We start from the raw sequence: 57,671 nt of genomic DNA, 5'->3' as shown, positions 1-57,671 counted from the left end.
CCGCCGAGCGCCGCGACGAGCTGAACGCCCGGCTGGCCAACCCGCAGACCGGCGTCGGCGCCGTGCGGTCCATGGGCCTGCACGTCGTGGCCCGGCTCGCCGGCCGCCACGGCATCGTCGTCGAACTGCGTAACTCCGCGGGACCCGGCACCATCGCCGAGGTCACCCTCCCGCCGTCGGTCCTCGTGGCCGTCGAGGAGGAGACCCTGGCCGAGGGCGAACGGCCCCTGGTGGAAGGGGAGGCGAGCGTTTTCACCGCCAAGCCCCGCGGCGTGCCCGGTCCGCGCAAGCCGATGGACGAGCCCGGCGGCGCCGGCGCGCCCCGGCGCGGCCCGGCCGCCAAGAGCGGCGACGCCCCGGCGGCGCCGGAGGCCGGGACCCGCAGCGGCGGCGGCGCGCGGCGCGGTTCGCCCTTCGGCCCGGACTACGACCCGGCCGACCGCGTCGCCGGTGTCAGCGCTTCGGGGCTGCCCGTGCGGATGCGCCAGCCGGCGGACCAGTGGCCGCGGTTCAAGCGCGACGGGGAGAGCAAGCCGGGCCGGAGCGAGCGGAAGCCCGCGCCTGCCAAGCGCCGGGACTCCCGGCAGATCTCCGACGTGCTGGCCGCGTACACCCAGGGCATCAGCAGGAGCACCGGCCGCCGCGAGGGAGCTTCAGGGGCCGCCGACCGCGGTCGCCCGGCCGGTATCGGCGGCAGTGGCGGCAACGGCGACGGCCGTACCGCCAGGAACAGCGGCCGTACCCAGACCGCACACGACGACGATTCGCAACGGAGCACGTGATGACGACCCCATCCACTGCCGACCTGAGCTGGCTGCTGAGTGACTTCGCGCGGCGCATACCCGAGGTCACCCAGGCCATCGCCGTCTCCGTGGACGGCCTCGCCCTGGCCTACACCGGGGTGGACCAGGACGACGCGGACCGGCTGGCCGCCATCGCCTCCGGCATCGTCAACCTGCTCTCCGGCGCTGCGCAGTTGATCGAGGCCGACCCCGTCGAGCACAGCCTGACGGCCATGGAGGGCGGCTACATGTTCTCCATGGCGGTCTCCAGCGGGGCGTCGCTCCTGGTCACCACCACCCGGGACGCGGACATCGGCGAGGTCAGCTACATGATGTCCGAGCTGATCAACCAGGTGGGCGACGCGCTCAGCCCCCAAGTGCGCGACTCGCAGCCGGCCTCCTGACAGCCGCCGCCCGGGCGGGTCCCCTCGCCCCGCCCGCGCGCCCGGCTGTCCGTCGTCGTGCCACGCCCCTTGTCTCCGACCTCCACCGCCGACCCCCGGACCGACCCCCAGCCCATCTCACATTTCCCCTCGGGAGCCTTCGTGTTCGTCAACTCATCCATACGCCGCAGTCCGGGCCGCAGCAGAGCCCGGGCCACCGCCGCCGCAGCCGCTGCCGTCTCGCTGGCCCTCGCCGGCTGCAGCGGGGGCGACAGCGGCTCCGGCGGCGATACCGTGAAGGTGGGCCTGCTGGTCGCCCTCTCGGGTACGTACGAGGCGGTGGGCACCGACATGCGCAACGGCTTCCAGCTCTACCTGGATACGCACGGCGGCAAGCTGGGGGGGCGCGAGGTCGAGCTGTCGGTGGGCGACGAGGGGGAGGGCCCGCCCACCGCGGTGCCGGCCGTCACCAAGCTGGTGAAGAAGGACCGGATCGACGTGATGGCCGGCATCGTCGCCAACGGCACGTACAACGCGGTGCTGCCGATACTTGAGCAGAACAAGATCCCGCTGGTCAGTACCGGCGGCCGGCCGGATCTGAAGGACGTCAGCCGCGTCTGGCACACCAGCTTCCTGTCGACGGACTACGGCACCGCCATCGCCCAGTATGTCAAGGACGAGGTCGACGGGCCGGTCTATGCGATCGGCCCGGACTACCAGGGCGGCTACGACCAGATCGGCGGCTTCACCGACACCTTCACCGAGGCCGGCGGCGAACTGGCCAACCCCGATGGCGAGGCCACCTGGACGCCGTTCCCCGACACCACCAACTTCACCCCTTACTTCGCCGACATCGCCCAGTCCGACGCCAAGGCGGTGTACACCTTCTACGCCGGTAAGGCCGCCATCGACTTCGTCAAGCAGTATGCCCAGTCGGACATCGCCGACCTGCCGCTGTACGCCTCCGGCACCCTGACCGAGGGCACCGTCCTTGCGGCCCAGGGCGACGGGGCCGAGGGCATTCAGTCCGTCTCCAACTACGTGTCCGACCTGGACAACGATGCCAACCGGAAGTTCGTCTCCGACTGGAACGCCAAGCACGACACCCCGCCCACCGGGTACGCCGTGGCCTCGTACGACGCCGCCGCCGCGCTCGACGCGGCCATCGGCGACGCCGCCGAGGAGGGTGAGGTGAACTCGGAGACGATCAACGAGGCCCTCGGTAACCTCGGTCAGATCGAAAGTCCGCGCGGCACCTGGTCGTTCGGCAAGAAGTCGCACGCGCCGGTGCAGAAGTGGTACCTGCGCGAGGTCCGCAAGGACGGCGAGCAACTCTCCAACGTCACGGTCCAGGACCTGGCCACACTCGGCGACTGAGATGGGCGCGTTCGATGCCCAGCTCGTGCCGGCGGTCGACGGCGTCGCCTACGGGCTGCTGCTGTTCGTCGTCGCCGCCGGCCTGAGCCTGGCGTTCGGCACCGCCGGCGTGCTCAACCTGGCACACGGCACGCTGTACGCGGTCGGCGCCTACACCGGCGCCGAACTCAGCGACGGCACCTGGGGCGGCCTCGCCCTCGGGCTCGTCGCCGGCACCGCGGCCGCCTGCGCGGCGGGCGCGGTGCTGTCGGCGGCGACGGCGCCACTGGCCCGCCGCGGCCATCTCGACCAGGCGCTGCTGACCTTCGGGCTGGCCCTGATCGGCGGCAATCTGCTCGTCGAGGGGTTCGGCGCGGACGAGATGCCGGTACGCGTCCCGGACGCGCTGGACACCTCCGTCGACCTCCTCGGCCACCGCTACCCCGCCTACCGGCTCGGGTTCATCGTGATGGCCGTGGTCCTCGCCGCGGCCGGCACCTGGGTGCTCACCCGCACCCGCGCGGGCGCCGCCGTACGCGCCGCGGCCGACGACCCGGAGATGCTGGCCACCACGGGGCTGAGCCCCCGGGTCGTGCACACCGGCGTCCTCGCCGCGGCGGGGGCGCTGGCCGGTGCCGCCGGCGTGCTCGGCGCGCCGATCATCGGCCCCGGGCCGAGCACCGGGGACACCGTGCTGATGCTCTCCCTCGTGGTCGTGGTCCTCGGCGGGCTCCGGTCGCTGTGGGCGACGCTGGTCGCCGCCATCGGGGTCGGCGAGGTGCAGACGCTCGGGGTGTCGGTCGCCCCGGACTGGGCGCCGTACCTGCTCTTCGCCGCCATGGCCGCGGTGCTGATCCTGCGCTCCGGGCGCGGGCTCGCCGAGCCGCACGGCCCGGAACCGGGCGGCGACCCGCCGCCCGACCCGGCGGAACGGCTGCGCCGCGCGCTGGCGCGGGTGCCGTGGCCGTGGCGCGACGCGCTGGCGGCGCGCCGGGCCAAGGCGGCGGCATCGCCGGCTGCGGCCGTTAAGGCGGGCGGCGCCGGGCGGATCGCCGCGGCGGCCCGCGCCGCCGCCCCGCTGCTCGTCCTCGTCGTCGTGCTGGCCTTCCTGCCGATGATGCTCGACGCCTACTCCCTCTCCCTCGCCGGCTACGCCCTGGCCTTCGGCCTCCTCGCGGTCAGCGTCACCGTCGTCACCGGCTACGCCGGGCTGCCCACGCTCGGGCAGAGCGCGCCGTTCGCCGTCGGCGCGTACACCACCGCCAAACTCGCCGAGAACGACTGGACGGTCGGGCCCGTGCAGGTGGTGCTCTCCGCCGCCGTCGCCGCCGCGTTCTGCCTGGTGACCGGACCCGCGGTGATCCGTGCCCGCGGCACCACCGTGCTCATGATCACCGTCGCGGTCGGCGAGCTGACGGCCATCGCCATCGGCCAGTGGAAGTCCGTGACCGGCGGCACCGACGGCCTCGCCGGGTTCCCCTCCACGCAGGCGTTCTGGGGCGGAGAGCCGCTCTTCGAGGAGCTGGCGATCTACCAGTACGCGGCCGTGGTCGTGGTCTGCGTCGTCGCCGTGGCGCTGGTGCTGCTGCGCTCGCCGGCCGGCAAGCTGCTCACCGGCTCGCGGGAGGCGGAGGAGCGGATGCGCGCCTCGGGCCACCCCGTGACGCGGTACCTGCTGGTGGCGTACGTCGGCGCGGGCGCGCTGGCGGGCGCCGGCGGCTCGCTGCTCATCGCCGTGCAGAGCTACGTCTCGCCGGCCGACGTCGGCTTCGAGATCGCCGCGCTCGCGCTGCTCGCGGCCGTCATCGGCGGCATCACGTCGGTGATCGGCGCGCTGCTGGGCGCCGGGCTCATCGTCTACACCCGCGACTGGCTCGCCGGGTCGTGGCCGGGCCACGGGCCGCTGCTGCTCGGCGCGCTGTTCGTCGCGGCGGTCTACCTGCTGCCGCGCGGGCTCGCCGGACTGGTGTCCGGGACACCCCGTACGGCCGCCGCGGACGGTGCGGATGACGCCTCGGATGGCGCGGACAGCGCAGACACCGGGGACGGCGAGCACGCCGGCGGCGCCGTGGGCCGGGTGCCCGCGCCGCGCAGGGCGGGCGACACCGGCCCGCCGCGGCCGGCGAAGGCGGGCCCGCCGGCCCGGGACCGGAAGGGGACGACGTGACCGTGCCCGCCGCGGTGTGTCCCACTCCTCGTACGGGCCGGGCGGCGGCGTGCACCGCCGGCCCCTCCGCCGCGCGCACGGAAGGCGGCAGCCCGGCCGCCTCCGGCGCCCCCGTCCGCGTACGGAAGGGCACGTCGTGACCGCATCCGCCGCCCCCGCGGCTCCCGCCGCCCTCGAACTCGACGGCCTCACCCGCCGTTTCGGCAGCCTCACCGCGGTCGACGGGGTCAGCTTCGACCTGCCCGCCGGTGCCCGGCACGCCCTCATCGGGCCCAACGGCGCCGGCAAGACCACCCTGCTCAACCTCATCGCCGGCACCGAGCGGCCCGACCAGGGCTCCATCACCTTCCTCGGCCGCGACGTCACCCGTACCGCACCCGCGCGGCGCAGCCGCCTCGGCGTCGCCCGGAGCTTCCAGCAGCCCACCGCCATCCCGGACCTGACGGTCCTGGACAACGTGCTGCTCGCCTCCTGGCGGCACCACCCCGAGCGCCGCGGCGCCTGGCGGCGCACCGCACGCCGCGGGCGGCTGGCCGAAGCCGCCGCGCAGCGGCTCGCGGACGTGGGCCTCACCGGGGTGGCGGACCGGCCGGCGGGCTCCCTGTCGCACGGGCAGCGCCGGCTGCTCGACCTGGCCGCCGCGCTCGTCGCCCGGCCGCGCGTGCTGCTGCTCGACGAGCCCGCCGCCGGGCTCACCGACCGGGACGTGGTCCGGCTGATCGACGTGCTCGGCGCCCTGGACGACGACATCGCCGTACTGCTGGTGGAGCACAACACCGAGGTGGTTGCGCGGCTGGCCCGTACGGTCACGGTGCTGGTGACCGGGCGGGTGCTGGCCTCCGGGCCGGTACGGGAGGTCTTCGACCTGCCCGAGGTGCGCAGCGCGTACCTGGACGCCGCCACCACGGCGGACACCCCGGCCGCCGGCGGCACCGCGGGTGCCGCCGACGCCCACGACCCCGGCGCCAAGAGGTGACCCGCCCCATGCTCCGCATCTCCGGACTGTCCGCCGGCTACCACGGCGGCACCGTCCTCCACGACCTCGACCTCGACGTCCCCGAGGGCAGCGTGCACGCCGTCGTCGGCCACAACGGCGCCGGCAAGACCACGCTCGTCCACGCCGTCGCCGGCCTGCTGCGCCCGGCGACCGGCACCGTCGAGGTCGCCGGCCGCGACGTCACCGGCCGCCCGGCGCACCGCATCGCCCGCGCCGGCGTCGGCCTCGTACCCCAGGGCCGCCGGGTCTTCGCCCGGCTGACCGTCGCCGAGCACATCCGCCTCGCCCACCGCCCGCCCCGCACCGGCGGCGTCCGGCCCTGGACCCCGGAGCGGGTGCTCGACCTGCTGCCCCGGCTCGGCGAGCGCAGCACCCACCGCGGCACCGACCTGTCCGGCGGCGAGCAGCAGATGCTGGCGCTGGCGCGGGCGCTGCTGGGCTCGCCGCGCGTGCTGCTGCTGGACGAGCCGACGGAGGGCCTGGCGCCGATCCTGGTGGGGCAGATCCTCGACCTGGTCGGCACGCTGGCGGGGGAGGGCCTCGCGGTGCTGCTGGTCTCGCCGAGCCCGGCGTCGGCGGCGCAGTGCGCCGACACGGTGACGGTGCTGACGTCGGGGCGGGTCACGGCCCGGCTGGACGGGCCGGCGGTGCGGAAGGACCCGGCGGAGCTGCACGAGGCACTGGCGCTGACGGCGACGCACTGACGGGGGCCTCCGGCCCCCGCCCCCGCCCGCCGGCCACGCACCGCTTGCCCCCGGCTCACCCGCTCACCCGCTCACCCGCCGCCGGCTGGCGGGACCGGCGGCGGTGGGCAAGCCTGGTGAGACGGCACGTGTATCCAGGAGACGGAGGCCGATGGTGAGTGCACCGGTGCTGGTGGGTGCGGACGGGTCGCCCGAGAGCCTGGAGGCGGTCGCCGTGGCGGCCCGCGAGGCACGGATGCGCGGCACCGGCCTGCGTATCGTGCACGCCTTCTTCTGGCCGGTGATGCGGGTGCCGCTGGAGCCGTCGTCGGTGGGCCCGCCCGGGGGCGGGCTGCGCAACCACGCGGACCAACTGGTCGCCGAGGCGGTACAGCATGCGCGCGAGGCCGAGCCGGACGTCGCGGCCGAGGGCGCCGTCATCACCGGCGACACCATGCCGGTGATGGTGGAGGAGTCGCGCGACGCGGCACTGGCTGTCGTCGGCAGCCGCGGGCTCGGCGCGTTCACCGGCCTGCTGCTGGGCTCGACGGCCGTGCACCTGGCGGCGCACGGCCACTGCCCGCTGCTCGTCGTACGCGGCGAGGGCGACCCGGCGCGTGAGGGCCCGGTGGTGGCCGGCATGGACGGCTCACAGGCCGGCGACCCGGCGGTCGAATTCGCCTTCGCCGAGGCCGCGATGCGCAACACGGGCATCCTCGCCGTACACGCCTGGTCCCCGTGGAAGGCCGAACTCCCGCCGCCACAGGACCCGGCAGCGCCGTACGCGAGCGGCTCGGGCGACCTGGAGGAGGACGAGGAGCGCGTGCTCGCCGAGGCCCTGGCGGGCCGGCACGAGCGCTACCCGGACGTCCGCGTCGAGCGCCGCGTGCTGCGCGGCGGCCCCCGGGAGGCGCTGATCGAGGCGAGCCGGGAGGCGGCGCTGGTGGTCGTGGGCGCGCGGGGACGCGGCGGCCTCACGGGGATGCTGCTGGGCTCGGTGAGCCAGGCGCTGCTGCACCACGCGGACTGCCCGGTGGCGGTGGTACGGGCGACGATGGGTAAGTGAAGATTTGCACTTCGCGAATCAGTGCTAAGATCCACGCGGACATTGCGACGTGTGTCCCCACACGTAAGTTTTCGATGAGAGGCCCTCCGTGCGCGCTATAGCCGTGCTGATCACCACGACCCTTACCTTTGCAGTAGTTGCAGGCGCAACGGAGTGGATGTACAGGGAGCCCGCCGGCTCCGGCACTCACGCCACCGCCTGAACCGCGCCAGCGCGCACCCATGACCGGCTCCTGATCAGGAGCCGGTCATGCCATGCTCCCGCAGCAGCTCCGCGACCCTGGCCGCGTCCGAGTCGGCCTCCCACGCGCGGTAGAGCCGCATCGCCTCTTCCGCGTACCGCCGCATCTCGCCCTCGGCGCCTGCGGCCAGCGCTACCCATGCCAGCCCCTCCAGCGCGTGTGCGCTGCCGAGGGGGAATCCTGCCTCGTCGGCGATCCGGTGGCCGAGTTCGTACGTCTCGCGCGCTGCCGTGAGCTTGCCCGACCGTCTGTGCACGTCGGCCAACCCGACCAGCGCCCGCTGCCGTTCGTACGCGTTGCCGATCGTCGCGGCCAGTCGCGCGGCCATGCCGAAGTGCAGTGCGGCCTCGCTGCGCCGGCCGCACTCGGCGTACGTGTCGCCCAGGCTCGTCAGCGCGTGCACCTCGCCCAGGGCGTCGCCGGCGGCCCGGTGGCTCTGCAGGGCCTGGTGGAAGCAGACCAGCGCTTCTGAGGTGTGGCCGGTCGCGTGGTGCACGGTGCCGAGGTTCGTGGAGAGGGTGGCCAGGTCCCGGCGTTCGCCGTAGCGCCGCATCAGGGCCAGCGACTGCTCGTAGTACGTGCGGGCCGCGGCGTAGTCGCCCTCGTCGCGCCGAAGCTCCCCGATGTTGTTCAGACTGCGTGCCTCCCCGTAGCGGTCGCCGATCTCGCGGCGCAGGGCCAGTGTCGCGTGGGCGGTTTCCACCGCCTCGTGGTGTCGTCCGGCATACCTGAGGGCGAGACCCCGCACGTTCAGGCACTGCGCCTCGCCATGGCGGTCGCCGTTCCTCGCGTACAGACTCAGCGCCTCGTTCAGCACGCGCAGGGTCGCTTCGCTGTCCCCGGCCGTGACATGGGACCTGCCGGCCTGGTACAGCGCGTCCGCACAGCCCGGTTCGTCATCGCGGCGCCGGAACTCCGTCAGCGCCTCGCGGGCGTTGCGCAGGGCCTCCTCCGGGTTGTCCTTGGCACGTTGCGCCGCGCGGTCCACCAGCGTGCGGGCCAGCGTGGCGCTGTCGCCGCGGGTGCGCAGGACGGTGAGGGCCGCGTCGTACAGGGCCGCCGCGGGTTCGCGGGCGCCCCAGCGTTCCAGGGACGGGGCAAGGACGTGGGGGAACAGCGCCGCCGTCGCCGGGGCGGCGGTGGCGGCGCGGGCGGCGGTGGCCAGGAGGTTGGCGCGCTCCACCGACAGCCATACCGACGCCTCGTCGGCATCTGCGAACTCCGGTGCGTACGGGGAGACCAGGTCCGGCGGCAGGGGCAGGATGCGGTGGTGCGGGTGGGCGAGTCGGGTCGCGCGGTGTGCGCCGGTCAGGTAGTGGGCGGCGAGGCGTTCGAACGCCGCCTGCCGCGCGGCCGGTTGCCCGGCGCGCCGGCCGGCCTGGAGACCGAAGAGGCGGGTGAGGTCGTGCAGGCGGTACCGGTCCTGTACAGGCTCGTCCAGCAGGTTGCAGTCCTGCAACTCGTCGATGCTGCGCCGCGGCCCCGCCGGCGGGACGTCCGGCGCGGCGCCCACGAGCGCCAGCACCGCGGTCGGCGCCAGGTCGGGGCCGGGAGCCAGGGCCAGGGCGCAGAGCATGTCCCGGGCCGGGGCGCTGAGTTCCTCGTACGACAGACGGAACGCCGAGGCCACCGCGGCGTCCAGCTCGTCGAGCGGGTCGGCGGCCTGGCTGAGCCGGCCGAGCAGGTGCGCGAGGTCCCAGGAGCCGCGGTGCCGGAAGCGCCCGGCGAGCAGTTGCAGCGCCAGCGGTTGGCAGCCGACGGCGGCCACGACCTCGGCCAGCGTCGCGCCGTCGCCCGGCAGCCGGGCCGCGCCGACGATACGGGTGAACAGCTCCGCCCCCTCCGCCGCCGACAGCACGTCCAGGTGCAGCTCCTCGGCGCCGTCCAGCCGCAGCCGGTTGCGGCTGGTGACGATCGCCCGGCAGTCCGGCGACGCGGGCAGCAGCGGTTCGACCTGCGCGGCGTCGCGGGCGTTGTCGAGGACCAGCAGCAGCCGCCGGCGCGCCGTCCACTCCCGCCACGCGCCCGCCCGCTCGTCCAGCGTGTCCGGCAGCTTCGGCGCGCCGCACGTCTGCAGCAGCACGGCCAGCGCCTCGGCCGGGTCGTACGGCTGCTGGCCGCTGAAGCCGCGCAGGTCGAGGAAGAGCTGCCCGTCGGGGTACGCGCGGCGCAGCCCGTACGCGACGTGGACGACCAGGCTCGTCTTGCCCACGCCTGGCATCCCTTCGATCACGGTGAGCGGCAGCGCCCGCCGCTCACCCCGGCCGGGCGCCGCCCCCGGCCCCCGGCCCGTGCCCGGGCCGCTGAGGAGCAGGCTCAGTTCGCTCGTCCGGCCGGTGAAGTCGTGGATGTCGCGGGGCAGGTTGGTACGGGGCGCGGGCGTCACCACCGCGTCCACCGGGGTGCCGGCGGCGGGGGTGGGGGCGGCGAGCAGGTCGCGGTCCTGTTCCAGGATGCGCTGGTGCAGGTCCCGTAACTCCGCCGAGGGCTCCATGCCCTGCTCCTCGTCGAGCCGGCGGTGCGTGGTGCGGTAGAGGTCCAGGGCCTCCACGTGCCGGCCGCAGCGGTACAGCGCCAGCATCAGGGAGGCGACGAGCCGCTGGGCGAGCGGGTTCTCCGCCACCAGCTCCCCCAACTCCCCGATGAGATCCGAGTGCCGGCCCGCCTCCAGCTCCAGCCTGATGCGCTGCTCCCGCACCCGGCGCAGGTCCTCCAGCAGCCGGTCGCGGGCGGAGGCCGCCCAGGTGCCCGGGAACTCGGCCAGCGGCTCGCCCCGCCACAGCGACTCCGCGGCGCGCAGCAGCCCGACGGCCCGCCGCCGCTCGCCATGCCCGACGGCCGTCGCGCTCTGCGTCCGTAACTCCTCGAAGCGCAGCAGGTCGACGCTGCCGGGCGTGACCCGCAGCCGGTACAGCCCCGGCGAGGGCTTCTCCAGCTCGATCGTGTCCCTGTACGGCTTCAGGTTGCCGCGCAGCCGGGAGAGCAGGACGTGCAGGCTGCCCGGCGCGCTCGGCGGCGGGGTGCCGTCCCAGACCCGCTCGATGAGGGTCTCGGCGGTGACCGGGCGCCCGCGCGCGTGCACCAGTACGGCCAGGACGCAGCGCTGCTTGAGCGACCCGAGGTCGCGGCGCTGCTCGCCCTGCCAGAGTTCCAGCGGTCCCAGAGCCCGTAGTTCCACGCGTCGCTCCACCATCGCCCCGCGGGACCGTCGCCCCGCGGTCGGATCCCCTCCCGTGGCGGCGCCCCGCGCGCACGCCGGGGACACCTCACCATCGCCACGCCAGTACGGCCGCGCCAGGGGAGCGGGACGGGGCGCACGGATGCGCGCGCCGGGCGCGCGGGAGCCGGCCCGCAGGCGGAGTGCAGGATTCCTGCAAGCCTCGTCCCAGTCCCGGCGGGCAGCCCGCCTCTGTGGCCGCGAAGCCACGCGGCCACCGCGGCCGGGTGATCGGCCGGAGCAGAGGAAACGGGGAACGACAGGGATGGACATGGCGATACGGGAAGGACGCTGGCACGTGCCGGTGCGGCTCGACGTCGAGCGGTGGGCGACGAGGCGTACCAGCAGGCGGGTGCTGGTGGTGGTGCACACGGTGACGTCGGGGCAGCGGGTGCTCGAAGCGGTGCGGCTGCTGGAGGGGGACCCGCGGGTGCAGGTCTGCTTCACCGCGGCGCCCGACGTGTTCAGCAACGGAGTGACGGCGTTCCTGGAGCGCCTGGGCGGCCTCGTGCTGCCCTGGGACCAGGCGGCGCAGACCAGGTTCGACCTCGCCCTGGCGACGAGCTACGAGGGCCTGCACGAGCTGCACTCGCCCGTGCTCGTCCTGCCGCACGGCGCCGGGCACAACAAGATGGTGCCCGAGCGCCGCCGCGGGCGCCTCGCCGCGGCGCGCGGCACGTACGGGCTGGCGCGCCAGATGCTGGTGCGCGACGGGGCCGTGATCCCGGAGACGATCGTGCTGGCGCACGAGGAGGAGCTGTCCCGGCTCGGCCGGGAGTGCCCCGAGGCGCTGCCCGTCGCCGCGGTCGCCGGCGACCCGTGCTACGACCGCATCCAGGCCAGCCGCCCGTCCCGCGCGCTGTACCGCGAGGCGCTGCGCGCCGGTTCGCGGCAGCGGCTCGTCCTGGTGTGCTCGACGTGGGGGGCCCACTCGCTCCTCGGCCAGGGCTGGGAGCTGCTGCACCAGTTGGTGCGGGAGCTGCCGCGGGAGGACTTCCGGGTGGCCGCGCTGCTGCACCCGAACGTCTGGAACGGCCACAGCGAGTGGCAGATACGCAGCTGGCTGGCGGAACTCGGCCGCGCCGGGCTGGCCGTGGTCAGCCAGCACGCGGACTGGGTCGGCCCGCTGGTCGCCGCCGATGTGATCGTCGGGGACCACGGCTCGACCACCTTGTACGGTACGGCCACGGGCGCGCCGGTGCTGCTGGCCGAACTCACCGGCCCCGACGACCTGGACCCGGCGTCGCCCATGGCGGAACTCGCCTCCTTCGCCCCCCGGTTGCGCACCGACCGGCCGCTGGCGCGGCAGCTCACCCGGGACGTACGGGCGTCGGTCCGGCCGCGCTACGAGCACGTCGCCGACCGCATCACCTCGGAGCCGGGGAGGTTCGCACGGCTCATGCGCACGCTGCTGTACCGGAAGCTGCGGCTGCGCGCCCCCGGCGGGCTGCCGGGCGCACCGGTCACCGAACCCGCGGCTCTGCCGCGGCTGATGCGTGCGGCCGGGCCGAGCGGCCTGGTGGTGCCGTGACGGCCGCGGGGGATCCGGTGTGCCTGGTGACGGTGGCGGGGCTCACCGCCGCGGTGCGGGACATACCGGTGTACGCGGACGAGTCGCCGGCGGGCCCGCGGTTGCGCCACGGGCATCCGCGGTCGCAGCCGCAGCCGCAGCCGCAGCCGCAGCCGCGGTCGTTGCCGGGGCCGGTGCACCGGGTGCGGGCCGAGGTCCGCCGCGGCACCGGGCTGCCGGTGGCCGACGAGCACGTGCGCGCGGGGCTGACGGCACCGGCGCCGTGGTCCCGGGTGGCCGACGTGCTGCTGGTGCCGGGCGGATCTCCCGGGGAGGTGCGGGCGGCGGCGGAGCGCCACCCCGGCGCGCTGGTCGTGGCGGCGTACCGCGGTGACCGGTGCCTGTTGCGCTACGGCGGCCGGGTCCTGTGCCTGAGCGCCGCCGGCTCCGGCGCCGACGGCCCGGGGCCCGGGTGGCGCTGGCGCGCTGTGGCCTCCGCGTTCCACGCCTGGCTCGCGGCCGGCCTGCTCACGGGTCCGGTCAGTGGGCCCGTACGGCTGCGGACCGCGCGCCTGCCCGCAGAGCGTGCCGCTCCGCTGACCGCCGCACCCCCGGGGTGACCCGGCGCGGTCAGCCGTCCGTCAGCCGCCGCAGCCGCTCCCGTACCGCCGCCGCCTCCGGCGAGTCGGAGCGGCCCGCGGCGGCGTGGAGGTCCAGCGCCTCGCGGCAGCGGTCCCGGGCCGGCCCGGCCTGACCGCGGTGCTCGGCGAGCGCTCCCAGGCCCGCCATGGCGCGGGCCGCCTCGAAGTCGGCGCCGACGGCGCGGAACTCGGCCAGCGCGGCGGTCAGATGGTCCTCGGCCCGGTCCGCCAGGCCGCGGTCGAGGAGGGCGAGGCCCAGGAGCGTACGGGCGCGGGCGGCGTTGTACGTGTCGCCCGCGTCCCGTAGCACGGCCAGCGCGTCCTCGGCGTGCCCGGTGGCCGCCTCGGGGTGCCCGCCGGCCAGCGCGACGTCGGCGAGGTTGTGGCGGGCGAGCGCGCCCGCGCGCACGTCGCCGGCGGCGGGCAGCTCCTCGGCGGCGCGGGTGAACAGCGCCTGCGCCTGCTCCAGTTCGCCGAGCCGCTGGTGGGCCAGGCCGCGGTAGTTGAGGGTACGGGCGTGGCCGAGGGCGTCTCCGGCGGTGCGGAACAGCCGGGCGGCCTCCTCGAACATCTCCAGGGCGCGGGTGTGCTCGCCCAGGTCCAGCTCGACCAGACCGCCCGAGGTGAGCATCCGGCACTGCGCGGCCACGTCGCCCAGTTCGCGGGCGGCGGCCAGCCCCTCCGCGTGCGCCGTGCGCCCGTGCTCGTAGGACTTCCGGCGGATGAAGTGGGGCCATAGCGCGTCCGCGGTCTGCCAGGCCGCCGTGGGTACGCCGGCGGGGCGCGCGCGGCGGATGACGGCCATCAGGTTGGCCAGTTCGCGGTCCATCCAGCCGAGCGCGCCGGCGGAGTCGTCGCCGACGTACGGCGCGAAGTGCGGGCCGGGTCCGTAGTCGCGGGGGAGCGTACGGTGCTGCGGGTCGACGATCTCCTCGGCGCGGGTGGCGCCGGCGAGGTAGTGGTCGGTGATGCGGCGCAGCGCGGCGGCCCGCTCCCAGGCGGGCTCGCCGGCCTCGGCGGCGTCCGAGGCGTGCAGGCGCACCAGGTCGTGCAGGCGGTGCCGGTCCTCGCCGACCTCGGTGAGGAGGTTGGCGTCGAGGAGTTCGTCGAGGGGGTCGCCGGCCTCGTCGCCGAGGGCGGCCGACGCCGCCGCGCCGCTGAACTCCGGGCCGGGGTGCACGCCGAGCAGCCGGTAGAGCCGGGCGGCGCGGGGCGGCAGTCCGCGGTACGACAGGTCGAGGCTGGCGCGTACGTCGTGGTCCCCGGGGATCGACAGCGCCGCCAGCCGGCCGCGCTCCTCCGTGAGGGTGCGCTGCATCGCGGCGAGCCCGCGCCGCGGGCGGGCGGCCAGCCGGGCGCCGATCACCCGCACCGCCAGCGGCAGCCCGGCGCACAACTCGACCAGGGAGCGCGCCGCTTCGGGCTGGGCCGCGACCCGGTCGTCGGCGAGCGTGGCGCCGAGGAGCTCGACGGCCGCGTCGCCGGCGAGGGGTTCGAGGTTGAGGACGGTGCCGCCGTCGACGACCAGGCCGGCGAGCCGGCTCCGGCTGGTCACCACCACCAGGCTCAGGCCCGCGCCCTGCAGCGGGCGCACCTGCCCGGCGCTGACGGCGTCGTCGAGGAGGACGACCAGGCGCCGCTCGCCGGTCAACGACCGGTAGAGCGCCACCCGTTCCGCGAACGTCCGCGGCACGTGCTGCGGCGCCACGCCCAGCGCGCGCAGGAAGCGGCCGGCGACCTCCTCCGGGTCGGCGGGGCCGGTCGGGGAGTGGGCACCGAGGTCGGCGTACAACTGGCCGTCGGGGTACTCCTGCCGCAGGCTGTGCAGCCAGGACAGCGCGACCGCCGTCTTGCCGACGCCGCCCAGCCCGCTGACCGCCGCCAGGGTGCCCTGCCCGGCCCGCACCCCGCGCACGCGGCGCTCCTCCAGCGCGGCCAGCTCCACGGTGCGGCCGGTGATCCGCGCGGTGGGCGGGAGCTGCCACGGCACCGCCCGCGCGGGGGCGGGGGCGTGGACATGGACGTCGCCGTGTACGGCTCCGGCCTGGACGACGGGACCGTTGACGGTCCCGCCGACTTCGTTGCGGCTGACGTGCCCTGCATCCCCGTGCACGCGTCCCTCCCGAACCATCCGCAAGGTACCCAGGCCATCCGGTGACACCCCGGGGGCGCGCCGTTCCGGAGAGTGACGTGCCCTTGCGGTGAGTATGCATGACGGCAGGAATCCGCCAACCCCGCGCGGCGGCGGGGAGGAACCGGCTCCGTGGCTTCGAAGGCCCGCGCCGTTGCGGGCCGGCCGGTGTTCTCGTACGGCAGGGGCACCGGTGCCCGTCATCAGCCGCACGGCGAGATCACCCGGTCCCCGGTCAACTCCGCGACCGGCCGGGGGACTTCAGCGTGTCACACCCTGTCCCGCCGGGCCGGCCCGGGACCGTACCCCCAAGGGCGCGCGTCAGGCGCCGATGCCCGTGAGGAGGAGGTCCACCGCGCCCTCCAGGAAGGCGTCGTCGAGCGGTTCGCGGGTCAGCAGCAGGCGGGTGTGCAGCGGGCCCATGAGGGACTCGAAGGCCAGGTGGCGGTCGACGCCGGGGCGGAGTTCACCGCGGGCCTCGGCGCGGTCGAGGACCGTCGCGCCGACCGCGAAGCGGGTGGTCCAGAACTGGTCGCGGGCGGCCTCGTACTCCGCGAGGTCCTCCTGCACCGCCATCCGCAGCAGCAGGCCGCCCAGCGGGGTGCGGACGAAGACGGCGGTGCTGTTCAGGAGGGCGAGGAGGTCGCCGCGGAGGGTGCCGGTGTCGGGGGTGGGCAGATCGGTGCGGGTGCGGTCGAGGACGGCGTCGAGGGCGAGGGCGGACTTGGTGCCCCAGCGGCGGTAGATCGACGTCTCGTGGACGCCGGCGCGCTGGGCGACCTCGGCGATCGACAGCGCCTCGGCGCCGTGCTCCAGGACGACGTCCACCGTCGCCTGCAGCACGGCGGCGCGTACGCGGGCGCTGCGCCCGCCCGTTCTGCGGGCGGCGGTGGCGGGCTGGCGGCTGCTTTCCGGCATCCCGCCAACGTAGCGCAGGTCAGTGCGGTGTCGGCCGTTCGGCGTGGGAGGGGGGAAAGGTGGCCACGAGCGCCGCGGTCACCGCGGTGAGCCCCATGCCGCCGGCGGCGAACACGGCGACCAGCGTCCAGAAGTCCGGGGTGAGAACCATCGGGGTGCCTCCTGCCAGTTAACGCAGTAATTCTTGCTTTAAGGTACGCCGGGGCCGGCCTTTATTGCAAGTCGACTTGCGTTACGTGCCTGAGGGGGGTGCAGGGAGTACGTTCGTGGCAGCCCGGCACACCCCGCCGACCAGCCCCGAGGAGCCCGAATGACCGGCGACTTCACCCCGTTCACCGCCGACGACTACCGCGCCCGCATGCGGCACGCCGCGAGCGCCGCCGCCGGCGCCGGGCTCGCCGGGCTGCTCGTCGCCCCCGGCCCCGACCTCGTCTGGCTCACCGGCTACGCGCCGCCCGCCGCCACCGAGCGGCTCACCCTGCTCGTGCTCGCCGCCGGGGCGGACCCGGTGCTGGTGGTGCCGGCGCTGGAGGCCGGCGACGCCGCCAAGGCGGCCGGCGGGCCCGCCCTCACCCTGCGGGACTGGACGGACGGCACGAGCCCGTACGCCGTGACCGCCCCGCTGCTCGACGCCCGCGGCCGGTACGCCGTCAGCGACGACGCGTGGGCCCTGCACCTGCTCGGGCTCCAGCGCGAGCTGCCGGACTCCGCGTACGTCGCCTTCTCCGACGGGCTGCCGATGCTGCGCGCCGTCAAGGACGACGCCGAGCTGGCCCGGCTGACCGCGGCCGGCGCCGCCGCGGACGCCGCGTACGAGGAGATCGTCAAGGCGCCCTTCGCCGGGCGCAGGGAGTCCGACGTCGCCGCCGACCTGGCCGCGCTGCTGCGCCGGTTCGGGCACTCCCAGGTCGACTTCACCGTCGTCGGCTCCGGCCCCAACGGCGCCGACCCGCACCACGAGGCCGGTGAGCGCGTCATCCGCGACGGCGACATGGTCGTCCTCGACTTCGGCGGCCTCGTGCACGGCTACGGCTCCGACACCACCCGCACCGTGCACGTCGGCGAACCCACCGACCAGGAGCGGGAGGTCCACGACGTCGTGCGCGCGGCGCAGGAGGCCGGCGTCCGGGCCGTACGGCCGGGCGTGGCCTGCCAGGAGATCGACCGGGCGGCGCGCCGGGTCATCGCCGACGCCGGCTACGGCGAGTACTTCATCCACCGCACCGGGCACGGGATCGGCACCACCACCCACGAGCCGCCGTACCTGGTCGAGGGCGAGGAGCAGCCGCTCGTGGCCGGCATGTGCTTCTCCGTCGAGCCCGGCATCTACCTGCCGGGCCGGTTCGGCGTACGCATCGAGGACATCGTCACCGTCACCGAAACCGGCGCCCGGCGGCTCAACGGCACCGCCCGCGAGATGGCGATCGTCTCGTAGCGCGGCCCGCCGGCCGGCCGGCGGCACCGACCAGCCGGTGCCGCCTGGCCGTGCCGCCTGGCCGGTGCCGCGGGCGGCGGCCTGCCCACGGCGCCCGGCCCGCCGCCCCGCCCGCCCCCGGCGCTCAACCGCCCCGCTTCACCCCGTCGACCACGACGTCCGCCACGGAGTCGTAGAACGCCAGGTGCCCGGCGATCGGCCCCACCTCGCGCAGCGGGTCGTCGTACGCCCACGCCACGTCCGCCCGCTCCGCCGTGCCCCCGCCGCCGCGGTAGGTCCAGTACGACGCGAAGCCCTTGTACGGGCACCCCGTCCGGGTCGCCGTCGGCTCGAACAGCTCCCACTCCACGTCCGCCGGCGGCAGGTAGAACACCGCCGGCAGCCCGGTCTCGAACACCGCCAGCGGACTGCGCGACTCCGCCACCGGCCTGCCGTCGATCTCCACCCGCACGTGCCGCGCGCTGCGCAGCACGTCCACCCGGTGGTACGGGTCCCGCGGCCCCACCGGCAGCTCCTCGTCCTCCTCGTACCAGCGGTCCAGCGCCGACCACCGCACGGACACGTACTCCGCCAGCTCGGCGTCCCCCTCGTACGGCCGCGCCGCGTCGGGCACGAGGTCGAAGCGGACGTCGTGCCGCGGGAAGGCGTACCGCACGTACGGACTGCCCGCCTCCCGCACCAGCAGCGCATCCTCGCTGTCGACGACGAGGTCGCCGCCCAGCCTGCCGCGCACCCGCCGTTCGCTGCGCTCCCAGGTCCTGGTGTCGAACGTCAGCATCGGTCATACCTCCTGGCGGTCGGGGGTCTTCCCGGCCGTGACCGGTGCAACGCCGGCGACTGCCCGGGGCTTCCCGAGCGCGAGGGCGACCACCATCGCCGCCACCATCAGCGCGGCCGACACCCAGAACCCGTCGCGCAGCCCCGCGGCGGCGTCCGCCGGGCCCGCGGCGTCGCCGGGGCCGGCCACGGCCACCACGATCGCCAACCCCACGGCTCCGCCGATCTGCGACGCGGTGTTCGCCACCCCCGACGCCGTGCCCTGCTCGCGCGGCGCGACGCCGGCGGCGGCCGCTGCGAACATCGCCGGGAACCCGTACGCGGCGAGGCTCCACACGGCCATCCCGGGCAGCATCGCCCAGTACGAGCCGTCCTCGGCCACGACGACGCCTACCCCGGCCATGCCCACGGCGACCCCGCCCATGCTGCTGGCCAGCGTGGTGCGCAGGCCCCAGCGGTTCAGCATGCGCGGGGCGACGACCGAAGCGGCCACCGCGGCGAGCAGGCTCAGCGGGAGGAAGCCGAGGCCGGCCTCCAGCGCGGAAAAGCCCAGCAGGGCCTGCATGTAGGTGGTGAGGACGAAGTACGAACCGCTGAGCGCGCCCAGGAACAGGAACAGCGTGCCCATGCCCACCAGCAAACTGCGGTTGCGCAGCAGCCGCAGCGGCACGAGCGGATCGGCGACGCGGGACTCGACGAACAGGAACGCGCAGAACAGCACCGCCCCGGCCGCCAGCGCGCCCGCGCCGCGCACCGTCAGCCACCCTTCCTCGGGCCCGCTGACGAGCCCGAGGACCACCAGCAGCGAGCCCGCGGTGGCCAGCGCGGCACCGGGGAGGTCGAGCCGGGTGCCCGTTGCGCCCGCTGCGCCGCGCGGCACCACCGCCGCGGCGACCACCGCACCCACCAGCGTCAGCGGCACGTTGACGTAGAAGACGGCCTCCCAACTCGCCCACTCGGTCAGCACCCCGCCGAGCATGGCGCCGGTTGCGAGCCCCGCGCCGCCGCCCACGCCCCAGACCCCGAGCGCCCTGTTGCGCTCGGCGCCCTCGGCGAAGGTCGTGGTGAGCAGCGAAAGGATCGCCGGGGTGAGCACCGCGCCGCCCAGCCCCTGCGCGGCGCGGGCGGTCACGAGCATCCACGGCTCTGTCGCCAGCCCGCCGGCCAGTGAGGAGACGCCGTAGACCACCATCCCGAGGATGAACATGCGGCGCTGCCCGACGATGTCGGCGACGCGTCCGGCGAGCATCAGAAGGCCGCCGAGCCCGAGGAGGTAGGCGCTGATCACCCACTGCAGCGACGACTCGGAGAAGCCGAGTTCGGCGCCGATCTCGGGCATCGCGACGATCACGATGTTGAAGTCGATGGCGATGATGAACTGGGCGAACGCGAGCAGCGCCAGGATGAGCCCGAGGCGCGGGCGGGCGGACGCACCGGAAGAAGATGACACGAGGGGTCCTTCGTACGGAAAGTCGGGAACACCCGTCAACTTAGGTACGCCCAATGGCCCGATGAATGTCCCAGAGTGCCAAGAGCATGTCTGATCGTGCTCAACACCGGGCAGCGGGGATACGATCGGACCGTGGACATCCTCAGCGACGCGCTCGCCGTCGCCCGCACCGGGAAGCCGCACTCCGCACGGATGGAGCTGCGCTCCCCGTGGCGCGTCCACATCGAGGCCCTCGCCGGCGCCGGGTTCCATGTCGTGCTGCACGGCTCGTGCTGGATGATCCCGCCTGGCGGCGGGAGGCCGCTGGCGCTGGAGGCGGGAGACCTGGTGTTCTTCCCGCACGGCATCGGGCACGACATGACCGACGACCCCGACTCGCCGGCGAGCCTCTCCGCCCGCACCAGCCTCGCCGACCTCGCCGCGGACGGGGCCGACGACGACCCCGTGGGCAGCGCCGGCGGCGGCTGCCGGTCGACGGTCCTGCTCTGTGGCGCGTACCTGATGGCGCGGACCCGGCCGCACCCCCTGCTCACCGGGCTGCCGGACGTCGTCCACCTGTCGACGGGGCTCGGCCGGCACGACGGCCTGCGCGCGGCGATCGAGCTGCTCGGCGGTGAGCTGGGCCGCCCCGGCCTCGGCGCCGCGGCCGTCCGGCCCGCGCTGCTCGACATGCTGCTGGCCTTCATCGTGCGGGCCTGGTACGAGGAGCACGATGCCGCCGGTGGCGGGGGAGCGGCGGACGGCTGGGCCCGCGCGGTGGCGGACCCGGCCGTCCGGGCCGCCCTGGACGCCATCCACCGCGACCCCGGCCGCGGCTGGACGGTGGAGTCGCTGGGGGCCGCGGCGGGGATGTCGCGCGGGGCGTTCTCGCGCCGGTTCGCGGCGCTGACGGGCAGCCCGCCGCTGACATATCTGACGTGGTGGCGGATGACGCTGGCGGCGCAGCGGCTGCGCGAGTCGGACGCCTCGCTGGGCGCGATCGCGGGGCGGCTCGGCTACACCTCGGAGTTCGCGTTCGCGAAGGCGTTCAAGCGGGCGCACGGGGTCGCCCCGGGTGCGTACCGCCGCGATCGCGCGGGCTAGCTCCGGCGAGCCCCGCCGCCTGCCCGTCCCCGGTGCCCGGTCTCGGTCGACACGCGCCCACCTCATGTCCGTTTTGGGGTAACTTGAAGCGACTTGCTGGTCTACCGTGTGGCGTCCCCTGACCGTTTCGGGTGCGGAGCAGGTCATTCCGTGTGCGGTCGCATGGTGGAGTTCCTTGACACTCCCGATTGGTATAGGCCAGTATCCGGCATTGGTCTGTACCAAGTCTTTCCATGCCGCGTCAGCCCCTTCAGCCCCTTCCGACACACCTTCCACACCGATCGCACCCGTCGCGCGCCCGGCCCCGCAGTCCGTCGAGGCCGCCGTCCCGCCCCTGCTCCCGCGGAGGTCTCCATGGCAGCCAACAACCCCGAACTCGCCCGGCTGGCCCACTCGGTTCTCCAGCCCGGGTTCACGGGCACGACCGCGCCCAACTGGCTGCGCCGCAGAATCGGTGAGGGCCTGGCCTCGGTGGTGCTGTTCGGCCGCAACATCGTCGACCCCGAGCAGGTGGCCGCCCTCACCGCCGCGCTGCGCGCGGAGAACCCCGACCTGATCATCGCCATCGACGAGGAAGCCGGCGACGTCACCCGGATCGAGGCCGGCACCGGCGCCACCCGCCCCGGCAACCTCGCCCTCGGCGCCGTCGACGACGTCGAGCTGACCGAGCAGGTCGCGTACGACACCGGCCGCCAACTGCACGCCATGGGAGTCTCGCTCAACTACGCCCCCTCCGCCGACGTCAACTCCAACCCCAAGAACCCCGTCATCGGCGTCCGCTCCTTCGGCGCCCGCACCGACCTCGTCTGCCGGCACACCGCCGCCTGGATCCGCGGCCTGCAGTCCGCCGGCGTCGCCGCCTGCGCCAAGCACTTCCCCGGCCACGGCGACACCAGCGTCGACTCCCACCACGGCCTGCCGCACGTCGCCGCCGACGCCCGCGAGATCGCCCGCACCGCGCTGCCGCCGTTCACCGCCGCCATGGAGGCCGGCGTGCGCACCGTCATGACGGCGCACATGCTCATCCCCGCCTACGACGACAGCCTCCCCGCCACCCTCAGCCCGCGCATCATCCGCGACCTGCTCCGCGGCGAACTCGGCTTCACCGGCCTCGTCGTCACCGACGGGATCGAGATGGGCGCCGTCTCCGACCTGTACGGCATCGGCGGCGCCACCGTCCGCGCGCTCGCCGGCGGCGTCGACGCCGTGTGCGTCGGCGGCGAGAACGCCGAGGAGTCCGTCACCGCGGACCTGACCGACGCCATCGTCGCCGCCGTGCGCGACGGCAGCCTGCCCGAGGAGCGGCTCGCCGAGGCCGCCGCCCGGGTGCACGAGTTCGCCGACTGGTCCGCCGCGCTGACCCGCAGAGTGCCGGCCGGCGACCCCCGCGGCGGGGACGGGGCCGGCCACGAGATCGGCCTCGTCGCCGCCCGCCGCGCCGTCCGGGTCCACCGCGACCCGGCCGGCACCGCCCGCTTCCCGCTCGTCGGCGATCCGCACGTCGTCGAGTTCTCACCCGTCACCAGCCTGGCCATAGACGGCCGTACGCCCTGGGGCGTCGCCGCCCCGCTGCGCGCCCTGCGCCCCGGCACCACGTCGGTGCGCCTCGGCGAGGCCGAGCTGACCGGCGCCGCCGGCGGCGCCGGGGACGTGCTCGACGGGCAGGCGCTGCGCCCGGCCGACGGCCGGGAGCTGGTCGTCGTCGTCCGCGACGCCGCCCGCCACCCGTGGATGTGGCAGGCGCTGGCCGACCTCGTACGGCGGCGGCCCGACGCGCTCGTGGTCGAGATGGGCCTGCCCGCCGAGGACCGGCTCGGCGCCGTGCACCTGTCGACCCACGGTGCGACGCGCGTCTCCGGCATCGCCGCGGCCGAGGTCCTGACCGGCGCGGTGTGACGGCAGCACGCAAGAAGAGTCACCTCTGGAGGACACGTTCCATGCCCGACCCCGGCCCGTACCTGTACCGTGCCGCTTCCGGCACCCCGTACTTCAGCGCCGACGGCGAGTCCTACCTCGCCTGTACCCCGTTACGCGACATCCGCAAGTCCCGCCCGTTGCGCGTGCTGTCCGAAGCGGACTACGCCCACTGGCAGACCTACGGCTACGTCGTGGTCAGGGAAGCGATACCCGCCGAGGCCGCCGCCTCGCTGCTCGACTTCGCCTGGGACTTCCAGGGCCTGGACCCCGACCGCCCCGAGACCTGGTACGAGGACCGCGAGTTCCGCTCCGACCTCGACCGCGACCTGCACGTCTACGGCTTCGTCGAGGCGTACCAGCACCAGTTGATCTGGGACAGCCGCCAGACCCGCCGCGTCTACGACGCCTTCGCCGACGTGTGGGACGCAGACGAGCTGTGGGTGACCCTCGACCGCCTGAACCTCAACCCGCCCAACGTCGGCAACCGCAGCCGCACCCTCATCGAGCCCACCGACACCGGCTTCGACATCGAGCTGCACTGGGACGTCGACACCACCCTCGCCGTCCTCCCGCAGCGCGTCCAGGGCATCATCGCCCTCCACGACACCCGCCCCGACCACGGCGGCTTCCAGTGCGCGCCCGAGCTCTTCCGCGACTTCGAGAAGTGGAAGCTCGCCCAGCCCGCCGGCCGCGACCCCGTCCGGCCGGACACCGACCGGGCCGAGTTCCCCGTCGTACGCCCCGAACTGGCCGCCGGCGACCTGCTCATCTGGAACGGCCTGCTCGCCCACGGTGTCGCCGCGAACACCTCGGACAGCGGCGTACGCGCCGTGCAGTACCTCGCGATGATGCCCGCGCTGGAGGAGCACGAGCGGCTGCGGCGCTCGCGCATCGAGTCCTGGCGCACCCTGAGCACCCCCGACTGGAACGCCACCCTGCTCGGCGACGCCCGCCGGCCCGAGGCCGAGCGGTACGGACCGGCCGAGCTGACCGGCCTCGGCCGCAAGCTCCTCGGGCTCGACTCCTGGCGTGCGCAGGACGCCGGGGCCGGGAAGGACACCGAGCAGCGGACCGGGGAGCCGGCGTGGCACGCATCTGCCTGACCCTGCCCACGAACCGCGCCTGCGCGGCGACCATCGCCGCCGTCCACGAGGAAGCCGCCCACGCCGCCGCCCACTTCGGCGCCGAGGTCCACTTCCTGATCCTCGACTCCGCCGCCCCCGGCGACCGCGCCGGCCACGCCGCCGCCGTCGCCGGGCTGCCACCGGTGCCCGGTGTCGTCGTGCACCACCTCGACGAGGCCGAGCAGGGCGCGTTCCTGGCCGCCGTGCTCCGCCGCGCCCGCGTCACGGGCGCCCGGCGGCTGCTCGGCCTGCTGCTGCCCGGCACCGTCTCGTACGGCGCCTGCACCGACCGCGCGTTCCTCCTCGCGGCCGCCCTCGGCTGCGGCTCGGTGCACCGCCGGGACTCCGACAGCCGCTACCAGACCGCCGCCGGCCGGCCCGTCTTCCCCGTCCACCACGAACTCGCCACCCTCGGCCGGCCCGCCGCCGACGCGGCCCGGCGGGTGGACGCCGACGCGCTGAACCCGCTCCACGCCCACAAGCCCGTCTCGCTCGTCGGCGCCTCCTTCGTCGGCGAGATGTCCGTCGACATCGCCGCGATCCACGACCTCGACCCGGCTGTCTACCACGACGTCGTCAGCCTCTGGGCGCCGCCGCACTGGCCGGAGGAGCGCAAGCGGGCGCTGGTCGAGGAGTCCTTCAAGGGCGCCGGCACCGAGCCGTTCGGCGGCGACCACGCCGTCCTCGGCGCCGTCGACCCCATGCGCGTCGACATGTGCAACGTCGCCTTCCACCGCGGGGTGTACGAGGCCGTCCCGCTGCCGCCCGCCACCGACACGATCGGCAGCGACTACTTCCTGCTCCACCTCGTCCACGCCGCCACCCTGCCCGGCGTCCTGCACAACCGGCACATCGTCAATTACCACACCGACGAGCGGAAGACCGCCGCCGGCTTCACCGCCTACCAGCTTCGGTTCGCCAAGTTCCTGCTCTCGATGCGCTACTTCAACCACCTCTACGCCGAACTGGACGCCGCCGGCGCCGCGCTCCTGGACGACCGGCACCGCCTCCGCGCCGCCGCGGTCGGCGAACTGGTCGCGCGCAGCACCCGGCTGGACCGCGACGAGAACGTCATGCGGCTGACCGCACTGGAGATCGCGTACCGCAAGCTCGGCGGCAAGTACGCCGAGTTCGCCGCGGCGCTGGCCGCCCGCGGCCCGGAGCTGCTGGACCAGGCCCGCCGCGACATGGCCGACTTCGCGCTGCTGATCGCCGCGTGGGAGCCGCTGGTACGGGCAAGCGCGGCGACGGCCGTGCCGGGCCGGCGTCCGGGGGCTGCCCGGTGATCGCACCGGTGCGGACCCCGCCGACGGCGCCCCCGGTTGCTCCGGTCGCCACGGACTCGGTGACCGCGCGGCTGCGTACCGCCCTCGCCGCCGCCGAGGACGACCGGATCATCTACGACCTGCCCGGCATCGAGGAGCGCTACGACGAACTGCTGCGCCGGCTGCCCGGCGTCCACGTGCGCTTCGCGATGAAGGCGTGCCCCGTGGACGGGGTCCTGGCCCGGCTGGCGCAGCAGGGCGCCGGGTTCGACGCCGCGAGCCCCGGCGAGGCCGCGCAGGCCCTGCGGGCCGGCGCGCCCGCGACCCGTATCCACTACGGCAACACGGTCAAGTCCGACCGCGGCATCCTCGCCGCACACCGCCTCGGCGTCCGCGACTTCGCCACCGACAGCCCCGAGGACGTCCTGGCCCTCGCGGCCCTCGCCCCCGGCGCGCGGGTGTTCTGCCGGCTGGCCGCCACCGGCGAGGGCGCGCTGTGGGGCCTCGGCCGGAAGTTCGGCTGCACCCCCGGGGAGGCGGTGCGCGTGCTCGCCGGCGCGCGGTCCGCGGGCCTGGTGCCCGCCGGGCTGTCCGTGCACGTCGGCTCGCAGCAGATGACGGCCGCGGCGTGGCGCCGCGCCTTCGACATGTTCGCGGACGTCCTGGCGGCCCTCGCCCGGCGCGGCATCCACCCGGACCACGTCAACCTCGGCGGCGGCCTGCCCGCGCTCGGCTACCGCGACCTGCGCGGCCGGCCGCTGGTGCCCGAGCTGGACGAGACGTTCGCGACGATCCGCGCGGGCATGGCGCACCTGCGCGCCGCTGCCCGCGGCCCGCTGCGCTTCGTCGTCGAGCCGGGCCGGCACCTGGTCGCCGACCACGGCGCCATCCGGGCGCACGTCGCACGGCTCTCCTCGCGCCGGTACGCGGACGGCGAGCGGGGCTACTGGCTCTTCCTGAGCTGCGGCAGGTTCAACGGCCTGTACGAGGCCGACCAGGTGCAGTACCCGCTCGTGTTCCCCTCCCACGGCGCCGCCGCGGAGCTGGTGCCGGCGGTCGTCGCCGGCCCCACCTGCGACAGCGACGACGTCGTGGCCGAAGGCCGCGTACCGGTGCAGGTGCCCAGGGGGTGCGCGTCCGGGGACCCGGTGTGGATCCTCTCCAGCGGCGCGTACGCCGTCAGTTACATGACCCGGGGGTTCAACGGCTATGGCCCGCTTCCGCACACCTGCCTGCGCGCCGGCTGACGTGCGCGTCCGGCACATCGCCGCGCACGACTGGGGCGCCATAGCCGCGCTGGAGGACCGCGCGTACGCGGACCGGGCGCTCGCCGAGGGCCGGCAGGCGCTCCAGTCCCACGGCCGGGCCTCGCCGGGCACCTGCTTTGTCCTGGACGCCGACGGCGCCCCGGAGGGCTACTTACTGGCGTTGCCGTACCCGCAGCTTCGCTGCCCTGAGCTGGGCGGCCCTGAGCTGGGCGACCCTGAACCCGGCGGCCCGGAGCCCGGCTGCCCTGAACCCCGCGTCCCGGAGCCGCGCGGCGCGGCGGAAGCCGGGCACGGAGACGGCAACCTGCACCTCCACGACATCGTCGTCGCCGAGCACCTGCGCGGCGCCGGGCTCGCCGGGCGCCTCCTCGCCCGGCTCACCGCCACCGCCCGCGCCCGGCGGTACGCGCGGATCTCCCTCGTCGCGGTCGACGGCACCGCGGCCTTCTGGACGCGCCGCGGCTACCGCCCGCACGCCGAGGTGACACCCCCGGCCGGCTACGGCCCGCGGGCGGTCTACATGTCCCGGGCTGTGTTCATGGCCAAGGAGAGGGGCTGACGATGGCGGTACGCGACGACTTCCGCCGGTCCCAGGCGGCCATCGCGGCGCTCTTCTGCTTCCTGGGCTTCCAGTACGCCACGTGGGTCTCCCGGCTGCCGCTGGTCAAGGACGAGCTGGACCTGACGGCGACCGAGCTGGGGCTGCTGCTCATGGCCTGCGGCGCGGGGGCGGCGGCGTCCTTCCCGCTGGTCGCCCACCTGATGAAGGCGATCGGCGCCAAGCGGCTGGCGTTCGCCTCCGCCGGCGCCCTGCTGCTGTTCCTGCCGGCGTTCGCCGCCGCGCCCGGCTACCCCGCCGCGCTGGCCGTCGTCGCCGCCGACGGCGTCGCCGTCGGCTGTCTGAACGTGGCGATGAACGCGCAGGGCGCCGCGCTGGAGAAGCGCCACGAGCGCACCGCCATGGCGAAGATGCACGCCACCTTCAGCGGCGGGTCGCTGGCCGCCGCGCTGCTCGCCGCCGGCGTGCAGACCGTGACCGGGTCGCTGACCGCGCACTTCGCCGTGGCCGCGGTGCTGCTCGTCGCGATGCTCGCCGTCGCCCGCACGGGGCTGCCGGCCGAGGACGGGGTCCGGCAGCAGGAGACGGAGCCGGAGGAGGGGGAGAAGGAGCCGGAGAAGGAGCCGCAGAAGGGGCGCCGTTGGCGGGCACCGGCCCGCGGCACGCTGTGGATGGGGTGCGCGATGGCGTTCGGCACCATCACCGAGGGCGCCATGAACGACTGGTCGACGCTCTATCTCGAGGACGTCGCGGACGCCGCGCCCGAGGTCGCGCCGCTGGGCATCGCGGTGGTCTCGGTGATGATGGTCGCCGCCCGCCTCTTCGCCGACGGCTGGCGCACCCGCTGGGGCGACGGGCCGGTGGTCCGGCTCGGCAGCGCGCTGGCGGGCACGGGGCTGGCCGTCGCGGTGCTCGCGGGCGGGGTGGCACCGGCGCTGCTCGGGTTCGCGTGCGTCGGGCTGGGGGTGGCGGCCGTGACGCCGTGCGTGTACGTCGCGGCGGCCCGCGAGGGCCCCGACGCGCTGTCCCTGGTGGCGTCCATGGGCACCACGGGGCTGCTGGGCGGCCCCGCGGCCATCGGCTTCATCGCCGGTGCGGCCGGGCTCGCATGGGGCATGGGCGCCGTCGCCGGGTGCGCGCTGCTCGTGTCGCTGTGCACGACGCGTATACGCTGGCCCGCGCTGAGCAACGCCTGACGCGCCGGCCGGCGCGAACCGGGCGCGGGACAGAGCCTGTTCGAGACGGGGGTGAGACGGCGTGGCGGAGTTCGCGCGAGGCCGGTCGCTGCCCGCGGGCGCACGTCTGTGGGCGTTCGACGCCGGGCCCTCGGCGACGCCTGACCTGTCGGCGCTCGACGACGGGGAGCGGCGGCGGCACGCGAGCTTTCTGCGCCGGGCCGACCGGATCCGCTACGGCGTCGCCCACGCCGCGCTGCGCCGCCTCCTCGGCGAGCTGACCGGCACCGCGCCCGCGGCGCTGCGCTTCGGGCGGCGGGCGTGCCCCCGCTGCGGCGGGCCGCACGGCCGCCCGGTGCTCGAACGGCCCGCGGGCGGCCCGGAGTTCTCGCTCTCGCACGGCGGCGAGCTGGTGCTCGTCGCCGTCGCGCCCGGCCGGGTGGGCGTGGACGTGGAGCCGGTCCGGGGCGTGCCGCCCGAGCCGGGCCTGGTGCAGCGGCTGCACCCGGCGGAGCGCGCGGTGGTGGGGGCGGCACCCGAGGCGCTGCGGTCCGCCGCGTTCACGCGCATGTGGACGCGCAAGGAGGCGTACCTCAAGGGCCTCGGCGTGGGCCTCGGCCGCGCCCTCGACGCGGACGACCTCTCCGCCGCCGTGCCCGGCTGGCACCTGGTCGATCTGGACCTCGGGAACGGCCACGCGGGGGCGCTGGCCGTGGAGTCCGGCCCGGAGCCGTCCGCGGGCGACGGTCTCCGCGCGCGGCCGGGGCACGTACAGCAGGCCGAGCCCTAGGCAGGAGCGAAAGGCCGTCCGCACCCAACGGGCGGTCGGGGTACCGGTGTTCCCGGGCTCCGACCGCCCCTGCCGTGTGTCCGCTCCGAGTCGTCCGAGAAAAACCCGTGTTTCAGCCCTTGACGGCCTCAGGACGACGTACCTAACGTTCCTGATAACACATTCTCAGACAGTGATAACCCGATCGTCCAACTCCCGTGTCGCTCCGATGCGCGGAGAGGAGCTTTCCATGGAATCCATGGGGATTTCAGCGCAGGGTATCGCAATGCGTTTCGCTCGGCGCGAGCAGGAACAGACGGTTCTGGAGAACCTGGACCTCGACATCACCCCCGGAAGCTTTGTCACGCTGCTCGGCCCTTCAGGATGCGGCAAGAGCACGCTGCTGAAAATTCTGGGCGGAATTCTCGAACCCACGGAGGGCGCCGTTCGGATCGGCGGGCAGCCGGCCGCGGACGCGGTCAAGGGCCGCGGCATCGGCCTCGTACCGCAGCGGCCGGCGCTGCTGCCGTGGAAGTCCGCGCTGCAGAACGCGAGCATGCTGCGGCAGATCGCGGCCGGCGAGCGCGCCGGCGACGCCGCCCCGGCGGCGCGGCGGGCGCTGGAGCTGGTCGGCCTGGGTGCGGCGGAGGACAAGCTGCCGCACGAGCTGTCCGGCGGCATGGCGCAGCGGGTGTCCATCGCCCGCGCGCTGGCCATGGACCCGGCCATCCTGCTGATGGACGAGCCGTTCGGCGCGCTGGACGCCATCACCCGGGACGAGATGAACCTGAAGCTCGCCGAGATATGGGCGGCGACCGGCAAGACCGTCGTCTTCGTCACCCACTCCATCTCCGAGGCGGTCTTCCTCTCCGACACCGTGCACGTCATGGGCCTGGACCGGGGCCGGTTCCTGGAGAGCCTGGACGTTTCCCTGCCCCGGCCGCGCACCCGCGAGGTGCTCGACGACCCGGTGTTCACCGAGTACACGGGGCGGCTGCGCGGCCACCTGGAACCGAAAGCGACGGTCTGACGATGGTGCTCGCACAGGACGACGTGAAGAAGCCGGCGGCGCGGCGCCCGGCCGGCGGACCGGCTCGCGGCGGCGTGGTGCGCTCCTGGCTCCGGCGCGTCTGGCCCAGTTTCGCCGTGTTCACCGCCGGCTTCGTGCTCTGGGAGCTGGCCGTCGAGGTCTTCGGCATCTCCAGCTTCGAGCTGGCCAAGCCGAGCGAGTTCCTCGCCGAGATGCGGCACTCGCGCGACCTGCTCTGGGACGCCACCTGGGTGACCACCCAGGAGATCCTCTACGGCTTCCTCCTCAGCTTCGCCGTCGGCGTGCTGCTCGCCGTGCTCATCGTCCGCTTCGGCTGGCTGGAGCGCGCGCTGTACCCGCTGATCGTGCTCTTCCAGGTCGTCCCCAAGGTCGCCCTGGCGCCGATCTTCATCCTCTGGTTCGGCTACGGGCTGGCGCCCAAGCTGCTGCTCATCGTGGTGATCACGTTCTTCCCGATCACCCTCAACATGATCGTCGGCCTCAAGGCCATCGACCAGGACCTGCTGCTGCTCATGCGGTCGGTGGGCTCCTCGCGGAACCAGATCCTCACCCGCATCCAGATCCCCACCTCGCTGCCGTACCTCTTCGCCGGCATGCGGATCGCGATCACCCTCGCCGTCATCGGCGCGGTGGTCGCGGAGTTCTCCGGCGCGGAGAACGGTCTCGGCTATCTCATCCAGTTTGCGTCGACGCAGCTCGACACCCCGCTCATGTTTGCGGCCCTGACCCTCGTATCCCTGCTCGGCCTGATCCTCTACTACGCGATGTCGCTGCTGGAGTTCGTGCTCCGCACTCGCTTCCCGCACATCACAGCCGACACCACCCGTTGAATCCGGCTGGGCACTCCCTCCTGCACTAGGAGCCCCTCATGATTCCCTCAGGAATAAAATTCAGACAGCGCAGGAAAACCGTCGCCGGTATCGCGGGTGCGACCACCGCGGCGCTGCTTCTCGCCGGCTGCGGCGGCGACTCGGAAGACGACTCCGCCGGCGGCGGACTCGACAAGGTCACCGTGCAGCTCGACTACCAACTCCGCGGCAACCACGGCATGTTCTACGTCGCCGACGAACTCGGCTACTTCGAGGACGAGGGCATCGACGTCGAGGACATCAAGACCGGCACCGGCTCGCCCGACGCCCTGCGCATCGTCGGGACCGGCCGCGCCGACTTCGGCTTCGGCGACCTGCCGTCGCTCGTCATCGCGCGCTCCCAGGACGTGCCCGTCACCGCGCTCGCCGCCGTCAACCAGACCTCGCCGCTGGCCATGTGCACGGTGAAGGACAAGAACCGGCTGGGGTCCATCGACGACCTCGAGGGCATGACCGCCGGCATCCACGCCGCCGGCTCGACGTTCATCTTCTACCAGGCGCTGCTCGGGGCCAACGGCCTGGAGCGCGGCGACCTCAAGGAGGTCAGCGTCACCCCGCCGTACGAGAACTACCTGATCCAGGGCAAGGTCGACACCGTTCCCTGCTACATCGACGCCGAGGTCCCGCAGTTGGAGGACGCCGCCGGCGGCCCCGGCTCGCTCGACACCCTCCTCGGCTCCGAGCACGGCTTCGAGGGCTACGGCTCCGGTCTTTTCACCAGCGACGAGATGGCCGAGAACGACCCCGACCTGGTCCAGCGCTTCACCAACGCCTACCTCAAGGCGTTCGACTACGTGCAGAAGAACCCGGACAAGACCGCCGAGATCCTCGCCGGGGCGTCCCCGGAGAACCGCGACAAGGCCGACCTGTTCGAGCGGCAACTGCAGGCCGACATCGACCACACCTTCACCAGCGACATCACCGACGAGCACGGCCTCGGGGCGATGGACCGGCAGATGTGGCAGGCGACCGTCGACACCCTCGCCGACCAGGACGTGCTCAAGGACGGCGCGCCCGACGTGGGGGACCTCTACCAGGAGCAGTTCGTCGAGAAGGCCGCGAAGGCCGGCTCCGGCGCCGGGAACGACGCCGGCAACTGAACGCGCAGCCGGCCGCCTCCGGGCGGCCGGCACGACGAGTGAGAGCGGAGCTATGAAAACCACGGTTGACAGGCGCGGTCGCCACGCGGAGGTGTCCGGCGCCGGGTTCGCGGGGCTGACCGTCGCCACGGCACTGGCCCAGCGCGGGTGGTCGGTGCGGGTGCACGAGAAGGGGGCGGAGCTGCGCGAGCAGGGGGCGGGCATCGTCCTGTGGCACAACAGCCTCAAGGTGCTCAAGGCGATCGGCGCGTACGAGGCGGTGACGGCCGACTCGATGACGCCGCCGTACTACGAGACCCGCTTCCAGCACGCCAGCGTGTCCCACGAGGACTTCGGCGGCCTGCCCTGGCGCACCATGACCCGGCCGTATCTGCACAAGTGCCTGCTGGACGCCGCGCTCGCGGCCGGGGTGGAGATCCGCACCGGCTCCGAGGTGGCCGGCGCCGACGCCCGCGGCCGGGTCACCCTCACCTCGGGCGAGACCCTTCAGGCCGACCTCGTCGTCGGCGCGGACGGGGTGAAGTCGAAGGTCCGCGACTCCCTGGGCTTCGAGCAGGAGCGCTGGAAGTCCCGCGACGGGATCACCCGTTTCCTGGTGCCGCGCCACCGGGCCGCACTCGGCCCCGGCGAGTGGGACAACGTCATCGACTTCTGGAACCTCGAACCCCGCTATCTGCGGGTGCTCTACGTGCCCTGCAACGACCGCGAGCTGTACCTCGCCCTCGGCGCCCCCCGCGCCGACGAGCAGGGCAGCCGCACCCCCATCGACCTGGACCTGTGGACGTCCGCGTACCCCGAGCTGACCCCGGTCCTCCGGGCCGCCGCCACCGCCGCAGAACCCCGCTACTACGGCTACGAGACCACGTCGGTCGCCGCGTGGCGCCGCGGCGCCGTCGCCCTCGTCGGCGACGCCGCCCACGCCATGCCCCCCGCCCTCGCCCAGGGCGCCGGCTGCGCGATGGCCAACGCCTACACCCTCGCGGTCGCCGCCACCGAGGCCGCCGACGGCGAACTCGAGGAGGCGCTGGCGCGCTGGGAGGAGCTGGAGCGGCCCTTCACCGACCGCTGCCAGCGCCGCTCCGCCGACTTCGCCGCCACCCGCGCGATGTCCGAGGGCAACCAGTTCACGCTGGAGAACCTCGAAACCGCCCTGTACGACCCGACCAACCCCAACCGCCACGCGCTGTCCGTCGTGCGGAGCTGAGCGTGCGGAGCCAGAGGAGACGACCGGAGATGACCCCCGAGGAGCAGGTGACGAAGGACTACCAGGTGCGGCGCTGGGTCGGCCTGGTAGAGGAGACGCTGCACGAGAACGGCCCGGTCGCCGCACGGCCGTTGGTCAAGGCGGTCTGCGGCGTCGTCATCAAGAACCCGTTCGCCGGCCGGTACGCCGACGACCTGTCGGCGCTCACCGCGCCGAGCGCCGCGCTGGGCACCGCGCTCGGCCGGCGGGCCGCGGCGCTGCTCGGCGGCGCCGAGGTGGAGAGCTACGGCAAGGGCGGCCTGGCCGGGCTCGACGGCGAACAGGAACACGTCGTCGCCTGCGTCACCACCGTCTTCGGCAACGCGCTGCGCGAGGCCGTCGGCGGCGGGGCGGCATGGATCTCCTCCGCCACCAAGACCGCCGCGGCGGGCGCGAGTCTCGACATCCCGCTGGCGTACAAGGACGAGGTGTACGTCCGCTCCCACTACGACGCCGTCACCGTCTCCGTACCCGACGTGCCGCGCCCCGACGAGCTGTTCGTCTGCGTGGCCGTCGCCAGCCGCGGCCGTATCCACGAGCGTGTCGGCGGTCTGACCGCCGCGGCGGCGCGCGAGCAGGCCGCGGCCGGCCAGGACCGGTGAGAAGGAGGTCACCCGATGCAGACCAGCGATGCGCTGTACTCCCAGGACGACTCCGTCGCCAACGTGCTCGACAACCTCGCCAGGGCCCACCGGATCCTGGAGATGGAGGGCCACGGCGACATGTCCATGGGCCACCTGTCCTACCGCGACCCGCACGGCCGCGGGCTGTGGCTCAAGCGCGGCAACCTCGGCATGGAGGAGGTGCGGGCAGGCGACTACATCCTCATCGACTTCGACGGCAACGTCCTCGAAGGCCAGGGGCTGCGCCACCTCGAATGGCCGCTGCACGCCGAGATCATGCTCGCCCGGCCCGACGTCCACGTCGTCGGCCACTCGCACCCGTTCCAGGCCACCGTCTTCGGCGCCGGCCGCGGGCGGATCGAGCCGGTGAACAACCACGGCGTGTGGTTCGCCGAGCACGGCGTCCCGCGCTTCGACGCGACCAGCCACATCATCACCACCCAGGAGCTGGGCAAGGCGCTCGCCCGGGTCCTCGGCGACGCCGACGCCGTGCTCCAGGCCAACCACGGCGCCTCGTTCACCGGCCGCAACGTCCGCGACGCGACGCTGGCCGGGATCTTCCTGGAGAAGGCCGCGGCGTTCCAGCTCGCGCTCGCCTCCTCCGGCCTGCCGTACGACCCGCCGGACCCGGACGAGAGCGTCGAGAAGAACCGCCGCATCTACCCCGAGCGCGCCCGCGACAACTACTGGATGTACTTCAACCGCAAGCTCGACCGGCTCGAAGCCGCCCGCTGAGCCCGCCCCGACGCAGCAAAGCACACCGCACGAAAGGAACCACCGTGAGCATTCCCGCCACCAGCGCCGTCCTCGGTTCGGGGAGCATGGGGCCCGGCATCGCCGCGCTGCTCGCCCGCTACGGATCCCAGGTACGGCTCTACGACGTCAGCGAGGAGGCCCTGGCGCGGGCGGAGGGGACCTGCGCCGGCGTCGTCGCGCACCTCGACCGCCTCGACGTGCCGGTGACCCCCGGCGGCTCCGTCACCTTCGCACACGACCAGGCCAAGGCGCTCGACGGCGCGGACCTCGTCATCGAGGCGGTGCCGGAGCAACTGGAGCTGAAGAAGACGGTGCTCGCCCAGGTCGAGGCCGTGGTGCGCGACGACACGGTCATCGCCACCAACACCTCCGGCATCCCGATCTCCGACATGGCCGCGGACATGGCCCGCCCCGAGCGCCTCATCGGCATGCACTGGTCCAACCCGCCGCACCTCATCCCGATGATCGAGGTGGTCCGCGGCGAGCGCACCGCCGCCGCCGTCGAGGAGCGCCTCGTGGGCATCGTCGAGGCGTTCGGCTACGAGGCCGTGGTGGAGAAGGAGGTGCCCGGCTTCGTCGAGAACCGCGTGCTGTACGCCGTGCTGCGCGAGTGCATGGCCCTCGTCGAGGAGGGCGTGGTCTCCCAGCGCGACCTGGACACGGTCGTGAAGTGGGGCGTCGGCTACAAGCTCGCGGTCATCGGCCCCATGCGGCTGGTGGACATGGCGGGCCTGGACATCTACCAGGCCGTCGGCTCCTACCTCAACCGCGAGCTGTCCGCCGAGACCGGTGTCTCCTCCCTGGTCACCGAACTGACCGCCGAGGGCAAGCTCGGCATGAAGACCGGCGGCGGCCTGTACGAGTACGGGGAGGGCGACGTCGCCGCCAAGCGGGCCGACATCGTCGACGGCCTGGTGAGCGTCCGCAAGGCGCTCTCCGCGATCAAGCCGGTCTGAGCGGGCGGGGCCTACCGTGAACCGCCAGCACCAGCCGCCGGACCCGGCACCGCGTGTGCCGCCGGCCGCACCCCCGGCGGCACCCCCCGCGGCGCACTCCGACGACCTGCCGGGCCTCGCGTACGTGCGCGCCGGGGGGGCCGAGCTGTGCGTACGGGACGCCGGCGCCGGCCCGGCGGTGGTGCTGCTGCACGGCACCACCGCCAGCCTCGGGGTCTGGGACGCCGTGGTCGAGCGGCTCGGCGCCGGGGTGCGGACCGTCGCCGTCGACCAGCGCGGCCACGGCCGCAGCGGCAAGCCCGCCGGCGGCTACGACGCCGCGGCGTACAGCGCCGACGTGCTCGCGCTGGTCCGCGCGCTCGACTGCGGCCCGGTGGTCGCCGTCGGGCACTCCCTCGGCGCCCGCAACGCCGTGGTGCTCGCGGCCGAGCACCCCGGCGTGGTCGCCGGCGTCGTCGCCGTGGACTACACCCCGTACGTCGAGGCCGACGTGCTCGACGCGCTGGAGACGCGGGTACGCGGCGGCGACCGCACGTTCGCCAGCGGTGCGGACGTCGAGGCGTACCTCCGCGAGCGCTACCCGCTCCTGCCCGCCGACGCCGTCCGCCGCCGGCGCCGCTACGGCTACGCGCCGGCCGGCGCCGGCCGGGCACTGCGCCCGCTCGCCGACCCCGGCGCCATGGTCCGCACCGTCGACGGCCTGCGGCACGACTTCGCCGAGGCGGCCGGCGCCGTACGCGTCCCCGTCACCCTGCTGCGCGGCGAGCACAGCGCCATCGTCACCTCGCGGGCCTTCGCCGCCACCCGCGAACTGCGCCCCGACTTCCGCGCCGTGCAGCTCCCCGGGCTCGACCACTACGTGCCCGAGGAGGCCCCGCAGACCGTCGCGGACGAGATCGTCCGCATGCTCGACCGGACGACGGGCCCGAGCCGCCCGCGTCCCGCCACCGAGAGGACCTGAGAGCCATGCCCCTGAACATCAAGGACCTCGCCGTCGCCGTCCACGGCGTCGGCCCGGGCGAGCGGATCCCGGACCGGCACGCCGCCGGCCACGGCAACGCCGCCCCCGAGGCCGTGATCACCGGAGTCCCCGACGGCACGGCCGAACTGGCGCTGATCGTCCACGACCCCGACGCGCCGCTGCCGCACGGCTTCACCCACTGGGTGGTCTACGGCATCGACCCGGCCGCGCCCACCGTGTCCGCCAGAGACCTGGGCCGCACCGGCCGCCAGGGTCCCAACTCCCTTGGTGACAAAGCCTATTCGGGACCCCAGCCGCCGCCGGGGCACGGCACCCATCACTACTATTTCTGGGTGTACGCCCTCGGCACCCCGGTCGTGGGCGAGCCGTCGCGCGAGGAGTTCCTGAGCGCCTACGGCGATCGCGTCATCGAGCAGAACCGGCTCGTCGGCACGTACTCCGCCTGACGCACCCCGGGGCCACACCACGAGTACAGAAGGCGAGCGCATCGTGTCAGAAGGGCGGGAACGGACCCCCGGGGTGGACAGCGCCAGGAGGGTTCTGAAGATCCTTCTCCTCTTCACGGAGAAGGGGCCGGAGCTGAGCGTGGAGGAGATCGCGCACTCCACGGGGATCTCGGTCCCCTCCGCCTACCGGTTCGTCTCGCTGCTGCGCGAAATGGACATGGTGGAGGACAACGGCGGCGGCACGTACGTGCTCTCGCCGCGGATCTTCCTGCTGGCCCGCAGCGCGGAGCAGGCGTTCCCGGTCTCCCGGGTGCTCCGCCCGCTCGTCGAGCGGCTGTCGAAGGACACCGGCGAGGCGGCGCTGGTGATCCGGCGCGTGGGCGACTTCGCGACCTGCGTGGAGATGAGCCACCCCGAGCACACCATCCGGCTGTCGTTCGAGCCGGGGCAGATCATGAGCCTGCACCGGGGCGCCGGGCCGAAGGTGCTGCTCGCCTCGATGGGCGAGGCGTGGGCGCAGCGCTACTTCGACCGGCTGCGCCCCGCGCCGTCGCCCGCGGAGCGGGACGCGGTGCTGGCGGAGGTGCAGGCCGTCGCCGCGCAGGGGTGGTCCAAGAGCGAGGCGGAGGTCGACGAGGGCGTGTGGGCGGTGGCCGCGCCGATCGGCGTGGGCGGGAAGGTGGTCGCCGCGGTCACGGTCGCGGGGCCGCACTTCCGCATCGACGACGAGCGTGCCGGGCGCATCACGGGGCAGGTCCTCGCCGCCGCGGCGGAGCTGTCCGGCTCGCTGAGCACCTGGCGGCACTAGCGCCGGCCCCGGGGCGCGCCACCGTCCGCCTGGCGCGGCGCGGTGGCGTCCCGCGGGGCCGGGGCGGCTTCAGCGGCCGGTCACCGTCCCCATGAGGGACGAGAACGAATCCGGGTCGGCGTCGAAGCCCTGCACCACGGGGCGGAAGTGCCAGGTGCCGGACTCGTCGCGGACGAACTCCGCGACGGTGGCGGCGGTGGCGCCGGCGACCGCGGTGAAGTCGTCGGCGGCGAGCTCGGCATGGCCGTCGCGGACCTGCACTCCGGTGCCCGCCACCTCGCCGAAGGTCAGCCGCCCGGAGCCCTGCTGGATCGCGACGCCGACGACGACGCGGGCGTAGGCGGCGGGGACGCGCGCGAACTCCAGCGTCAGCACCTCGTCGGCGCCGAAGCCCTGGCCGGTCTGGCTGTGCCGCTGCATGGTGATCGTGCCGTCGGGGGAGCGGCTGTCGAAGTGGACCAGGTAGACCGGCTCGCCCCGCGGGTCGCCGGCGGCGTACGTCGCCGCGATCAGGTCCAGGTCGTGGGGCGGGGCGCCGATGGGGCTGGGGTCCCACTTCAGCGCGATCTCCACCTTGCCGACACCCCTGTTGAGACCGACCACCGGGCTCCCCTTCTCCCGTACTGCTGCGTGCTCCTGGCACAACTGACCGGCGCCGTTGGCCGGTTGCCTCTATCGTGTCACGTCCCGCCGGACAGGGGGAGCGGCGCGGGGGGCGCGCGGGGGCGTACAGAGCGTGCCGCGGCCCCGCGGCCGCCTTGCGCCGCGGTTACACCAGAGGACCGGTCCACTGGCGCCGCGGCGCCCGATTGACGGTGCCGGTGCGGCAGGTCACGCTCGGGCCGTCCGCCACCCGTGTCCCCCGGCGGGCTCTCGGTACCCGTACGCCACCCCCACATGGCAATCGGACTGTCATGTACGGGCCAATCTGAAGGGAGCTCGAACACATGGCTTGCAGTACGAACTACCTCTGGCGCGGCGAGGTCACCTGGTTCTGCTGCGGCGCGGCCTGGGGCCCCTGCGGCTCCGCCGGCGGCGGCGCCTGCGGCAACTGCCGCTCCGCCTCGAACCACGGCGCCTGGCCGAACGCCTCCCAGGCGTGCTGGGACATCACCCGGCCCGACCTGTGCGGCGAAGGCGGCATCCCGCGGCGCGGCTGCGGTTCCGTCATGCGCGTCGTCCAGGAGTGCTCCAAGGCGGCCGTCTGCATCACCATCACCGACTGCGGCCCGCGCACCAAGAGCTTCTGCGGCGAGGCGGCCTGCTGCAACGGCGTCTGCCGCACCAACCGCATCCTCGACCTGACGCCCGCGGCGTACTCCCAGATCGCCAGCCTCAGCTCCGGCAAGACCGGTGTCTGGATCTACGAGTGAAGGAGGCACGGCCATGAAGGACGCCACAGCTTCGACGTTCGACCGGCGGCGCTTCCTGTCCGCCAGCGCACTCGGCGGCGCCACCGTCGTCGGCGCCACGGCGCTGGGCGCCGTGGACCCCGACGCCGCGTTCGCGGCCCCCACCCCGCCGCTCGATCCGGCGGTCAAGGACACCTCGTTCGCCGAGGGCCTGATCACCGGCATCGACAACGGCACGCTGCTGCACGTCAAGGGTTCGTACGGCGAGCAGCACCGCATCCAGCTCACCAACGCCACCAGCATCTGGAAGCTCCACCCCACCACCGCCGAGGACATCGAGACCGGCGACGGCCTCTACGCCCGCGGCCTGGAGATGCCCGACGGCACGATCGCCGCCGACGCGGTCTGGGTGAACATCGTCAACCTCGACGTCACCGTCCGCGGCATCGCCAAGGACCGCTTCGCGCTCGGCTACCACGGCGGCGAACTCATCGGCCGCATCGTCCCGGGCCGCTCCACCGCCTCGTACGCGGGCGCCGCGCTCACCGACGACCTGTCGCGGGTGCGGATGGGGCAGCACGCCCTGGTGCTCGGCGCCTGGCGCCCCAAGGACGGGTCGGTCGACATCGCCAGGATCACGGTCGGGCACTGACCCGCGCGGCCACTTCGAGGACGGAGGCAGCATGATCGCACTGCTGGTCGGCGGCGTGCTCGGCTGGAGCGGGAGCACCAAGCTGTTCGGACGCAACACCCCCGTGCAGGCGTCGGGCACCGTGCTGGAGCGCAAGCTCGGCGGGCTGCCGCGCGCCACGGTCGCGCTGCGCGCGGTCGGGGCGGCGGAACTGCTCGTCGCGCTCGCTCTGGTGGCCCTGCCGGCGCCGCTGGTCACCGGGGCGCTCGCGGCGTTCGCGGGCGCGGCCTTCGCGGCGTACCTCGGCTACGCCAAGGCCACCGCGCCCGAGTCGTCCTGCGGCTGCACCGCGCGGGACAAGGCGCCCATCGGCGTACGGGCCTTCGCCAGAGCCGGGTTCGTCCTGGCCGGCGGGGCGGTCGTGCTGGCCGACGGCCTCCCACCAGGGCCAGCCGCCGGTCTCCCGGCGCCCGCCGGCGGGGCCTGGTGGGAGTCGCTGCGGGACGGGCCGGGTGCCGCGCTCGGCCTGCTGGCCGCCGGCGCCGCGCTGGCCTGGCTGCTCTTCGGCGACCCCGACCGCACCGTCCGGCTGCCGCTGCGCCGGCTGCGGCTGCGGCTCTTCGGGCACCCGCTGCACGGCGGTCCCGGATCCGGCGGCGACCCCGGGGCGGTGCCCGTCGAGGGCTCCGTCGAGCTGCTGGAACGCTCGCTGGCGTGGCAGACGGTGACCCACGTCGTCCGCTCCGGGCTGCGCGAGCACTGGGACGAGGAGGGCTGGCGCTTCCTGCGCTACACCGGGCTGCACGAGACCGGCCGTGAGGGGGCCGGGCGGCCGGTGTCCGTGGTCTTCGCGATGGACGCCAAGGCGGACCTGGACAGCCCGCATCCGCCGGTGATCCGCGTCGGCGTCATCGACGAGGAGACCGGCGAGCGCGTGGACGTCACCGCCGGCCGGGAGCGCCCCGGCGCACTCCTCGGCGAAGGCGTCTGACTGCGTCTGACAGCGGTGCCCGGAGCCCGTACGGGCCGGGCTCCGGGCACCGCCCCACCGCTACCCGTGCGCCGCGGCGCCGGCCGGCATCCCGTAGGCGTCCGCGATCAGCTCGTACGAGCGCAGCCGCGCCTTCGGCCCGTGCACGTTCGTGGTGAGCATCAGCTCGTCGGCGCCCGTGCGCTTCTGCAGTTCGCCGAGGCCCGTGCAGACCTCGTCCGGGGTGCCGTGCACCACGTTGCCGATCCAGGAGTCGGCGAACTCCCGCTCCAGCGGGCTGAACTCGTAACGCTCCGCCTCCTCGGGCGACGGCACCAGACCGGGCCGGCCGGTGCGCAGCCGCAGCATGCTGAGCGCCCCCGAGGTGACCTGCCGCCGCGCCTCCCGGGCGTCCTCCGCGGCCAGCACCGAGACGCCGATCAGGGCGTACGGGGCCGAGAGCACGGCCGACGGCTGGAACGCCTCGCGGTACAGCTCCAGGGCTGGGCCGGTGTGCTGCCCGGCGAAGTGGTGGGCGAAGGCGAACGGCAGCCCCAGCTCCGCGGCGAGCCGGGCGCTGAACATCGACGAGCCCAGCAGCCACACCGGCGGCCGGTGCGCGGACTGCACCCCGCCGGGCCCGGTGCCCTGCACCGGGCCGGGCACCGCGTGGATCCTGGCGTACGGATGGCCGTCGGGGAAGTCGTCGTCGAGGAAGCGGATCAGCTCCGCCAACTGCTGCGGGAACTCCTCGGCGCCCTCGCGCAGCCGCTCCGTGCGGCGCAGTGCCGCCGCGGTCGCGCCGTCCGTGCCGGGCGCGCGGCCCAGGCCCAGGTCGACGCGGCCGGGTGCCAGCGCCTCCAGCGTGCCGAACTGCTCGGCGATGACGAGCGGCGCGTGGTTGGGCAGCATCACGCCGCCGGAGCCGAGCCGGATGGTCTCGGTGTGCGCGGCCAGATGCGCCAGGATCACGGCGGGGGAGGAGGAGGCGACCCCGGGCATCGAGTGGTGCTCGGCGACCCAGTAGCGCTGGAAGCCGCGCGCCTCGGTGAGCCGGGCCAGGTCCACGCCGGTGCGCAGCGCGTCGCCCGCGGTGTACCCGGCGCCCACGGTGGCCAGGTCCAGCACGGACAGCGGCACGGGTGCGGAGCCGTGCACCCGGCCCCGTATCCCGTCCTGCGCGTCGGGTGCCGTCTCGTCCGGTGCCGCCACGTGTTCCTCCTGCTCGTCCGGTGTCCTGTGGTCTTCCCCATGCCGACAACCAGAGGGGGGCTCCGTATTCCCGTATCCCCGTGTTCCGGTGTCCCCGGGATCACGGTGCTGCCGCCCGCGGTGACGGCGCGGAGCGGCGTGAGAGGACTAGACCAATGCGTCAAGAGGTCTGTGCCAGTGCGGTGCCGGGGGGCGTGCCGATCTGAGCACCCGTCAGCCCCGCACGTCGCCTCACGCACCGCCGCCACCAGTAACGTCGCCGCAGGTTTGGCGTGAACCTGCCACTTGTGGCAGCGTCCGGCCTGCGAGACGCTGCCGGGGCACCGCTCACACCTGGGCGGGCGACCCGCACCGCACTACCCCTCATTGCCCGTGATCCGGTCAACGAAAGGTTCTGGTGCACGAGATGAGACTCACCCCCACACCCCTGCGCCGCGCGGCCACGGTGCTCACCGCCGCCGGCCTCGCCGCCGGCCTCCAACTGGCCGCCGGCACCGGCGCGAACAGCGCCCCCGCCGACGGCGACCTCCGGCTCGCCCCCGCCGAGACGGCCATCGACGGCCAGTGGATCGTCGTGCTGAAGAACGGCGAGGTCGCCAAGGCCGACACCCGCTCCGTGGCCCGCGACCTCGCCGGCACCGCGGACGTCAGGCCCGAGCACGTCTACCGCACCGCGCTGCGCGGCTTCTCCGCCGAGATGAGCAAGGCGGAGGCGGCCGAGGTGGCCCGCGACGAGCGGGTGGCGTACGTCGAGCAGGACGCCGTCATGCAGCTCGCCGACACCCAGTCCAACGCCACCTGGGGCATCGACCGCATCGACCAGCGCGACCTGCCGCTGAGCACCACGTACACGTACAACACCACCGCGGCCGACGTCACCGCCTACATCATCGACACCGGCATCCGCACCTCGCACAACGAGTTCGGCGGGCGCGCCTCGGTCGGCACCGACACCGTCGGCGGCGGCCAGAACGGCCAGGACTGCAACGGCCACGGCACCCACGTCGCGGGCACCGTCGGCGGCAGCACGTACGGTGTGGCCAAGGAGGCCAAGCTCGTCGCCGTACGCGTGCTGAGCTGCAGCGGCTCCGGCAGCACCTCGGGCGTCGCCGCCGGCATCGACTGGGTGACCGCCAACGCCGACGGTCCGTCCGTGGCCAACATGAGCCTGGGCGGCGGCGCCAGCACCACGCTCGACAACGCCGTCGAGCGGTCCATCGACTCCGGCGTGACGTACGCGATCGCCGCCGGCAACGGCAATATCTTCGGCCAGCCCCAGGACGCCTGCGGCTACTCGCCCGCCCGGGTGCCCGGCGCCCTCACCGTCGGCGCCACGGACAACACCGACCGGCGTGCCTCCTGGTCCAACTACGGCACCTGCCTGGACCTGTTCGCGCCCGGCGTGAGCATCACCTCCGGCTGGTACAGCTCCGACAGCGCCACGAACACCATCTCCGGCACCTCGATGGCCACCCCGCACACCGCGGGCGTCGCCGCGCTGTACCTGCAGAACAGCCCGTCGGCCACACCCGCGCAGGTCAGCCAGGCCGTCGTGGACAACGCCACGCCGGACAAGGTGCAGGACCCGCGCACCGGGTCGCCGAACCTGCTGCTGTACTCGCTGTTCTGACAGCGGTGACACCGCCCTCACCCTGAAGAACAGCGCCCCGGCCCGCCCCGCCCGGATCCTTCCGGGCGGGGCGGGCCCCGCACGTCAGCGCCCGGCCGCGGCGGAGAAGACGAACGTGAACGTCGCGGGACGCGCCGCCAGTTCGTACTGCGGCAGCACGCCGGGGCCGCAGGACGCCGAGCCGATGCCGTGGCGGGCGTGGTCCAGCGTCACGTGCACCCGGTCGCCCGGCACCAGGTCCGGGCGGTGGGTCGCGGCGTCCAGCTCCGCGGTGGTCCAGCGCCGGGCCGTCAGCGCGAACTCCGGCTCGCCCTCGACCCGCAGCCCGGCCCCGGCACTGGACCCGGCCTCGCTCCCGGCCAGCTCCGCCCAGCGCACCCGGGCGCGCGCGCCGTTCTCCTGCGGGCGCACGTACGGCGTCTGCAGCTCGTCCACGCTCGCCGACCAGCGGCCCAGCAGCGCCGCCGTGCCCGTGTCCGGGTACGCCTCGCCGGGGCCGCCGCCGTACCAGCGCACCGCGCCGTACGCGGCGGGCAGCGCGAAGCCGATCCCCAGCCGCGGCAGCGGCACCGGCCAGTCGCCCTCCGGCGTCACCGACACGGCGAGCGCCACCCGCTCCGCGTCGGCGGTCCAGCGGAACTCCGCGGCCAGCCCCAGGTCGGTGGCCGCGGGCGCCACCCGGGTACGGACCGTCAGCGCGCCGTCCGCCGGCTCCACCGCGTCGGTGCGGTGCCGCATCCGGTGCAGGCCCGCCCGGCGCCAGCGCCGCGCCAGCTCCGTCTCGGGCAGCCAGTCGGCACCGAGGTCGTTGTCCGTCGGCGCCCGCCACACCTCAAGCCGCAGCCCCTCCACGGGCACCCCGGCCAGCGACCGCGGCTCACCGGTCCGTGCGTCGAACGCCGCGGGACCGAGCCGGATCAGCCCGTCGTCGCGTACGGGCGCCGCCCCCGCGGGCCGCGCGAGCGGCGGGCGCGGCGCGGCGGCCCACTGCCCGCGCGCCACGACGTGCCCCGCCGGCGCCCAGCCGGTGTCGGCGGCCAGCCGGGCGGTGACGGTCCACTGGGCCTCCCCCGCGGGCGGCGTGCCGGGCTCCCCCACAGCGCTTCGCGCGTGGGCGGTACCCCCGGGCAGCTCGACCGTCGCGCTCTCGCCCGGCGCGAGCGGCGGCACCGCGGCGGAACCGCCCTCGGTCTCCGCGCCGTCCACGGCGTACGTCCAGGAGAACGCGAGGTGGTCCAGGCCGGCGAAGTCGTGCAGGTTGGTGACGACCGCCCGGCCGGGGGAGTCACCGCGCTCGATGCGCACCGGCTGGATCACGTGGGCGAACTCCACGAGCCCCGGCGACGGCGTGCGGTCCGGGAACAGCAGCCCGTCGCAGACGAAGTTGCCGTCGTGCAGCTCCTCGCCGAAGTCGCCGCCGTAGGCGAAGCCCAGCTCGGGGTGGGCGATCCCGTGGTCGATCCACTCCCACACGAAGCCGCCCTGGCAGCGCTCGTACGTCTCGAACAGCCGCTGGTAGTCGGCCAGTCCGCCGGGCCCGTTGCCCATGGCGTGCGCGTACTCGCAGAGGAGGAACGGCTGCGCCCGCCGGCGCGCGTCCAGCGCCGCGTCCTGAAGCGGGTCCTCGGTGCGCTCGCCGATGCGGCGTACCTCGTCGTGGTCGGCGTACATCCGCGCGTAGACGTCGGCGTCGCGGCTGGTCCAGTCGCCCTCGTAGTGCAGCAGCCGGCCCGGGTCCCGGCCGCGGATCCAGTCGGCCATCGCGGTCAGACCGGCGCCGGAGCCGCACTCGTTGCCCAGCGACCACAGGATGACCGACGGGTGGTTCTTGTCCCGCTCGACCATGCGCTCCGCGCGGTCCAGCAGCGCCGGGGTCCAGCGCTCGTCGGCCACCGGGTTGCCGCGCCAGCCCAGGGCGTGGAAGCCGTGGGTCTCCAGGTCGCACTCGTCGATCACCCACAGCCCCAGCTCGTCGCAGAGGTCGAGGAACGCGGGGTGCGGCGGGTAGTGGCTGGTGCGTACGGCGTTGACGTTGTGGCGCTTCATCAGCAGCACGTCCGCGCGCATCGTCTCCTCGTCGACGGCGCGGCCGTGCTCGGGGTGGAACTCGTGCCGGTTCACGCCGCGCAGCAGGATGCGGCGGCCGTTGACCTTGAGCACGCCGTCCTCGACGGCGACGGTGCGGAAGCCCACCCGCAGCGGGATCCGCTCGCCGGCGGTGGCCAGCTCGGCGTCGTAGAGCCGCGGGAGCTCGGCGGTCCACGGCTCGACGGCCACGGTGACGGAGTCACCGGTGGCGACGTCGAGGCCCAGCTCCGGCACGGTGACCCGGCCGCCCGGCGCGCAGTCCACGCGCAGGGTGCCGGTGCCGCTTAGGTGGTCGTACGAGGCGTGCACGAAGAAGTCGCGTACGGCGCCCGCGGGCCGGTGCAGCAGCGTGACGTCGCGGAAGATGCCGGGCAGCCACCACTGGTCCTGGTCCTCCAGGTACGAGCCGGACGACCACTGGTGGACGCGGACGGCCAGCACGTTGCCCGTGGGGCGCAGCAGCGCGCCGACGGCGAACTCGTGCGGCAGCCGCGAGCCCTTGAACTCGCCCAGCTCCGTGCCGTTGAGCCAGACCCGCGCGTGCGACTCCACCCCGTCGAAGCGCAGCACGGCATCGCCGTCCGGGCCGGCTGAGCCGTCCGGGCCGTCCGCGGGCAGCGGGGCCGCGGGCCAGCCGCCGGGGAGGTCGAAGGTGCGCAGGTGGTCGCCGGTCGGGTTCTCGGCGGGGACCCGTGGCGGGTCGACCGGGAAGGGATACGGGGTGTTGGTGTACGCGGGGGCGCCGTGCCGGCCGCCGCCCTGGAGCACCCAGTGGCCGGGGACGGCGATCTCGTCCCAGCCGGAGGTGTCGTGGCCGGGCTCGGCGAAGGACGTGTCGTGGGTGGCGGCGGTGGGCGAGAGCCGGAAGCGCCAGGCACCGTTCAGCGGCAGCCGGGCGGCGTCGGAGCGGGCGTACCAGGCGCGCGGCGGCAGGGTGCCGGTGCCGGGTGCGGGGTCTTCGTGGACGGGAAGTGCCGGATCGTGCATGAGATCCATCTGATCCCGCCACGGGGGCGCGGCACAACACACGCCGCGCCCTCATCCGTTGGACTCTTCGGCCGCCGGTTGGACTTCTGTGGCGCCCCGCCGCCCGCCGGCGGTCGCGCAGAAAGCCGGCCTCCCGGGATCGGACCACGCACAGGATGCGTGTCGCTGCCCCGGGGCCGAGTACGCCGGGGACCAGTGCGTTCAAGACCGTTCGGGGCGTGCGGCTGACAGGACTCGCTCCTGCTCAGTCCTCAGGAACGGTTGCCAGGAGAGGTACGTGTTGCGCTGCGGCCCAACGTAAGTTGGTCCAGACCTTTTATCAAGAGGTCTGGACCAAGGGCCGCGGGTGGGGCGCGGGGACGCTGTTCTTGCCGCGTTCACCTGCGAGTTCGTGACATTGCCTAGCGTGCCGCCCATGCCCACCACGTACGACACACGAGTCCCCGCCGGCCCTGACACCCCCGAAGACCCCACCGCCGCCGCCGGATCCGCCGCTTCCGCCGTGCCCGCTGTGCACTCGCCGTCCCGCCGCGGGGTGCTGCGCGGTCTCACCGCGACGGCCGGCGCCGCCTCGCTCGCCGCCCTCGGCGCCGGACCCGCGTGGGCCGCCGGCGGTGACCGCGGGCGCCCGTTGCGGGTGCTCGTCGCGACCAACGAGCCGTGGGGCACGTACCACGTCAAGCCGCTGCTCGCGGAGGCCGGACGGCGCGGCGTACGGATCACGCAGCTCGTTCCGGACACCTCCGGTGTCCAGCCCGGCGACCCCGTGCCCGTCGCCACCCCGCAGACCGCGCCGCGCGCCGATCTGCTGGTCGTCACCGGCGCCGGTGACTGGCCGCTGGAGTGCGCCGCGCGCTTCCCGCGGCTGCCGGTGGCGGCCAGCTCGCTGGCGTACCTCGGACCCGCCCAGGCCCCGGGCGCCCGGCTGCTGCGGCCCCGGCTGCGCGCGGTCACCTCCTCCTCGCCGGCCGAGGCGCGCGCGTTCGCCGGCTACCTCGGCGTCCGGCGCCGGATCCGGGCGGTCGGCTCGCCGCAGACCGACGTGCTGCCGGAGCACCGGCCGGAGCCGGGTCTCGTCCTCGTACTGACCAGCGTCACGCACCCCGACGGCACCGGCGGCGCCGCGCCCGGCACCGAACTGCTGCTCGCAGCGGCCGAGCGGCTGCAGGCCGCGGGCAAGCGGATCCTGGTGGGGCTGCACCCGCGCGAGGACCCCAAGCTGTGGGACGCGTACGAGATCAGCGACGTGCCGTCGCTGCAGGCGTCGGCGCGGGCGGAGGCCGCGGTCGGCATCCCCGGCACCGTCTTCCCGCTGGTCGCCGCGGTCGGCGTGCCGCTGGTCGGCGTCACCGACGCCGGGCTGACGGTGCCGGAGTACCTGCTGGCGGTGTGCTCCTCGACCATCGAAGAACCGGCGGAGGCGGTGCCGGCCGTCACCTCCGCGCGGCTGCCCGCGCCCGACGTCCTCGCGGACGCCGTCGGCCCGATCGGCGGCTCGGCCGCCCGCCTGCTCGACGTCTGGCACCGCACGGCCCACCCGCGGCACCCGCACGACGGCCGCTGACCGCCGCCGCGGCCGGCCGTGGGCCGGCCCGCGGTTGGAGCACCCTACTGCCGGGTCCCCGCCGCGTGCGGCCCGGCCGGCGCCGCAGCCGCCGGGGCACGTCACTGCCACACTCGTGGGGGCCGGGTCCGCGCAACGGGATTCAGGCACCCGGATCGCACCTCACCGGGGGCGAGGGGCTGAGGCGGCCGGCCCGCGCAACGGCCGCGGGCCGGCCCGGTATCCGGGCGGTGCCGCGCCCGCCCTCGGGCCGGGGCGGTCCCGCCGTCCGGGCCCCGGGGGCACCCCGCGTACGGGCGTACCTGCCCATCCCGTAGCCTCTGTGACCCCGAGCCTGCGGCGCCCCGCCGCGGTCCGCCGGGGCGCACGGGAGGTGAACCCATGACCGTCGCCGACGCCGAGGACGCCGGGACAAGGGAGCCCGTGTCCGGCGCGGGTCCGGTCCTCTCCCTCGGTGCCGTCGAGAAGCGCTTCCCCGACGGCACCCGGGCCCTTGACCCCGTCGACCTCGATGTCGCCGCCGGCGAGTTCGTCTCCGTCGTCGGCCCCTCCGGCTGCGGCAAGACCACCCTGCTGCGCATCGCCGCCGGCCTCGTCGAGCCCTCCGCCGGCGCCGTGGCCGCGCGCGCCGACCGCCTCGGCTACGTCTTCCAGGACCCGACGCTGCTGCCCTGGCGTTCGGTGCGTACGAACGTCGAGCTCTTCGGCGAACTGCGCGGCGTCCCGCGCGCCGAGCGGCGCAAGCGCGCCGACGCCGCGCTGGAACTCGTCGGCCTCACCGACTTCGCCGGCCACCGGCCGCGCGCCCTGTCCGGCGGCATGCGCATGCGCGTCTCGCTGGCCCGCTCCCTTTCGCTGCGCCCCGAGCTGTTCCTGCTGGACGAGCCGTTCGGGTCCCTGGACGAGATCACCCGCGAGCGGCTGGACGACGACCTGCTCCGGCTGTTCGCCGCCGAGCGGTTCGCGGCCGTCTTCGTCACGCACTCCGTCCTGGAGGCGGTCTTTCTGTCCACCAGGGTCGTGGTGATGTCGCCCCGCCCCGGGCGCATCTGCGGCGAGTTCACCGTCCCGTTCGCGTACCCGCGCGCCGAGAGCCTGCGCTACGACCCCGAGCTGAACCGCATCGCGGCCGACGTGTCCGCCTGCATGCGCGCATCCGCCCGTTGAGACCCGGCCGATACCCGGCCACCCCCGACCCCCTCCGGAGGAACCCCCGATGTCAGAGAAGAGCCGCCTTCGCTCCTTAGCCCTGCCGCTGGTGGCCGGTGTGCTGCTCACCGCCGCCGCCTGCGGAGACGACGGGGACGGCGAGGCCGGAGGCAGCGAGTCGGCACCCGCGGCGAAGAGCGGCGCACACACCCTGGCCGGCGTGTGCCCCGAGACCGTGACCGTGCAGACCTCCTGGCTGCCCAACGCCACGGCCTTCGGCCCGCTGTACGCGCTTCTCGGTGACGACCCTCAGGTGGACGCGAACCGCAAACGGGCCACCGCACCGCTGGTCGCCGGCGGCGAGGACACCGGCATCTCGCTCGAACTGCGCGCCGGCGGGCCGGCGATCGGCTTCGCCTCCACCTCCGCGCAGATGTACACGGACGAGGACATCGACCTCGGGGTCGTCGGCGGCTTCGACGAGATCGTCCAGCTCTCCGCCACCCAGCCCACCACCGCGGTGCTGGCCCTGCTGGAGAAGGACCCGACGATGATCTACTGGGACCCGGAGACCTACCCGGAGTTCGAGACCATCGAGGATGTCGGCAGGTCGGACACCACGGTGCTGTACTCCGGCGGCGACACGTACATGGAGTATCTGACCGGCACCGGGATCCTGCAGAAGGACCAGGTCGACGGCTCCTTCGACGGCTCGCCCGCGCGCTTCGTGGCCTCCGGCGGCAAGCTGGCCTCCTCCGGGTACGCGGCCGAGGACCCGTACATGTTCGAGCACGAGATCGACGACTGGATGAAACCCGTCAAGGGCCAGCTCGTCTACGAGGCCGGCTACCCGATCTACGGGCCCTCCCTGGTCGTCCGCCCCGAGGCCAGGGACGAACTGGCGCCCTGCCTGGAGAAGCTGGTGCCGGTCATCCAGCAGGCGCAGGTCGATTACCTGCGCGACCCGGACGCGGCCATCGCCGCCATCGTGGCCATCGCCGAGCAGTACAGGGGCGGTGACGTGCTCACCGAGGGCATCGCGAGGTACGGCATCGGCGAGATGAAGAAGCTCGGCATCGCCTCGGACGACGCCGAGGGCAAGGACGCCACCGTCGGGAACTTCGAGACCGCCCGGGTCCAGGAGATCATCGACATCGACGAGCCCATCTTCGCCGAGCAGAAGAAGCCCATCAAGGACGGGCTGACGCCGGCCGGCGTGGTGACCAACGAGTTCGTCGACCCCGCGATAGGCCACGGCCGGTGACCGGCCGCCCGACCGCCGGAGCCGCGTGCCGCGGGACGCGGCGGCGGGGTGGAGTACGCTGCTGTGCCGGCCTGTACCGCGGTGCGCGCCGGCACGTCCACGGCCGTACGCGGCCGACGCGGAGAGGCACATGAGCGACAGCGGCATAGCCGACGGGCCCCACGGCACGTCGCCCCTGCCCGACCCCACGGTCCCCCACGCCTCCCGCACGTACGACTACCACCTCGGCGGCACCGACAACCTCGGTCCGGACCGCGCGCTGGTGGACGAGGTCGAGTCCACCTTCATGCCGGACGTGAAGATGCGCGTACGCGCCCAGCGGCTGTTCCTGGAGCGCGCCGTGCGCTACCTCGTCGAAGAGGCGGGCATCCGCCAGATCCTCGACATCGGCTGCGGCCTGCCGCAGCGGCGCATGCCCAACGTCCACGAGATCGCGCACAGCACCGCGCCCGACACCCGGATCGTCTACGTCGACTACAACCCGGTCGCCGTGGCGCACATGCAGGCCCTGCAGACCGACGGGGACCAGACGATCGCCTTCGCCGGCGACGTACGGCAGCCGGAGCTGATCCTCACCCACCCCGAGGCGCGCACCGTGCTGGACTTCGACCGGCCGGTGGGGGTGCTCATGGTCGGGCTGCTGCACTTCCTGTCCGACGAGGAGGACCCGGCGGACCTGGTGGCGCGGATCCGCCGCGGGGTGGCCCCGGGCAGTCACCTCGCCGCGTCCCAGATATCCGCCGAGCTCGACCCCCGGGTGAGCCGGCTCACGGACGTGTGGGCGCGCGGGGCGACGCCGATGGTGCAGCGCAGCCGCGCCGAGCTGGAGCGGATCATCGACGGGTGGGAACCGGTCGACCCTGGCGTGGTGGTCGCGCACCGCTGGCGCCCCCGCCCCCCGGACCGTACCGAGGGCAACGCCTACACCCTGGTGGCCGTCAAGCCATGAACCCGCGTCCGTTGCTCAGGAGGCTGCCGGCGGTGCTGGTGGCCGGTGCCGCCGTGGGGGTGTGGTACCTGATCAGCATGGTGGTGCTGGCCGAGGACCGGCGCTTCCTGTTCCCGCCGCCGCACGACGTGGTGCGGGTCGGGTTCCTCGACGGCGACAACCGGGCCGAACTCCTCGACGCCCTGCTGCTGTCCGCCGAGGTCGCCTCGCTCGGGCTGCTCATCTCGGCGGCCGGGGCGATCGCCATGGCGGTGCTGATGAGCCAGGCCCGGTGGCTGGAGCGCTCCCTCTTCCCGTACTTCGTGGTCCTGCAGGTGACGCCGATCCTCGCCCTGGTCCCGCTGTTCGGCTTCTGGTGGGGCTACGGGTTCTCCACCCGCGTACTGGTCTGCGTCATCATCGCCTTCTTCCCCATCCTCACCAGCACGCTCTTCGGCATCCGCTCCGCCGACGCCGCGTACCACGACCTGTTCCGGCTCCAGCACGCGGGCCGGCTGACCCGGCTGTGGAAGCTCCAACTGCCCGCCGCGCTGCCGCACATCTTCACCGGGCTGCGCATCGCCGCCGGGATGTCCGTCGTCGGCGCCATCGTCGGCGACTTCTTCTTCCGCCAGGGGCAGCCGGGCATCGGCGTGCTCATCGACCTCTACCAGTCGCGGCTGCAGTCCGAGCAGTTGCTCGCGGCGGTGCTGATCTCCTCGCTCTTCGGCGTGCTGGTCTTCTGGTTCTTCGGCTGGCTCGCCCGGATCGTCGTCGGCGGCTGGCACGAGTCCGTGGACGGGCCCGGCGCCGGCGGCTGACCCCCGCCGGCACAACGCCGGTACGGCCGTGTGCGCCGCCGGTCCACATGTCCGATCCCGTAGGCGAAATCCGGACGAAGGTTCGGGTAAGTGGCGCCTGGCGGGGTATGATTCCGCGCTGGCGACGGGTTGGTGAACTGACCGGCGGGGGAGGGGAGATGGCGGCGTCAGTACCGGTGGCCGGCGGGCGGCGGCTGCCCGGCGGCGCGGACCCGGGCCGGGGCGGGCCCACGATCCGGCGGATCGTCCTCGGTTCCCGGCTGCGCAGACTGCGCGTGCGGCGCGGCGTCGGACTGGACGCGGCGGCGCAGGCGATCCGGGCGTCGGTGCCCAAGATGAGCCGGCTGGAGCGCGGCCAGGGCGGCTGCAAGGAGCGCGACATCGCGGACCTGCTGACGCTCTACGGGGTCAGCGACCTCCGGGAGCGCGACGCGTACCTCGCGCTGGCCCGCGGCGCCAACACCCCCGGCTGGTGGCAGCAGTACGGCGATCTGACGCCGCGCTGGCTGGAAACCTACCTCGGTCTCGAGGAAGCCGCGACCCTCATCCGCGGTTACCAGTCGCACCGCGTGCCGGACCTGCTGCAGACCCCCGCCTACGCCGCCGCGCTGGCGCGGCTGGCGTACCCGGACGACAGCGCGAGGGCCGTCGCCCGCCGCGTCGACCTGCTGGAGCGCCGGCAGCAGGTGCTCCGCCGGCCCGATCCGCCGCGTTGCTGGCAGCTCATCGACGAGGGCGCGCTGCGCCGCAGCGTGGGCGGCCCCGCGGTGATGCGCGAGCAGATACGCCATCTTCTCCGGCTGCACAGCGCCGAGTTCCCGGAGATCGCGGTGCACGTCGTGCCGCTGCACACCTCCGCCGCGACGGCGCTGGCGGGCTCGGTGACGCTGCTGCGCTTCGCCGAGCCGGACCTGCCGGACATCGCGTACCTGGAACAGCTCACCGGCGCGCTCTACCTCGACGACCCGGACGACGTCGAGCGGCACCGCCTGGCCGTCGACCGGCTGGCCGCGCCGGTGACGGAGCAGACGCGCACCGACGCGTTCCTGCACCAGGTCCTGCACGCCACCTGACGGGCGCGCCCGCACCCTTGACCGGCCCTCCGGAGCCCGCGCCCGGCGGGTCCCTCCTTCTCCCGTACGGCCCCCGTACGGGCTCTCGTACCGGACATCGGCCGGTTTCGATCACGATGCACCACCGCTGCCCGAGCGCTCGGTGACCGCTCGGTAACCGCGCGATGGAATTCCATTTGTAAGTGCATCCGCAAGCACAGATGCAAGTACAGTACGCGGAAGATCAGTTGGAGGGAGCAGCGATGCAGGTCGACAACGGTGTGCCCGCGGGCCGGTTGGGCAACGTCGAGTGGCGCAAGAGCCACCACAGCAACCCCAACGGTGAGTGCGTGGAGCTGGCCGGTCTCTCCGGCGGGGAGGTGGCGGTCCGCAACTCGCGGGACCCGCAGGGCCCCGCGCTGGTCTACGGCGCCGCCGGGCTGGCCGCGTTCCTGCGGGCCGCCAAGGAAGGGGACTTCGACGACCTCGTCACCGGCCGCGGCACGGCCGGCGCCTGACGGGCGGCGCGGGCTTAAGTGCCGGACTCGTCCGCCAGCGCGGCGACCCGGGCCGCGCTGCCGCAGCCGGAGGCGAGCAGCCGGCCGCGCGCCACGGCGTACGCGCGGCCCAGGACGGCGCGCTCCTGCGAGGCGGCGCCGCGGCGCAGGGCGTTGAGGTGGACGCGCTCGCCGGCGGCGATGTGCCCGGCGGCGGCGGTGCCCAGCCTCTCCAGGGCCGCGTCGAACTCCGGCCCGGCCAGAGCGTCCAGGTGCAGCAGCGCCAGCAGGGCGTGCGCGAGCACCGCCGGCCCGTGGTCACCGTCGTCGGGACAGGGCGCGTGCGCCGCCGGGCCCGCCCCGGGCTGTGCCGCCGCCCGGCCGGCCAGCACGTGGGCGACCAGCAGCGCCGACAGCTCGGGCAGCACCGCCTGCCGGTCCGCCTCCTCGCTGCGCAGCGCGCTCAGCAGGTGCTCCACCCTGCGGTGGTCGGCCAGCACCAGGTCGACCACGTCGGCCCCGGACGGCGGCGGGCTCTCCGCCGGCCGGGTCCAGCCGAACGTCAGGCCCACCGCGTGGCGCCAGTTGGCGTACTCCGCCGCCCGGCGGCTCGCGGGCATCTGCGGCAGCCACTGCGCCGCCCGGTGCCAGTTGCGCCGCAGCCCCTCCAGGTCCGGCCAGTAGCCGACCGCAAGACCCGCCGCGTACGCCGCGCCCAGCGAGACGGTCTCCGCCATCATGGGCCGTACGACGGGCACGTCGAGGACGTCGGCGACGAACTGCATCAGCAGGTTGTCCGCCGTCATGCCGCCGTCCACGCGCAGCCCGGACAGCGTCAGACCCGAGTCGGCGTTCATCGCGTCCACCACCTCCCGCGTCTGCCAGCCCGTCGCCTCCAGCACCGCACGCGCGAGATGCCCCTTGGTGATGTACGAGGTGAGCCCCGCGATCACGCCCCGCGCCTCGCTGTGCCAGTGCGGCGCGAACAGCCCCGAGAACGCCGGCACGATGTAGCAGCCGCCGTTGTCGTCGACCGTCTGCGCCAGCGTCTCGATCTCCGGCGCGCTGTCGATCAGCCGCAGCCCGTCCCGGAACCACTGCACCAGCGATCCGGTCACCGCTATCGAGCCCTCCAGCGCGTACACCGCCGGCTCGTCCCCGATCCGGAAGCCGACGGTCGTCAGCAGCCCGTGCCGGGAGGCCGCAGGGGTCCCGCCGGTGTTGAGCAGCAGGAAACTGCCCGTGCCGTACGTGCACTTGGCCTCGCCCGGGGCGAAGCACGTCTGGCCGAAGAGCGCCGCCTGCTGGTCGCCCAGCGCCGCCGCGATGCGGATGCCGGGCACGACGGTGGTGGTCGTGCCGTACGTCTGCGTGGAGGAGCGGATCTCCGGCAGCATCGCCCGGGGCACGCCGAAGAAGTCCAGCAGCTCCTCGTCCCACGACAGCGTGAGCAGGTTCATCAGCATCGTGCGGCTGGCGTTGGTGACGTCCGTGATGTGCAGCCCGCCCGCGGGCCCGCCCGTCAGGTTCCAGATCAGCCAGCTCTCCATCGTGCCGAACAGCACGTCGCCGCGCTCCGCCCGCTCCCGCAGCCCGGGCGTCGTGTCCAGCAGCCAGCGGATCCGGGGCGCGGAGAAGTACGTCGCCAGCGGCAGCCCGCACAGCGCGCGCACCCGGTCCGCGCGCGGGTCCCGGGCGAGCCGGTCGGCCATCTCGTCGGTGCGGGTGTCCTGCCAGACGACGGCGCGGGCGGCCGGGCGGCCGGTGTGCCGGTCCCACAGCACCGTCGTCTCCCGCTGGTTGGCGATGCCGAGCGCGACGACCTGGCCGGCGTCCGCGCCCGCCTCCGCGAGGGTCTGCGGCACGATCCGGCGCAGGTTCCGCCAGATCTCCACGGCGTCGTGCTCGACCCAGCCGGGCCGCGGGAAGTACTGCCGGTGCTCGCGCTGCACCACGGAGACCAGCCGGCCCTGGGCGTCGAAGAGGATGCACCGGGTGGACGTCGTGCCCTGGTCCACCGACATCACGTACCGCTGCACCACGCCGCCCCCGCTCCGCCGGTTCCCGTCCGCTCCGTACCGCCTGCCGCCTGCCGTCTGCCGTCTGCCGCCTGCCCCGCCGGGTCAGCCCGTCTCGTCTTCCGCGTCCCGCACGGCCGTCACCGGCGGGCCCCGCCCAGGTCCCGCGACACCGACCGGGCCGTGCCCAGGACCAGCCCCACCAGGTCCTCGCGCAGCGTCCCGGAGCGCTCGCAGAGCCGCTCGGCCGGGCCGGTGATGCCCAGCGCCCCGACGACGAGACCGCCCGGACCCCGCAGCGGCGCCGCGATCCCCGCCTCCTCCAGGCGCCGTTCGCCGCGCTCGCCTGCCCAGCCCGACTCGCGCACCCGCCGCAGCTCCGCCAGGATCACCGCCGGCGCGGTCAGGGTCCGCGGGGTGTACGGGGCCGGAGGCACGGAGTCCAGCGCCGCCGGGACGTGCACGTCGTACGCGAGCAGCACCTTGCCCAGCGCCGTCGCGTGCGCCGGCAGCAGCGAGGACACATCCAGGGTCTGCTGCGGGTCCCCGGGCCGGAAGACGTGGTGGACGACGAGGACCCGGCCGTCTGCCGGGACGCCGATGCGGACGGCCTCGCGGCTTCTGGCGGCCAGCCCGTCGGCCCAGTTGAGGGCGCGGGAGCGCAGCTCGTTGGCGTCGACGTGGCCGGCGCGGAGGTCGAGGAGCGCGCTGCCGACCCGGTACTTGCCGGTGCCGCGGTCCTGCTCGGCGAAACCCACCTGCTGGAGTGTCCGCAGCAGTCCGTGCACCGTGCCCTTGGCCAGGCCCAGCGCCGCGGCCAGCTCGCTGACCCCGAGGCGGCCGGAACCGCGCGCCAGCAAGTGCAGTATCGCCGCCGCGCGTTCAACCGACTGAACCGGACCTGGCACGCGCCGACCATAAGCCTCCGCGCCCCGCCGGTGAAAGCAGGGTGCAGCAGATTCGTTCGACAATGTCGGCAGCGCGTCGTTGACGGCGGGATGACGCGCTGGTCATGTACTCAGCACGGGCCGGGGTGCCGGCGCAGCGGCACGGTCCCGGCGGCCGACACCACGTTCGGAGCAGGAGCAGACCGTGACCGACGAGTACAGCGCCCCCTCCCCGCAGCGCCCCGGCCCGTTTATTGCGGCTATTGATCAGGGGACGACTTCGAGCCGGTGCATCGTGTTCGACACCGATGGCCGGATCGTGTCGGTGGACCAGAAGGAACACGAGCAGATCTTCCCCAAGCCCGGCTGGGTCGAGCACAACGCCACCGAGATCTGGCGCAACGTCCAGCAAGTCGTCGACGGCGCCGTCACCAAAGCCGGCATCACCTCCAGCGACGTCAAAGCCATCGGCATCACCAACCAGCGCGAAACCACCCTGCTGTGGGACAAGCACACCGGCGAACCCGTCGCCAACGCCATCGTCTGGCAGGACACCCGCACCGCAGAACTCTGCCGCCAACTCGGCGGCACCCAAGGCCAGGACCGCTTCCGCAACGCCACCGGCCTGCCCCTGGCCTCCTACTTCGCCGGCCCCAAAATCCGCTGGCTCCTCGACCACACCCCCGGCCTGCGCGAACGCGCCGAAGCCGGCGACATCCTCTTCGGCACCATGGACTCCTGGGTCATCTGGAACCTCACCGGCGGCCCCGGACGCGGCGTCCACGTCACCGACGTCACCAACGCCTCCCGCACCATGCTCATGAACCTCCAAACCCTCGACTGGGACGCATCCATCTGCCAGGCCATGGGCGT

At 74.4% G+C, this 57,671-nt stretch carries 51 protein-coding genes (1 of these 51 running past the window's edge); 40 read left to right on the top strand and 11 right to left on the bottom strand.

The annotated features are described in order from the left end of the window. The 7 genes from B124_RS19915 to B124_RS19885 form a co-directional block, all read left to right on the top strand. Positions 1-782, top strand: partial view of a sensor histidine kinase gene (locus B124_RS19915; protein ID WP_496504238.1) — the 3' portion only. 1,690 nt of this gene lie to the left of the window's left edge; 782 of the gene's 2,472 nt are visible here — the last part of the coding sequence; its start codon lies beyond the left edge, outside the window; the stop codon is at positions 780-782. Then, a complete protein-coding gene (locus tag B124_RS19910) occupies positions 782-1,186 on the top strand; it encodes a roadblock/LC7 domain-containing protein (protein WP_496504237.1) in 405 nt (134 codons plus the stop codon). Before B124_RS19915 ends, B124_RS19910 begins: the two co-directional genes overlap by 1 nt. Before the next feature lie 141 nt (positions 1,187-1,327). Then, positions 1,328-2,542 (top strand): ABC transporter substrate-binding protein, encoded by a 1,215-nt coding sequence (locus B124_RS19905; RefSeq protein WP_496504236.1) that lies wholly within the window; start codon positions 1,328-1,330, stop codon positions 2,540-2,542. 1 nt (position 2,543) lies between these two features. After that, the gene (locus tag B124_RS19900; RefSeq protein WP_496504235.1) at positions 2,544-4,688 is read left to right on the top strand and encodes a branched-chain amino acid ABC transporter permease; all 2,145 of its coding nucleotides are present in this window, start codon (positions 2,544-2,546) and stop codon (positions 4,686-4,688) included. A gap of 136 nt (positions 4,689-4,824) precedes the next feature. Then, entirely contained in the window at positions 4,825-5,664 is an 840-nt protein-coding gene (locus B124_RS19895) for an ABC transporter ATP-binding protein (RefSeq protein WP_496504234.1), read from the top strand. A gap of 8 nt (positions 5,665-5,672) precedes the next feature. Continuing rightward, positions 5,673-6,389, top strand: coding sequence for an ABC transporter ATP-binding protein (locus tag B124_RS19890; RefSeq protein WP_496504233.1), 717 nt, complete (start codon positions 5,673-5,675; stop codon positions 6,387-6,389). Positions 6,390-6,540: 151 nt separating this feature from the next. Continuing rightward, positions 6,541-7,434 carry a universal stress protein gene (locus tag B124_RS19885; RefSeq protein ID WP_496504232.1) on the top strand — a complete coding sequence of 298 codons (894 nt, stop codon included), beginning with the start codon at positions 6,541-6,543 and terminating at the stop codon, positions 7,432-7,434. 236 nt (positions 7,435-7,670) lie between these two features. On the opposite strand, the gene B124_RS19880 is transcribed toward B124_RS19885, so the two are convergent. Continuing rightward, entirely contained in the window at positions 7,671-10,853 is a 3,183-nt protein-coding gene (locus B124_RS19880) for an AfsR/SARP family transcriptional regulator (RefSeq protein WP_496504231.1), read from the bottom strand. Positions 10,854-11,157: 304 nt separating this feature from the next. Between B124_RS19880 and B124_RS19875 the strand changes: the two genes are divergently transcribed. Together B124_RS19875 and B124_RS19870 are read left to right on the top strand one after the other, a co-directional pair. Continuing rightward, complete coding sequence (locus B124_RS19875) at positions 11,158-12,423, top strand: hypothetical protein (protein ID WP_496504230.1); 1,266 nt, start codon at positions 11,158-11,160, stop codon at positions 12,421-12,423. Continuing rightward, positions 12,420-13,022: a hypothetical protein gene (locus B124_RS19870; protein WP_496504229.1), complete on the top strand. Its 603-nt coding sequence runs from the start codon at positions 12,420-12,422 to the stop codon at positions 13,020-13,022. Before B124_RS19875 ends, B124_RS19870 begins: the two co-directional genes overlap by 4 nt. Before the next feature lie 10 nt (positions 13,023-13,032). Here the strand turns inward: B124_RS19870 and B124_RS19865 are convergent, their stop codons facing one another. The 3 genes from B124_RS19865 to B124_RS19855 form a co-directional block, all read right to left on the bottom strand. Continuing rightward, positions 13,033-15,156: an ATP-binding protein gene (locus tag B124_RS19865; RefSeq protein WP_496504228.1), complete on the bottom strand. Its 2,124-nt coding sequence runs from the start codon at positions 15,154-15,156 to the stop codon at positions 13,033-13,035. Between the two features lie 339 nt (positions 15,157-15,495). Then, positions 15,496-16,092: a TetR/AcrR family transcriptional regulator gene (locus B124_RS19860; protein ID WP_496504227.1), complete on the bottom strand. Its 597-nt coding sequence runs from the start codon at positions 16,090-16,092 to the stop codon at positions 15,496-15,498. 19 nt (positions 16,093-16,111) lie between these two features. Then, positions 16,112-16,243, bottom strand: a complete 132-nt coding sequence (locus tag B124_RS19855; protein WP_496504226.1) for a hypothetical protein — start codon at positions 16,241-16,243, stop codon at positions 16,112-16,114. Between the two features lie 159 nt (positions 16,244-16,402). On the opposite strand from B124_RS19855, the gene B124_RS19850 reads away from it, so the two are divergent. Continuing rightward, entirely contained in the window at positions 16,403-17,527 is a 1,125-nt protein-coding gene (locus B124_RS19850) for a M24 family metallopeptidase (protein ID WP_496504225.1), read from the top strand. Between the two features lie 124 nt (positions 17,528-17,651). Here B124_RS19850 and B124_RS19845 read toward each other — a convergent pair whose 3' ends face one another. Beyond that, entirely contained in the window at positions 17,652-18,305 is a 654-nt protein-coding gene (locus B124_RS19845; RefSeq protein WP_496504224.1) for a DUF427 domain-containing protein, read from the bottom strand. A 3-nt stretch (positions 18,306-18,308) separates the two neighbouring features. Further along, a complete protein-coding gene (locus tag B124_RS19840; RefSeq protein ID WP_496504223.1) occupies positions 18,309-19,754 on the bottom strand; it encodes an MFS transporter in 1,446 nt (481 codons plus the stop codon). Positions 19,755-19,886: 132 nt separating this feature from the next. Between B124_RS19840 and B124_RS19835 the strand changes: the two genes are divergently transcribed. From B124_RS19835 to B124_RS19750, 18 genes are all read left to right on the top strand, one after another. After that, positions 19,887-20,837 carry an AraC family transcriptional regulator gene (locus B124_RS19835; RefSeq protein ID WP_496504222.1) on the top strand — a complete coding sequence of 317 codons (951 nt, stop codon included), beginning with the start codon at positions 19,887-19,889 and terminating at the stop codon, positions 20,835-20,837. Between the two features lie 354 nt (positions 20,838-21,191). Beyond that, complete coding sequence (locus tag B124_RS19830; protein ID WP_496504221.1) at positions 21,192-22,733, top strand: glycoside hydrolase family 3 protein; 1,542 nt, start codon at positions 21,192-21,194, stop codon at positions 22,731-22,733. A gap of 41 nt (positions 22,734-22,774) precedes the next feature. Further along, the gene (locus B124_RS19825; protein ID WP_496504220.1) at positions 22,775-23,857 is read left to right on the top strand and encodes a phytanoyl-CoA dioxygenase family protein; all 1,083 of its coding nucleotides are present in this window, start codon (positions 22,775-22,777) and stop codon (positions 23,855-23,857) included. Further along, entirely contained in the window at positions 23,839-25,164 is a 1,326-nt protein-coding gene (locus B124_RS19820) for a DUF6271 family protein (RefSeq protein WP_496504219.1), read from the top strand. The genes B124_RS19825 and B124_RS19820 overlap by 19 nt, the downstream gene beginning before the upstream one ends. After that, complete coding sequence (locus tag B124_RS19815; protein WP_496504218.1) at positions 25,095-26,390, top strand: type III PLP-dependent enzyme domain-containing protein; 1,296 nt, start codon at positions 25,095-25,097, stop codon at positions 26,388-26,390. Before B124_RS19820 ends, B124_RS19815 begins: the two co-directional genes overlap by 70 nt. Beyond that, a complete protein-coding gene (locus B124_RS19810) occupies positions 26,353-26,970 on the top strand; it encodes a GNAT family N-acetyltransferase (protein WP_496504217.1) in 618 nt (205 codons plus the stop codon). The genes B124_RS19815 and B124_RS19810 overlap by 38 nt, the downstream gene beginning before the upstream one ends. 2 nt (positions 26,971-26,972) lie before the next feature. Then, positions 26,973-28,166 carry an MFS transporter gene (locus B124_RS19805; RefSeq protein ID WP_496504216.1) on the top strand — a complete coding sequence of 398 codons (1,194 nt, stop codon included), beginning with the start codon at positions 26,973-26,975 and terminating at the stop codon, positions 28,164-28,166. Positions 28,167-28,227: 61 nt separating this feature from the next. Continuing rightward, the gene (locus tag B124_RS19800) at positions 28,228-28,935 is read left to right on the top strand and encodes a 4'-phosphopantetheinyl transferase family protein (RefSeq protein ID WP_496504215.1); all 708 of its coding nucleotides are present in this window, start codon (positions 28,228-28,230) and stop codon (positions 28,933-28,935) included. Between the two features lie 265 nt (positions 28,936-29,200). Then, positions 29,201-29,944, top strand: coding sequence for an ABC transporter ATP-binding protein (locus B124_RS19795; RefSeq protein ID WP_496504214.1), 744 nt, complete (start codon positions 29,201-29,203; stop codon positions 29,942-29,944). Positions 29,945-29,946: 2 nt separating this feature from the next. Then, a complete protein-coding gene (locus B124_RS19790) occupies positions 29,947-30,795 on the top strand; it encodes an ABC transporter permease (protein ID WP_496504213.1) in 849 nt (282 codons plus the stop codon). 38 nt (positions 30,796-30,833) lie between these two features. Continuing rightward, a complete protein-coding gene (locus tag B124_RS19785; RefSeq protein ID WP_496504212.1) occupies positions 30,834-31,934 on the top strand; it encodes an ABC transporter substrate-binding protein in 1,101 nt (366 codons plus the stop codon). A 52-nt stretch (positions 31,935-31,986) separates the two neighbouring features. Continuing rightward, positions 31,987-33,138 carry an FAD-dependent oxidoreductase gene (locus B124_RS19780; protein WP_496504211.1) on the top strand — a complete coding sequence of 384 codons (1,152 nt, stop codon included), beginning with the start codon at positions 31,987-31,989 and terminating at the stop codon, positions 33,136-33,138. Positions 33,139-33,167: 29 nt separating this feature from the next. Further along, entirely contained in the window at positions 33,168-33,779 is a 612-nt protein-coding gene (locus B124_RS19775; protein WP_496504210.1) for an amino acid synthesis family protein, read from the top strand. A 15-nt stretch (positions 33,780-33,794) separates the two neighbouring features. Continuing rightward, complete coding sequence (locus B124_RS19770) at positions 33,795-34,535, top strand: class II aldolase/adducin family protein (RefSeq protein WP_496504209.1); 741 nt, start codon at positions 33,795-33,797, stop codon at positions 34,533-34,535. 44 nt (positions 34,536-34,579) lie between these two features. Continuing rightward, on the top strand, positions 34,580-35,512 hold the full coding sequence (locus B124_RS19765; protein ID WP_496504208.1) for a 3-hydroxyacyl-CoA dehydrogenase NAD-binding domain-containing protein: 933 nt from the start codon (positions 34,580-34,582) through the stop codon (positions 35,510-35,512). A 16-nt stretch (positions 35,513-35,528) separates the two neighbouring features. Further along, positions 35,529-36,473 (top strand): alpha/beta fold hydrolase, encoded by a 945-nt coding sequence (locus B124_RS19760; protein WP_496504207.1) that lies wholly within the window; start codon positions 35,529-35,531, stop codon positions 36,471-36,473. A 5-nt stretch (positions 36,474-36,478) separates the two neighbouring features. After that, the gene (locus tag B124_RS19755; protein ID WP_496504206.1) at positions 36,479-36,940 is read left to right on the top strand and encodes a YbhB/YbcL family Raf kinase inhibitor-like protein; all 462 of its coding nucleotides are present in this window, start codon (positions 36,479-36,481) and stop codon (positions 36,938-36,940) included. Between the two features lie 73 nt (positions 36,941-37,013). After that, on the top strand, positions 37,014-37,748 hold the full coding sequence (locus tag B124_RS19750; protein WP_496504205.1) for an IclR family transcriptional regulator: 735 nt from the start codon (positions 37,014-37,016) through the stop codon (positions 37,746-37,748). A 69-nt stretch (positions 37,749-37,817) separates the two neighbouring features. Here B124_RS19750 and B124_RS19745 read toward each other — a convergent pair whose 3' ends face one another. Beyond that, the gene (locus B124_RS19745) at positions 37,818-38,351 is read right to left on the bottom strand and encodes a TerD family protein (protein WP_496504204.1); all 534 of its coding nucleotides are present in this window, start codon (positions 38,349-38,351) and stop codon (positions 37,818-37,820) included. Positions 38,352-38,695: 344 nt separating this feature from the next. Between B124_RS19745 and B124_RS19740 the strand changes: the two genes are divergently transcribed. From B124_RS19740 to B124_RS19730, 3 genes are read left to right on the top strand one after another with little or no spacing between them, the layout of a single operon-like run. After that, entirely contained in the window at positions 38,696-39,121 is a 426-nt protein-coding gene (locus B124_RS19740; protein WP_496504203.1) for an RlpA-like double-psi beta-barrel domain-containing protein, read from the top strand. Between the two features lie 13 nt (positions 39,122-39,134). Further along, on the top strand, positions 39,135-39,752 hold the full coding sequence (locus B124_RS19735) for a cell wall protein (RefSeq protein ID WP_496504202.1): 618 nt from the start codon (positions 39,135-39,137) through the stop codon (positions 39,750-39,752). Between the two features lie 31 nt (positions 39,753-39,783). Continuing rightward, complete coding sequence (locus B124_RS19730) at positions 39,784-40,722, top strand: MauE/DoxX family redox-associated membrane protein (RefSeq protein ID WP_496504201.1); 939 nt, start codon at positions 39,784-39,786, stop codon at positions 40,720-40,722. Between the two features lie 60 nt (positions 40,723-40,782). Here B124_RS19730 and B124_RS19725 read toward each other — a convergent pair whose 3' ends face one another. After that, positions 40,783-41,913: an LLM class flavin-dependent oxidoreductase gene (locus B124_RS19725; protein WP_496504200.1), complete on the bottom strand. Its 1,131-nt coding sequence runs from the start codon at positions 41,911-41,913 to the stop codon at positions 40,783-40,785. 397 nt (positions 41,914-42,310) lie between these two features. On the opposite strand from B124_RS19725, the gene B124_RS19720 reads away from it, so the two are divergent. After that, on the top strand, positions 42,311-43,543 hold the full coding sequence (locus tag B124_RS19720; protein ID WP_496504199.1) for a S8 family peptidase: 1,233 nt from the start codon (positions 42,311-42,313) through the stop codon (positions 43,541-43,543). Between the two features lie 84 nt (positions 43,544-43,627). Here B124_RS19720 and B124_RS19715 read toward each other — a convergent pair whose 3' ends face one another. Then, the gene (locus B124_RS19715) at positions 43,628-46,627 is read right to left on the bottom strand and encodes a glycoside hydrolase family 2 TIM barrel-domain containing protein (RefSeq protein WP_496504198.1); all 3,000 of its coding nucleotides are present in this window, start codon (positions 46,625-46,627) and stop codon (positions 43,628-43,630) included. 406 nt (positions 46,628-47,033) lie between these two features. Between B124_RS19715 and B124_RS19710 the strand changes: the two genes are divergently transcribed. The 7 genes from B124_RS19710 (at position 47,034) to B124_RS19680 (ending at position 53,914) form a co-directional block, all read left to right on the top strand. Next, on the top strand, positions 47,034-48,182 hold the full coding sequence (locus tag B124_RS19710; RefSeq protein ID WP_496504197.1) for a hypothetical protein: 1,149 nt from the start codon (positions 47,034-47,036) through the stop codon (positions 48,180-48,182). 381 nt (positions 48,183-48,563) lie between these two features. Continuing rightward, a complete protein-coding gene (locus B124_RS19705) occupies positions 48,564-49,349 on the top strand; it encodes an ABC transporter ATP-binding protein (RefSeq protein ID WP_496504196.1) in 786 nt (261 codons plus the stop codon). Between the two features lie 49 nt (positions 49,350-49,398). Continuing rightward, entirely contained in the window at positions 49,399-50,595 is a 1,197-nt protein-coding gene (locus tag B124_RS19700; protein ID WP_496504195.1) for a hypothetical protein, read from the top strand. Between the two features lie 130 nt (positions 50,596-50,725). Beyond that, positions 50,726-51,544 carry an SAM-dependent methyltransferase gene (locus tag B124_RS19695; RefSeq protein WP_496504194.1) on the top strand — a complete coding sequence of 273 codons (819 nt, stop codon included), beginning with the start codon at positions 50,726-50,728 and terminating at the stop codon, positions 51,542-51,544. Next, positions 51,541-52,344, top strand: coding sequence for an ABC transporter permease (locus B124_RS19690; RefSeq protein WP_496504193.1), 804 nt, complete (start codon positions 51,541-51,543; stop codon positions 52,342-52,344). Before B124_RS19695 ends, B124_RS19690 begins: the two co-directional genes overlap by 4 nt. Positions 52,345-52,502: 158 nt before the next feature. Continuing rightward, entirely contained in the window at positions 52,503-53,417 is a 915-nt protein-coding gene (locus B124_RS19685) for a DUF5753 domain-containing protein (RefSeq protein WP_496504192.1), read from the top strand. A 242-nt stretch (positions 53,418-53,659) separates the two neighbouring features. Continuing rightward, positions 53,660-53,914, top strand: a complete 255-nt coding sequence (locus B124_RS19680) for a DUF397 domain-containing protein (RefSeq protein ID WP_496504191.1) — start codon at positions 53,660-53,662, stop codon at positions 53,912-53,914. Between the two features lie 14 nt (positions 53,915-53,928). On the opposite strand, the gene glpK is transcribed toward B124_RS19680, so the two are convergent. After that, positions 53,929-55,935, bottom strand: coding sequence for a glycerol kinase GlpK (gene glpK / locus B124_RS19675; RefSeq protein WP_496504190.1), 2,007 nt, complete (start codon positions 55,933-55,935; stop codon positions 53,929-53,931). A 116-nt stretch (positions 55,936-56,051) separates the two neighbouring features. Beyond that, positions 56,052-56,819, bottom strand: a complete 768-nt coding sequence (locus B124_RS19670; protein ID WP_496504189.1) for an IclR family transcriptional regulator — start codon at positions 56,817-56,819, stop codon at positions 56,052-56,054. Between the two features lie 184 nt (positions 56,820-57,003). Here B124_RS19670 and B124_RS19665 point away from each other — a divergent pair. Next, a partial coding sequence (locus B124_RS19665; protein ID WP_496504188.1) for an FGGY family carbohydrate kinase occupies positions 57,004-57,671 on the top strand: 668 nt, incomplete at its 3' end.

Source organism: Streptomyces sp. CNP082 (assembly GCF_059570535.1).
The sequence above is the reverse complement of the archived record's forward strand: the minus strand, read 5'-3'. Positions and strand labels throughout refer to the sequence as shown.

Coding starts and splice junctions, on each gene's coding strand:
- B124_RS19805 (WP_496504216.1), top strand. CDS start 26,973: ATGGCGGTACGCGACGACTTCCGCCGGTCCCAGGCGGCCATCGCGGCG.
- B124_RS19855 (WP_496504226.1), bottom strand. CDS start 16,243: ATGGTTCTCACCCCGGACTTCTGGACGCTGGTCGCCGTGTTCGCCGCC.
- B124_RS19715 (WP_496504198.1), bottom strand. CDS start 46,627: ATGGATCTCATGCACGATCCGGCACTTCCCGTCCACGAAGACCCCGCA.
- B124_RS19885 (WP_496504232.1), top strand. CDS start 6,541: ATGGTGAGTGCACCGGTGCTGGTGGGTGCGGACGGGTCGCCCGAGAGC.
- B124_RS19775 (WP_496504210.1), top strand. CDS start 33,168: ATGACCCCCGAGGAGCAGGTGACGAAGGACTACCAGGTGCGGCGCTGG.
- B124_RS19700 (WP_496504195.1), top strand. CDS start 49,399: ATGTCAGAGAAGAGCCGCCTTCGCTCCTTAGCCCTGCCGCTGGTGGCC.
- B124_RS19780 (WP_496504211.1), top strand. CDS start 31,987: ATGAAAACCACGGTTGACAGGCGCGGTCGCCACGCGGAGGTGTCCGGC.
- B124_RS19755 (WP_496504206.1), top strand. CDS start 36,479: ATGCCCCTGAACATCAAGGACCTCGCCGTCGCCGTCCACGGCGTCGGC.
- B124_RS19710 (WP_496504197.1), top strand. CDS start 47,034: ATGCCCACCACGTACGACACACGAGTCCCCGCCGGCCCTGACACCCCC.
- B124_RS19850 (WP_496504225.1), top strand. CDS start 16,403: ATGACCGGCGACTTCACCCCGTTCACCGCCGACGACTACCGCGCCCGC.
- B124_RS19770 (WP_496504209.1), top strand. CDS start 33,795: ATGCAGACCAGCGATGCGCTGTACTCCCAGGACGACTCCGTCGCCAAC.
- B124_RS19690 (WP_496504193.1), top strand. CDS start 51,541: ATGAACCCGCGTCCGTTGCTCAGGAGGCTGCCGGCGGTGCTGGTGGCC.
- B124_RS19860 (WP_496504227.1), bottom strand. CDS start 16,092: ATGCCGGAAAGCAGCCGCCAGCCCGCCACCGCCGCCCGCAGAACGGGC.
- B124_RS19795 (WP_496504214.1), top strand. CDS start 29,201: ATGCGTTTCGCTCGGCGCGAGCAGGAACAGACGGTTCTGGAGAACCTG.
- B124_RS19810 (WP_496504217.1), top strand. CDS start 26,353: ATGGCCCGCTTCCGCACACCTGCCTGCGCGCCGGCTGACGTGCGCGTC.
- B124_RS19875 (WP_496504230.1), top strand. CDS start 11,158: ATGGACATGGCGATACGGGAAGGACGCTGGCACGTGCCGGTGCGGCTC.
- B124_RS19890 (WP_496504233.1), top strand. CDS start 5,673: ATGCTCCGCATCTCCGGACTGTCCGCCGGCTACCACGGCGGCACCGTC.
- B124_RS19830 (WP_496504221.1), top strand. CDS start 21,192: ATGGCAGCCAACAACCCCGAACTCGCCCGGCTGGCCCACTCGGTTCTC.
- B124_RS19705 (WP_496504196.1), top strand. CDS start 48,564: ATGACCGTCGCCGACGCCGAGGACGCCGGGACAAGGGAGCCCGTGTCC.
- B124_RS19695 (WP_496504194.1), top strand. CDS start 50,726: ATGAGCGACAGCGGCATAGCCGACGGGCCCCACGGCACGTCGCCCCTG.
- B124_RS19685 (WP_496504192.1), top strand. CDS start 52,503: ATGGCGGCGTCAGTACCGGTGGCCGGCGGGCGGCGGCTGCCCGGCGGC.
- B124_RS19845 (WP_496504224.1), bottom strand. CDS start 18,305: ATGCTGACGTTCGACACCAGGACCTGGGAGCGCAGCGAACGGCGGGTG.
- B124_RS19680 (WP_496504191.1), top strand. CDS start 53,660: ATGCAGGTCGACAACGGTGTGCCCGCGGGCCGGTTGGGCAACGTCGAG.
- B124_RS19790 (WP_496504213.1), top strand. CDS start 29,947: ATGGTGCTCGCACAGGACGACGTGAAGAAGCCGGCGGCGCGGCGCCCG.
- B124_RS19735 (WP_496504202.1), top strand. CDS start 39,135: ATGAAGGACGCCACAGCTTCGACGTTCGACCGGCGGCGCTTCCTGTCC.
- B124_RS19900 (WP_496504235.1), top strand. CDS start 2,544: ATGGGCGCGTTCGATGCCCAGCTCGTGCCGGCGGTCGACGGCGTCGCC.
- B124_RS19730 (WP_496504201.1), top strand. CDS start 39,784: ATGATCGCACTGCTGGTCGGCGGCGTGCTCGGCTGGAGCGGGAGCACC.
- B124_RS19740 (WP_496504203.1), top strand. CDS start 38,696: ATGGCTTGCAGTACGAACTACCTCTGGCGCGGCGAGGTCACCTGGTTC.
- B124_RS19910 (WP_496504237.1), top strand. CDS start 782: ATGACGACCCCATCCACTGCCGACCTGAGCTGGCTGCTGAGTGACTTC.
- B124_RS19825 (WP_496504220.1), top strand. CDS start 22,775: ATGCCCGACCCCGGCCCGTACCTGTACCGTGCCGCTTCCGGCACCCCG.
- B124_RS19785 (WP_496504212.1), top strand. CDS start 30,834: ATGATTCCCTCAGGAATAAAATTCAGACAGCGCAGGAAAACCGTCGCC.